This is a genomic window from Kitasatospora sp. NPDC101157 (assembly GCF_044768255.1).
GTDB lineage: Bacteria > Actinomycetota > Actinomycetes > Streptomycetales > Streptomycetaceae > Kitasatospora.
The window spans coordinates 116412-164627 of record NZ_JBIWPL010000020.1; the positions used below are offsets into that span (position 1 = coordinate 116412).

Below are 48216 nucleotides of genomic sequence, written 5' to 3' on the forward strand. Positions count from 1 at the left end.
GCCCCGGCGGGGGGCGCGGGTGGGGCGGGCGGCCCCCCCCCCCCCCCCATCGCCGCAGGTCAGTCCGAGGACGCCTCGGGCTTCGTGTGGAGCACCTCGGGCTTCGTGTGGAGCACCTCGCGCCCCTGCTCGGCGGCTCGCGCGATGGACTCGGAGATGAAGTCGAGGAAGCGGGCGATGTTCTCCAGCCGCACACCGGCCGGGGTCCCCGCGCCGAGGATGCCGACGCCCTGGCGGGTGGTGTCGCCGAGCTGGGCGGTCGCCCGGGCGCTGACCCTCATCGACCGGTACCACATGTCGTCGTCCATGAAGTAGCGCTCGCGGCGGCGTTCGTCGCGCTCCCGGCGCACCATGCCCTGGCTCTCCAGGAACGCGATCGACTTGGAGACGGTCGCCGGGCTGACCTGGAGGCGCTCGACGAGTTCGGCGGCGGTGAGGCTGCCGTCGTCGGTGATGTAGAGGCAGGAGAGCACCCGCGCCATCATCCTGGGCATGCCGGACTGCATCATGACGGTGGTGAGCACCTCCTCGAAGGCGCGCACCGCCTCGGCGTCGCGGCCGTGCGGCTGCGGGGTGGCGTTCGCGCCGTGGGCCGCGGGCTGCCGGCGGCGCTGGGCCCGGTGGCCGGTGGCGCGGTGGGCGAGGTCGGCGCGGTAGGCGGTGGGGCCGCCGTTGCGCATCACCTCGCGGGTGACGGTCGAGGTCGGCCGGTCGAGGCGCCTGGCGATCTCCGCGTAGGCGAGCCCGTCGGCCAGCCCCAGCGCGATCTGCTGGCGTTCCTGCTGGGTGAGTCTGCCGCCCGGCATCGCGGCCTCCTTCGTGCTCCGTGTGGGGTACCTCTACAAGGTAGCGTTCATCGCCAGTCCATTGCAATGGAGGAGATGATCTCCGTTGCATTCCCTGCATGGCGATTGCAATGATTTCACGCATATTACCTGCGAGGATAGTGGTTCCACGCAACGGACCAATTGCTGAATCACTAAACGCAACGTAGCCTTTCCCTCATGAGAAAGCAGTTGGCCGCAGCGGCCGGCTGCCGGAGCAGAGGAAGGGACGACAATGCAGAAGCGCACCGACACCACCCCCGGGATCCCCGCCTGGTCGGGCACGGTCGAGGTCGACGACACCGCCCTGGCCGTCACCGACACCGGCGGCAACGGCACCGCCGTGGTCTATCTGAACGGCTCCTACGCCGACCGCTCGCACTGGCGCCGGGTCATCGCCGACCTCGGCGACGGCTACCGCCACATCACCTACGACGAGCGCGCCCGCGGCAAGTCCGCCCTCGCCTCCGACTACTCCTTCGAGGCCTGCCTGCGCGACCTGGACGCCGTGCTGGACGCCCGCGGCGTGCGGCGGGCGGTCCTGGTCGGCTGGTCGTACGGCGCGATGGTCGCCGTGCACTACGCTGACCGCCACCCCGAGCGGGTGCTGGGCGCGGTCTCCGTGGACGGCGCGATGCCCGTCGAGCCGCTCGACGAGGCCGCCAAGGCCAGGATCCGCGGCCTCTTCGCCCGCCTCAGCCCGCTGTTCCCGGTGTGCCGGCGCCTCGGCCTGGCCGCCCGAATGAGCGCCGTCCAGCACGCCGAGATCAACCTCGAACTGATCGGCCTGTCCGCCCCCGACCTCCTCCTCCCGGTCTTCGACCGGCTCACCGTCCCCGTCCACTACGTCCTCGCCACCGGCGGCAACCTGGGAGCCGACGAGCGGACGATCGAGGGCCTGCGCACCGTCATCACCGGCATCGCCGCCGGGAACCCGAACATCCAGATCGCCGCCAAGGTCCCCAGCAACCACTCCAAGATCCTCCGCAAGGACCACCGGACCGTCGCCGACACCATCCACGCCGTCGCCACCGCCCTTGCTCAGCAGGAGAGTTGAGTGAAACCGCCGGGTGCCCCGGCACCGCCCACCGACCCGCCGGAAGTGTTGCCGGAACCGGGGTTGACCTTGACCCGAGGTCAACCCCGACGCTGGAGGCATGAAGACGAACGCGAACGCCCGACGGTCCACCACCCACCGCGCCCGGACCCGCATGCTGCCGGTCGAGGACACCGCCCTGGCGGTCACCGACACCGGCGGGGACGGCCGCCCCGTGCTCTACCTCAACGGCTCCTACTGCACCCAGAAGGACTGGCGGCGCGTCATCGCCGAACTCGGCGGCGGCTACCGGCACATCACCTTCGACGAACGGGCCCGCGGCAAGTCGCGGAAGTCCGCCGACTACACCTTCGAGGCCTGCCTGCGCGACATCGACGCCGTCCTCGCCGCCACCGGCGCCCGCGACCCGATCATCGTCGGCTGGTCCTACGGCGCGGCCCTCGCCCTGCACTGGTCCACCCGCAACCCCGAGCGACTGGCCGGCGCCGTCATGGTCGACGGCGGCTACCCCTGGGACTACCTCGCCACCGTCGAAGGCGGCCGCGAGGCCGGCAAGGAGCAGATCCGCAAGCTGTTCAAGCGGTTCGCCCCGCTGATGCCGCTGGTCCGCCCGCTCGGCATGGCCGCCCGGATGTCCGCCGCCGAGCACGCCGAGATCAACATCGAGCTCAACGAGATCGTCGCCGAGAGCGGCCCGGTCTTCGACCTCGTCACCTTCCCGATGCGCTTCCTCGTCGCCACCGGCGCCAGTCTCGGCGGCACCGACGAGGGCCTCACCGCGATGCGTGCCACCCTCGACCCGATCCTCGCCCGCAATCCCGACGTCCGGGTCAGCGCCACCGTCCCGAGCAAGCACACCACCGTCGTCCGCAAGGACTTCCGCGCCATCGCCGCCGCCGTCCGGGAGGTTGCCGCCCTCCGGGACGGGCTGGTCAACTGACGCCATGACGGACGGAGTAACGATCAGCCAGGCCGCGGCCTTCGCCGGTGTCACGGTGAAGACCATCCGGCACTACCACAAGAACGGCCTGGTCGAGGAGCCCGCGCGCGACCGCTCCGGCTACCGCCGCTACGGCAGCCCCGAACTGCTGCGGCTGGTCCAGGTGCGCACCCTGGCCGGCGCGGGCGTGCCGCTCGCCGAGATCGCCCCCATCCTCGACGCCGGTCCCGAGGATTTCGCCGCCGCCCTCGTCGATGTCGAGCAGAACCTCACCGCCAGGATCGACGAACTGATCGCCCGACGCGAGACCCTGCGCCAACTCGCCACCGGCGACCGGGTCCTGCTGCCCGCCCGGGCCCGCGCCCTGCTCGACCGGATGCCCGGACTCGGCTTCGACGCGGACGACCTGAGGACGGCCCACGAGGGCCTGGTGCTGGTCCGGGCCCTGATGCCGGAGGGCTTCGACGACTACCTCGCCCAGATCGAGCACGGCCTGGAGGACCCGGGACACGTCGCCGTCATCAAGCTCACCTGGAGCGCCGGGAAGTGGGCCCCGGACGACCCCAGGATCGAGGAACTCGCCGAGGAGGTCGCCGCCCACTTCATCGCCGACCCCTCCCTGCTGCCCACCCTGGGCGGTCTCCGCTCCCGCCAGGACGGCGACACCCGCCACGAACTCCTCACCCACCACGGGGAGGACGAGCGGCCCGGCTGGACCCGCCTCACCGCGCTGATCGAACAGAAGCTGCGCGCCGCGGGCCTCGACGTCCCGTAACCCTCCGGATCCGCTACTCGTCGGCGGTGAGCAACTCACCGACGTGCGCCACGACTTCGGCCGGCGGTACGGACCGGGTCCCGCCGGTGGCCCGGGTGGTGACCTCCGTCGGCCCGGTGCCCTCGGCCGGACGCCGAGTTGCCGGGCGTGCCGCTGCGGTCCGGCGCTGCTCGGGCGTCACCGGCGGCGACCGAGCGTGCCGAGGGCGGCGAGGCCGAAGAGCAGGCCGCCGGTCATGAAGAAGGGCTCGTAGAGCAGGGTCGCGAAGCGGTCCATGGCGTCGAGGTCGGCGGTCGTCCGGGCGCCGGTGGCGAGGGCCAGCCAGTCCGGGACGGACGGCAGGGAGTGCACCAGCAGCACGGCGGTGATGCCCCGGAGGACGTGACCGAGGAGCCTGGCCGGCAGCCGCCCGCCCCACGGCCGGACGATCGCCAGGGCGAGCACGGCGGCGACCGCGCAACCCGGGATGGCCAGGACGTCGATCACCAGCAGCGGGGTGTTGCCGGTGACCGAGAGCCCGTCCGGCAGGCCGGTCCGGCCGCCCAGCAGCCAGTACAGGTGGACGGCGGAGAACGCGGCGGACCAGGTCGAGGGCTGGCGGCTGGGCCTCGCCGTCTGCCGAGACACCGGCATCCCCGAGCACGCCGCCCGGACGGCCGCCCTCGGCATCGACGGCTACGTGGCCGGCGTCGTCCACGCCGACCACGAGGCCGGGGTCCACGGCGAACGCGCCCGCCGGGTCGCCGCCGAGCACGGTGTCTGGGTCGCCACGGCCGCCTTCGCGGGCCCCACCGGCGGCGGCTTCCGCCGCACCTCCGGCCGCTCGGGCATCTGGTCCGCCGACGGAACCCTGCTCGCCGAAGCGGGCACCGCCCCCGACGAGTTCGCCCGCGCGGTCCTCCGCAAGGGCTGACCGCGAAGGCACCTCCTCCGGGAGCGCCGGTGCCGGGCGGCCGTCAGCTGACGGCGAGCCGGTCCACCAGCAGTTGCACCCTCTGGTCGACGTACTCCGGGGGGAGCCGCCCGGCCCGGGTCAGGGTGGCCAGTCCGTGCAGGGCCGCCCAGAACGTCTCGGTGAACACTCCCGGGTGGACACCGTCGCCGGCGACCTCGCCGAGGCTCTCCAGCAGGGCGGCGAAGGCATCCTTCAGGGGTTCCGGGGTGTCCTCCTGCGCGAAGGCGAGGCCGCCGTCGAGCTGGAACAGGGCGTCGTAGACCGCCGGGTTGCGGGCGGCGAAGTCGAGATAGCTCCGGGCGAGGGCGGTGACCCGGGCGCGCGGGCCGTCCGCGGCGGAGGTCGCGGCCCGCAGCGCCGCGGCCATCTCGGTGGCGCCTTCGAGGGCGACCGCGCCGATGATCTCGCGCTTGCCCCGGAAGTGGCTGTAGAGGACGGGTTGGCTGTACTCGATGCGCTCGGCGAGGCGGCGGGTGGTGACCGCGTCCCAGCCCTGCTGCTCGGCGAGTTCACGGGCCGTGGCCACGATGAGGCGTTCGCGCTCGGCCCGTTCGCGCTGCTTGCGTTCTTGTACCGACATGCATCGACTCTAGCACCGCTAGACAAGAGAGCGGCAGCAGGTCTAGTGTTGCTTCATCAGCTAGCAACGCTAGATGCCAGGAGGGAACGTCATGCTCAACACACTTGAGGTCTTCACCACCGTGGTCGTCGGCGTGATGGTGGGGGTGGAGTTCTCCGTCGCCTTCGTCATGAACCCGATCTTCAACGCACTCCCCGACGACAGCACCCAGCTCGCCAACGCCCACGGGGGCCGGATGCTCGGCGCCCTGATGCCGTTCTGGTACATCGGCTCGCTCGTCCTGAGCGCGATCTGGGCCGTTTCCGGATGGCATCGCCACGGCGCCGGGCTGGTGGTCACCGCCGCCGTGCTGCTGATCGTCAGCGTGATCATGTCGGTCCTGCTGCTCGTCCCGATCAACAACCGGAACAAGACGTGGACCCCCGAGAACCGGCCCGCCGACTGGAAGGAGCAGCTGAACCGCTGGAACCGCTTCCACTACGTCCGCGTCGCGGTCATCATCGCCGCTTTCACCCTGCTGGTCGCCGCCCTCGTCTGAGCGCCGGGGACGCTCGCCCGACCACCGGGGACGCTCGCCCGACCACCGGGGAACCCGCCCGACCACCGGGGGCCCGTCCGACCACCGGGAAAAAGGGACCGCGCAGGAAGTCGGACCGGCGACTTCCTGCGCCTCGTTGTTCCGACGTCCTGAGCGGGGCCCGGGGATCACTGCTTGGGGAAGGCGGTGGCGACGGCCTTGGTGCGGGTGAGGACCGCGACGGGGACGAGGGCGAGGGCGGAGAGTCCCTGGAGGACGGCGTACCAGGCCGGGCAGATGCCGGGGATCAGGTCGACGGCGATGACCGCGATCGGCATCACGGTGGAGAGGGTCCGGATGCGGTCGAAGGCCTTGTAGGAGCCCTCGGCGGCGCGGCCGGCCAGGCGGAGGAGCACCGGGGCGAGGGCGGGGAAGATGACGCCGCGGATCCACATGAACGGAGTGGTGGCGTGGCCGGTGGAGGCCATGACCACGACGGTCGCGAGGGTGATCAGGCCGATGGCACCGAAGAGCGCGACGCACTTCTTCGCAGTCGCAAAGACCTCGTGGGTCCGGGAGTTGCCGAGGTTCGCAGTCGCGGTGATCGCCATGGTTCTGTCCTCCGTGTCGTGGTGAGAACGAATCTACGGAGGCGGCGAGCGGCCCGACACCGGTCTGGCCCCACACCTGGGGTGGGGCCAGACCCACCCCCTGACGTCCGCTGCCGCTGTCCAGGCAGAGCCGCCCCACACGCCGGTGCAGGTGTCCGGCGAGGGCGAGCCGCCGACGTGGACGGTGGCCGTCCAGGAGGCGGGCTCGGTGGAGCCGTCGGCGGCGGCCTTCCTACCGAAGTTGTGGGCTGGTGATGAGTGCAGGGCGAACCGCACAGAACTGGTGAATCGACCGACGGCGGCCTCTTGCGGGTAGCAAGAGGCCGCCGGAACGATTCGCTTGGAACACGCGGAGGCCCTCGCACCGATCAGGGCGAGGGCCTCGCGGGCGTCCGACTGCCGGGGGGTCAGCCTCCGGACGGGTTCCGGTTTCCACCTCCGAAGCCACCGCCGCCGAAGCCGCCGGTGGCAGCCCCCTCGACGAGCTGGCTGGCGTTGAACCCGCCACTGGCATCGGGCGTCCCGACGACGGTCACGCTCTGCCCGGGCTGGAGGTCGGTGACCTTGCCCTCCTTGTTCAGCTGGACCTTGGTCGAGTCCGCCGTCGTCACCTTGACGGTGTTGCCGTTGGTGTCGGTCAGATAGACCGTGTTCCCGTCGACGGCCTTGACCGTGCCGCGCGTGAAGCCTCCCTGCCCCTGCCCCTGCCCCTGTCCCTGTCCCTGACCGCTTCGGCGCCCGGCGCCCTGGCCGTACCCGCCGCCCGCGGAAGCGGCAGCAGCCGCTCGGGGGGAGGAGGACTTGCCGCTCGAAGCGCCGTTCCCCTGCTGGTACCGGACCCCGCCCGCGAACGCCCCGGTGGCGATCACGCCGCCCGCCAGGACCAGCGTCAGCCACGGCAGCTTCCGCCTCGGCGGAGCAGCCAGCTCCGCGCTCACGTCCCGCGCGTCCGGCGGCGTGGAGAGCAGCGCAACCTGTTCGTCGTGATTCATCGAGGAAGGGCTCCTACTCGTGCCGGAGGGCGTCGATCGGCCGCAGCGAGGCGGCCCGGTTGGCGGGGTAGCTGCCGAAGAACAGTCCGATCGCGACGGCGATGCCGAACGCGCCGAGCACCGACTCGGGGATCACCACCGGCTTGATGCCGACGATGCTGAAGTGCGAGCCGACGATCCCGGCCGCCACGCCCAACCCCGCGCCGATCACCGACAGCAGCGTCGACTCGGTCAGGAACTGCCCCAGGATCACGGCCCGGGGGGCGCCCAGCGCCTTGCGGATGCCGATCTCCCGGGTCCGCTCCGTGACCGTCACCAGCATGATGTTGGTGATCCCGATCCCGCCGACCAGCAGCGAGATGGCCGCGACGGCGCCGAGCAGCACGGTGAAGGTCTTCGTCGTGCTCTCCCTCGCCGTGAGCAGCGAGGCCTGGTTGGTGATCCGGAAGTCGGCCTTCGTGGGATCGGCGATCGCGTGGGTGCCGAGCAGCACCCGGGTGATCTCCGACTGTGCCGCCGTCGTGGTGTCGGCGGACGACGCCTGCACCAGGATCTGGTTGACCGCCCCGAAGCCCGTGAAGGCGTTCTGCACGGTCGGCAGCGGTGCGATCACCACATCGTCCGGATCGGTGAACCCGCTGCCGCCCTTGGCCTGCAGCACACCCACCACCGTGAACGGCGTCCCGCCGAGGACGATCTTCTTCCCGACCGGGTCCTCGGTGTCGAACAGCTGCTTGGCCGTCGTGGCGCCGAGCACCGCGACCTTGCGCGAACCGAGCACGTCGTCGTTGGTGAAGTACTCGCCGTGCGCGACCTTCTGGTTGGCGGTCTCGAAGTACGCCGGGTACGTTCCCACGACCGAGCCCGGGCTGTACGAGACGTTCCCGTACAGCGCCGTCGCGCTGGTGGTCACCACCGGCGCAACGGACTTGATCGCCGAGGAGCCGGGGTCCGCGTCGCTCGCCAGCGCCTTGGCGTCGGCGACGGTCAGCTTCTTCACCGAGGACACCGAGCGCGAGCCGCCGGCCGCCGAACCTGAGCTGACCGTCAGCGAGTTGGTACCGAGCGAGGTGATCGAGTCCTTCACCGCCTGCGACGAGCCGTTGCCCACCGCGAGCAGCAGGATCACCGAGGCCACACCGATCAGCACCCCCAGCATGGTGAGCGCCGACCGCACCTTGTTGGCCGCGAGCCCACCGGCCGCGAAGCGGAGCGTCTGCCAGAGGATCATGCCGGAACCCCCAGGAGTGCGGGCGGCAGCCCGTCCGCGGCCGCCTGCCGGACGTCGCTGACGATCTGCCCGTCGACCAGCCGCAGCACCCGCTTGGCGTGCTGGGCGACCTCGTCCTCGTGGGTGATCAGCACGACGGTGCGGCCGGTGGCGTTGAGCCCGTCGATCAGGCCCAGCACCTCCTCCGTGGAGCGGCTGTCCAGGTTGCCGGTGGGTTCGTCGGCGAGCAGCATGGCGGGCGCCGTGACCAGCGCCCTGGCCACCGCGACGCGCTGCTGCTGGCCGCCGGAGAGCTCGTTGGGCTTGTGCCCGGCCCGCTCACCCAGCCCCACCAGCGACAGCGCGGCCATCGCCCGCCGCCGGCGCTCGGCGGCCCGGACGCCCGCGTAGGCGAGCGGCAGCTCGACCTGGGCGAGGGCGGTGGTGCGCGGGACCAGGTTGAAGGACTGGAAGACGAAGCCGATCTTGCGGTTGCGGACGAGGGCGAGCTGCTGTTCGTCCAGGTGGCCGACGTCGGTGCCGTCCAGCAGGTAGCGGCCGGAGGTGGGGACGTCGAGGCAGCCGAGGATGTTCATCAGGGTGGACTTGCCGGAGCCCGAACTGCCCATCACGGCAACGTAGTCGCCCTGCTCGATGTCCAGGTCGACGCCGGCCGGCTCGTCCGTCCCGGGCCGGGACGGGCCGCGCAGGGCGTGCACGGTGGCGTCGCCGTGCCCGTACGACTTGGTGAGCCGGCGGATCCGGATCACCGGTACGGGCGTCGCGGGGACGCGGTTGTCGATGACGTGCTGCATGCTCAGCCCTTACCGCCCCGGCCGCCGCCACCGCCGCCGCCACCACCGCCCGGGATGCCGACCGCGCCGCCGTTGCCGCCCCGGCCGCCGGCGCCGCCGCCGAAGCCCGGGAAGGAGCCGTTCGGGAAGCCGTTGTTGCCGCTGGTGGTGGGAAGTTCGACCTTGTCGCCCTCCTTGAGCCCGGAAACCACCTGCACGGTGCTGTCGCCCTCGACGCCCACGCCGACGTCCACCCGCTCGGTGGCGCCGCTCGCCTGCACCACCGTCGCGGTCCGCGAGGCGCCGGTGCCGGACAGGGCCGAGGTCGGCAGCGAGAGCGCGTCGTCCGCCTCGCCGGTGATCACCTGGACGGTGGCGCTGAGGCCGGTGCGCAGGGTGCTGGTGTCGCCGGTGAGCTGCAGGGTGGCCGCGTACTGCACGGCGGAGGAGCCGGCCGCGCCGCTCCCGCTGCTCGACGGCAGCGAACTGACGGACAGGACGGTCGCGTTGAGCTTGGTGTCGGACTGGGCGTTCAGCGTGACGGTCGCCGCCTCGCCCTTCTTCAGCTTGAGCGAGTCCAGCTCGGAGAAGTTCGCGGTGACCTGCATCCCGGTCGGGTTGGTCAGCACGATGAAGCCGCTGGGCGAGCCCGAACCGGCGCTCGTGCCGGTGGACTTGGCGGCGGAGGAGGAACCGGAGCCCGAGGCCGGGGAGCCCACGGTGTCGCCGACCTTCGCCGAGATGGAGGCGACGGTGCCGTCCACCGAGGCGGTGAGCGTCGTACCGGCCAGCGCGGCCTGCGCGTTGGCGAGGTTGGTCTGCGCGGTGGCGACCTGCTGCTGGGCCTGGGCGACGGCCGCGTCGTCCACCTTGGTGGTGGTGACGGTGGTGGTCTGCGGGGCGGGCGTACTGCTCCCGCCCGCCCCGCGACCGCCGCCGCTGCCGGCCTGCGGGGCTGTGGTGGCCCCGGGCAGCGGCTCGGTGGTGGTCGTGGTGACACCGGCCTCCGCCTTGGTGAGGTTGGCGTTCGCCGTGGTGAGGGCCGACCGGGCGGCGTCGACCTGCTGCTGGGCCGCCGTGGTGTCGACGGTCGCCAGGACCTGGCCCTTCTTGACGGCGTCCCCGACCGCCACCTTGACGGCGGTGAGCCGCCCGCCGGTGGTGAAGTCCTGGGCGGCGTCGGTCGGCGAGACCAGGGTGCCGGTTCCGGACACGGTGGCCAGGACCGTCCCCTTGGCGACGGTCGCGGTACGGGTGACCGGCTTGGCGGCCGCCGTACCGCCGCTGCCGTTGACGGTGGCGTACACCAGGGCCGCACCGCCCAGGAGGGCCACGCCGAGCGCGGAGTTGACGAGGACGGCACCTCGCCGCCGTGGGAGCACCTTCATGGCGCACAGCTTCGCCGGGCGCTCTTGCGCTGCCCTGGGCGGCGGCTGGGAGAAGGCTGACCGACCGGATCCGGGCATTCCCTCCGAATCGCCCGCCCCGGACGGGCAGCTTGGCCCGGCCGTGGGCCGTCGTTGGCAGAACTCCCAGCCCCCTCCCAGCGATCCCCAGCGATCCGGCAGGGCTTCCTCAGGGATCCCACATCCACGAACGCGGGGGCGCCCGGAACGCCGCAGGGGCGCACCCCGAGGAGCGCGCCCCTGCGAACCGGGAACCGGAAAACCCGGAAACGGGAACCGGAAACCGGGTGCCGGAAACGGGGTGCCCGAACCGGGCGACCTACCGCCGGCGGCCTCCGACCGCCGCTCTGCGGCCGATCAGCCGTCGATCTCCTTGCGGAAGGCCTCCGCCACCGACAGGAAGATCGTGTTGCCCTCGGCCTCGCCGATCGACACCCGCACGCCCTCCGGGAACGGCCGGACGATCACCCCGGCCGCGGCGCAGGCCGCGGCGAAGTCCGCCGAGCGCTCGCCGAGCCCGAGCCAGACGAAGTTGGCCTGCGAGTCCGGGATGTCCCAGCCCTGGGCGCGCAGCCCGGCGACGACCCGGTTGCGCTCCTCGACCAGCGCCTCGACCCGGACCAGCAGCGCCTCCTCCGAGCGCAGCGAGGCGACGGCGGCGTCCTGGGCGAGCTGGCTGACGCCGAACGGCACGGCGGTCTTGCGCAGGGCGGCCGCCACCGGCTCGTGGGCGATCGCGAAGCCGACCCGCAGGCCGGCCAGGCCGTACGCCTTGGAGAAGGTGCGCAGCACGCAGACGTTCGGGCGGTCGCGGTAGAGGTCGATGCCGTTGGGCACCTCGGGGTCGCGGATGAACTCGATGTAGGCCTCGTCGACGACCACCAGGACGTCGCCGGGGACGGCGTCGAGGAAGCGCTCCAGCTCGGCGCGGTGGACGACGTTGCCGGTGGGGTTGTTGGGGTTGCAGACGAAGATCAGCCGGGTGTTCGGGGTGACGGCGGCGAGCATCGCGTCCAGGTCGTGGTCGCCGTTGGCCTTGAGCGGGACCGGGACGGGCGTGGCACCGGCGATCTGGGTGATGATCGGGTAGGCCTCGAAGGAGCGCCAGGCGAAGATCACCTCTTCCCCGGGGCCGGCCGTGGCGAGCACCAGCGACTGGGCGACGCCGACGGAGCCGGTGCCGAGGGCGATGTGCTCGGTGGGGACGCCGAAGCGCTCGGCCAGGACGGCGGTCAGCTCGCTGACGCCCATGTCGGGGTAGCGGTTGAACGAGCCGGCCGCCGCGACCGCCGCCTCCAGGACGCCGGGCAGCGGGTTGTTCGGGTTCTCGTTCGAGGACAGCTTGTAGGCGTCGGCGCCGGCCGGCTTGCCGGGCTTGTAGGTGGGGATGCCGTCCAGACTCGGGCGCAGGCGCGGGCCCTGCGCTGAGGTACCACTGCTCACGGTCGTACTCCTTCGTGTTCTCTGCCGGTCCGCCCGCCCTGGCACGGTCGGGATCGCCGCCGTACCCCGGGACCCGGCTCCGCCCCCGGGATCTCGGGACGCGCCTGCCGGACCACCCCGGTCGGGTGCCTTGCACGATACCGACCACCCTCACCCGTAGGAGTGAGATGCCCGGACGGGTTACAGGCGCAGATCAGCCATTCTGCCCGGTTCCTTTGGCACATGTCAGAGGTAAGACGCCTGGTTTCAGGAGGGGATCGAAGGGGCGCACCCCGGCTCACTCTTGGAGAAACGTATCTCCGAAGGCTCCCGATGCGCCGGTCACAGACCCTTGTCAGGAGCCATACGATCGGTCCGCCATGACAGCAGCAGCCAACCAGAGCGGTCGGCGACCCACCACCTCACGGCGTCTGGAGCGGGCCGGCATCCGGGATGTGGCAGCAGCCGCCGGAGTGTCGATCACCACCGTCTCCGATGCGCTGAACGGAAAGGGCCGCCTGCCCGACGAGACCCGCAGCCGGGTGCGCGAGGTCGCCGAGCGCCTCGGCTACCGCCCCTCCGCGGCGGCCCGCACCCTGCGCACCGGACGGTCCGGCCTGATCGGGCTGACCGTCACGACCTACGGCGAAGAGCCCTTCACCTTCACCGAGTTCGCGTACTTCGCCGAGATGGCCCGGGCCGCCACCAGCGCCGCCCTGGGCCGGGGCTACGCGCTGGTGGTGCTGCCCGCCTCCTCCCGCCACGACGTCTGGGGCAACATCGCCCTGGACGGCACCGTGGTGATCGACCCGCCCGACCAGGACCCGCTGGTCAGCGAGCTGTACCGGTCCGGCGTGCCGGTGGTCAGCGACGGCAAGCCCGGCAACTGCCCGGTCACCGCCTGGGTCGACAACGACCACGAGGCGGCCGTGCTCGGCATCCTCGACCACCTCTCCGAGGCCGGCGCCCGCCGGATCGGCCTGCTCACCGGCACCAGCACCGACACCTACACCCGTCTCTCCACCGAGGCCTACCTCGGCTGGTGCGCCAAGGTCGGCCAGGAGCCGGTGTACGAGGCCTACCCGGCGCACGATCCGGCGGCCGGCGCGGTCGCCGCCGACCGGCTGCTCGCCCGCCCCGACCGGCCGGACGCCGTCTACGGCCTGTTCGACCCCAACGGCACCGACCTGCTGGCCGCCGCCCGCCGCTACGGCCTGCGGGTGCCGGACGACCTGCTGCTGGTCTGCTGCAGCGAGAGCGACGTCTACGCGGCCACCGAGCCGCCGATCACCACACTCTCGCTCAAGCCGCGCAAGATCGGCACGACCGTGGTCAACCTGCTCATCGACGCCATCGAGGGCGTCGACTCCGGGACGGGCGTGGACATCGCCCGGCTCTTCCCGCCGCGCTTCCGCACCGCCGGCAACGGCCCGCCGCCGGGCACCCTGATGCCGACCGAGCTGATCGTCCGCGCCTCCTCCCAGCGGCGGAGCCCGCGCACCACCGTCAGCCCGCCCCGCCCGCCGGGCGAGGTGTAGACCTCGCGCGCACCGGCCGTCGGCCGCCGGGAGACCGACGACCGTCGGGCCGACGACCGCGGGACGACCGCAGGACACCGACGACCGGCGAGCGGTCGCCGAGAGGTCGCCGACAGGTCGGCGAGACCCTACCGAGCCGGGACAAAACGGACCTTGCGCCGCCGCCCGGCTGACGCTCCGGAGGATTGGATACCCACCAGGTGACGACGCCGGGAGAGTGGTCTTCCTATGATGGGCGAATGACACCCGAGGACCGCTTCCCCGGACCTGAGCACCCCCACTCAGGCCCCCGCCACCAGCCGGACCTCGATGTGCTGCCGTACGGCACCTACTACGAACCCGAGCCCGCCGCGGGCTACCAGGACAGCGCACCGTACGAAGCGGAGACCTACAGCGGTTACGGCGGCGCACGCTACCTGGAGCAGCACTGGCCCGCCGACGGCCAGGGCCACGGGCACACCGTGCACGCCCAGGGGATCGGCACCGACCAGGGGCCGGTCGATCTCGCGGCGGCCTTCTCGCACCAGGGCCAGGGCGATTACGAGGGCGGCTACGAGGCCGCCGGGTACGAGGGCGGCTACGACACCCCGGAGCACGCCGGCCACGACGTCCACACGGGGCACGACGTCCGCTCCGGCCACGAGGTTCACTCCGGCCACGACGTCCAGGACCACCCCGGCTACGAGCCCACCCTGCCCGACCAGCCCTCCCCGGCCCTCCAGCTCGCCGACCGCGACGACCCGCCGACCATCGAGCTCGGCCCGCCGCTGCCCGACCCCGCCGCCCCGACCTACCCGTATCCGGCCCCCGGCCCCGGCGAGCCGCCCGGCCCGGTGTACGTGGTCGGCGACGTGCACGGCTACCTCGACGAGCTGCGCGCCGAACTGCACCACCAGGGCCTGATCGACGCCGACGGCCACTGGTCGGCCGGCCGCGCCCGGATCTGGTTCCTCGGCGACTTCACCGACCGCGGCCCGGACGGCATCGGCGTCATCGACCTGGTCATGCAGCTCGCCGCCGAGGCGGCCGCAGCCGGCGGCTACTGCCGCGCCCTGATGGGCAATCACGAACTGCTCTTCCTCGGCGCCCACAAGTACGGCGACGAGCCCGTCCAGTCCACCGCCGGCACCGCCTCCTTCCTCGCCGCCTGGCGGCTCAACGGCGGCCAGCAGAACGACCTGGACCGCCTGGAGGCCCACCACATCAGCTGGCTGTCCCGGCTGCCCGCCATCGGGCTGGAGGACGGGCACCTGCTGCTGCACTCCGACACCACCGCGTACCTGGAGTACGGCGAGTCCATCCCCGACGTCAACGACGCGGTGCACAGCCTGCTCGCCGACGGCGGCGTGGACGAGTGGTGGGACTGCTTCCGCCGCTTCACCAAGCGCTTCGCCTTCCGCGGCGACGCCGGCCCGATGGCCGTCCACGAGCTGCTCGACACCTACGGCGGCTCCCGGATCGTGCACGGGCACAGCCCGATCCCGTACCTCACCGGCGCGGTGCACGCGGACGACGGACAGCCGCCGCACATCCCGGGGCCCTACGTGTACGCGGACGACCTGGCGGTGGCGATGGACGGCGGGGTCACCATGGAGGGCCGACTGCTGGTCGCCCGGCTGCCGATCTGACGACAGGTCAACAGCCGGGCTCCACTGGAACAGTTGTTCCCGGCGCCCGGGCCCCCGCACGCGCGCCGTCCGGGGCGCGAAATTCCGGAAACCGACTGTCAGCACGGCCGCGCCCGCCCCTACCATGAGGCACACCACACCCGGCCGCCCGTCCGGCGGCCCGCCTCCGCGCCCGTCCCGGCGTTCCGAGGGTGTCCCGCGTCCCCGGCGCGGCCCCGCGCCCTCGCTGCCGGCCGGGGTCCGCATGAACGGGGTCCCCATGACCAACCCCCCGCCGCTGCACGCCGAGGACCGCCCGGAGTACGAGCGCCTCCTCGGTGAAGCCCTGCGCGACCGCACCGTTCTCACCGCCCTGCGCGCCCCCGGCGCGCTCACCGCCGACCAGCTGCGCGTCCTCGCCCTGCGGGACGCCGACGCCGTCAACACCGCGGCCGCCACCGAGTACGCCCACTACACCGCGCTGCGCGAGAGCCTGCGCGCCACACCCGCGCCGCCGGTCGACGTCGAACCGTACGCCCCCGGGCTGCTCAGCCAGCTGCGCTCCACCAACGGCGGCGCCGGGCTGTTCCCCGTCCTCACCGTGCTCACCCCGATCCTCGCCTGGTCCGCCGGGCTGGTCCTGCTGCTGGTCGGCTACCTGCTGCGTGCCGTCGACTCCGGCCTCCTGCTCGGCCGCTCGATGGTCACCGCAGGCTGGGTCGCGCTCGCCGCCGGGGTGGCCGCGATGGCCGTCGGCGTCGTCGGGCTGCTGCTCACCGCCATACGCGACGGCGCCGCCGCCGTCCCGGCCGGCACCGACCCCGAGCTCGCCGCCGAACTCGCCACCGCCCGGGCCGAATGGCGCACCGCCCTGCGCGAGCGCGGCCTGCTGCCGTACCTCCACACCCGCCTGCCGGCCGTCCCCGGCCGTCCCGCCCCCGGCTTCGCCGGCCCCGGGTACAGCCCGCCCGCCTTCACCAGCCCCGGCACCGGCGGCCTCACCGACACCGACGGCCACACCCCCCGCCCCGCCGCCTTCACCACACCCGACTTCACCGGGCCGGGCTACACCCCGCCCGACTTCACCGGGCCGGACGACGTCCGCTGACGCCGACCGCTGACGCCGACCGGGGCCGGCTGAGCGGCGGACACCGCCGGCACCCGAACCGACCGGGACGACCAGCGCGGGCAGGTCCAGCGGGAGCCGGGTCGCAGGTCGTACCGGAGTGCTCCGGCCCGCTCAGAACCCGGTCGGCTGCCGGGGTGTGTACGGCGCCTCCAGGGCCGCGCGCTCCTGTCCGGTCAGGTGGACGTCGAGCGCGGCCGCCGCGTCGTCCAGGTGCTCCGGCCGGGTGGCACCGACGATCGGCGCGGTGACCACCGGGTTGCCCAGCACCCAGGCCAGCGCGACCCGCGCCATCGGCACCCCACGGGCGCCGGCGACCGCCGCCACCGCGTCCACGATCGGCCGGTCGACGTCCGCGAAGAACCGCCCCGCCACCGGGTCCCCCGCCGAGCGCGCCGTCGACTCGCCGTACGGGCGGGCCAGCCGCCCCGAGGCGAGCGGGCACCACACCAGGCTCCCCGCCCCCTGGTCGGCGAGCAGCGGGAACATCTCCCGCTCCTCCTCCCGCTGCACCAGGCTGTACTGGTGCTGCATCGACACGAAGGCCGGGCCGCCGTTCCGGGCCGCGGCGTGCTGCAGCTTCGCGAACCGCCAGGCCCACATCGAGGAGGCGCCGACGTACCGGACCTTCCCCGCGGCGACGACCTCGGCCAGCGCCGCCACGGTCTCCTCCACCGGAGTCGCGGGATCGAAGCGGTGCAGCTGGAACAGGTCGATGTGGTCGGTGCCGAGACGGGCCAGCGAGCCGTCGACCTGCTCCAGGATCGCCCGTCGGGACAGCCCCGAACCGCCCGGGCCGTCGTTGCCCGGCCCCCGCCAGGCTCCGGGCCATCTCCTGACAGACCGACCGCCCCCTCCGGACCCGGCCCTACGAACCCCCGGCACCAGCGGCCACATCCGCCGTGGCCCGGACGAACTCCCGCACCCGCTCCGTGCTGTTGGCCGGAAGCCAGATCGGCCCCCGCTCGATCGGCCGGGCGTCGTGGATGGGGACGTAGGCGAGGTCCGGGCGGGGGTAGTACTGGCGGCAGAGTTCGCCGACGGGCAGGACGCCACGGCCCATGGCGACCAGGCTGAGCATCTCGGAGAAGGTGGCGCCGGACGGGCCCTTGGTGACGGGACGGCCCGAGGGGGTGCGGTCGGGGGTGCGGTCCCGCTTGAAGCCGACCGAGGTGACCGCCGGGTACTGCACCACCGGGTGGTCCGCGAGCACCTCCAGTGACACCGAGGCCTCCGAGGCCAGCGGATGCCCGGCCGGGACGGCCAGTTCGCGCCGCTCGGTGAGCAGGACCGGGCCGAGCGCCATGCCGTCGAAGGGGTAGGAGGCGACCAGGATGTCGATCGAGCCGTCCTCCAGGCTGGAGCGGGAGTTGGAGAGGTGCGCCTCCCGCACGTCCACCCGGCAGTCGGGGTGCCGCTCCCCGAACAACGCGACCGCCCTGAGCAGCACCGGGGCCGTCCACTCCCCGAGGAACGCGACCCGCAGCTCGCCGGTCACCCCCCGGCCGGCGTCCACCGCCCGGCGCAGCGCCTGCTCCATCGCGGCCACCACCGGGGTGAGGTCCTCGGCCAGCTGCCGTCCGACCGGAGTGAGCCGCACGGACCGGCTGGTGCGGTCGAACAGCGGTGCGCCGACCCGGCGTTCCAGCTTTCCGACGACCTGGCTGACCCGGCCGGTGGTGAGGCGCAGCCGCTCGGCGGTCCGGCCGAAGTGCAGCTCCTCGGCGAGCGCGAGGAAGATCTCCGTCTCCAGCCGCTCCAGCATGCCGCCCCCGTCCTGCCGTCACGCGCCCGGCACCGTTTAATCCAGCTCAATGATCGTACGGCGATCCGGCATTGATGATCGCTTCCGTCCGGAGGATCGTGGAGCCCGTCCCCAGCGGAACCCACACCACCGGAGCGGATCACCATGCGCGTCGTCGCCCTCGACCACCTGGTCCTCAACGTCGCCGACATCGAGCGGTCCCTGGCCTTCTACACCGGTCTGTTGGGCCTGGAGCCGGTCCGGGTCGACGAGTGGCGGGCCGGCAAGGTCTCCTTCCCGTCCGTCCGGGTCACCCCGGACACGATCATCGACCTGTTCGACCGCCCCCGGCACGAGTCCAACGTCGACCACATCTGCCTCACCGTGGAGCCCCTCGACTGGCAGGAGGTCGTCGACTCCGGCGTCTTCACCGTCCTCGACGGTCCCGGCCCCCGCTACGGCGCCCGCGGCACCGGCACCTCCCTCTACGTCCAGGACCCGGACGGCAACACCGTCGAACTCCGCTGGTACTCCCAGGACGCCGGCGAGGCCACGGAATGACCACCGGCGGAGCACACGGTGACCGCCACCCGTCGACCGGACCGTCGGGGAGGGTTCACCGGCGGGCCCGGTGACCGGCCTGCCGGTCCAGTCTTTGGCGCGCCCGCCTGGCCGCAGTGAGCTGGCGCACGAGCTGGTGGAGCGAGATGACACCGGTGAGCGGCGGCAGGCCGGAGACGACGACGGCGGACACCGTCCAGGGGACGTCGGCGACGCACAGTCCGGCGGCGAGGCCGGAGAAGAGCACGACCACCACCCAGGAGTGGAACGGCTGACGCCCGTGCTGGACGGCGCGCAGGACCGACAGACAACCCGCGAGCCACGGTCCGTAGACGACCACCGGCCACACCTGTGACAGTCCGCGCGGCACCCGCGAGAAAGCCAGTTCCTGGAGGGGCCCGTAGGAGAACACCAGGCCCAGCGCGCATGCCGCGGTCACCGTCAGCGCCGTCAGCGCGCCGCAGGCGGAGCTGACCAGGCGGGGCCAGGCCGGGCCGGGAAAGGGAGGGCGTCGGCGATGCCGGGAAGTCGTCGGGCCCACCGGGCTCACCGGGCCGACCGGTCCGCCCGTCCCACGAGTCCCGGACGGCTCCACCGGGGATCGCGGAGGCGGCACGAACGCCGTCTCGTTCTCCCATCCTGCGGCCGACGCGACGACGGGGCTGAACGCCTGTGCGTCATCGGGCACGGCGCCGAGGCCGTAGGTGAAGCCGTCGTCGTACCAGTCGCCCGCGGAGCGGGCCGCCTCGCGGCCCCGGTCCCCGGGAGCGGCCCAACCCTCGTGGTTCGCCTCGCCGTAGCCGCGGGCCCCGTACGCGCCGAGGAGGTCGGTCATCCGGTCGTACACGGCAGGCTCCCCATGCGGTCGTCCGGCTGCGGATCGGTCCGGCGGTCCGTCCGGCCCGGCGCGGAGCAGCTCGATGGCACCGGCGGCGTCACGATTCCTCCGGGAAGAGCAGGGCGCCGATCCGGGCCGCGAAGTCGCTCTCCAGCTGGCCGATCTTCCGCACGAGGTCGGCCAGCGGGCGCGAGGTGTGCGACAGGACGACACGCTCGCCGTTGCGCGACAGGTAGCCGGTGGACACGTCGCCCACGGCGTTGCGGCGGTCGGGGACGAACAGCCATGTCCCGAGCGGGGCGATCGGCTCCCGCACCGGAGGCGACGGGGCGTAGGGCAGGCATGGTGAAGTCACGGGTACATCAACGAGGAGCGGCGGGCGCGGTTTTACGACGTACGGGCGTCCTTCCATATTCGATATCGGAGATGCTCTGCAAAATTACCCAGGGCGAAGACCCGGGGGGTGAATATTTTCCCGCCACCCGCGGAGCCCACGTGAAGTGGCGGCCCAAAGGGGCGGAGCACGGGTAATCCTATACTCACCACTGGTGCTGCTCGCCAAAAATCCCCAGTAAAACCATTACAAGAGAAACGTTTCTCCTTTTCGCTCGATGCTATGTTTCCGACTTGCCCTCGGCATATTCATAGGCTTGCGCCGGGTCGAACGGACCACTGGGAGGCTTCTTGCTGTCCTGGAAGGAATACCTGGAAGCGGTAAGCTTGCATCGCCAAGGATGGTCGATAATCAGGATCGCCCGGCACCTCGGGCGCGATCGGAAAACCGTGAGGTCCTACCTCCGGGGAGAGCGGATCCCTGGCCTCAGAATTCCCCCTCGGGACGGATTCCTCCAGTTCCTGCCGTACTGCCGCCAGCGCCTGGTGGAGGACCCGCACCTGGCTGCCACCGTCCTCTTCGACGAGGTCGTCGAGCTCGGTTACGAGGGCGGCTACTCGACCTTCACCGGGGCCCTGCGCAGGCACCAGGCCAGGCCACGCTGCCGGCAGTGCCACAACCTGGCCGTGGCCGCGAGCGGGCCTTCCGCTCCCGTGCCGGCCGAAGGGACCGTCGAGTTCGACTGGCTGCGGCTCCCCGATCCGCCGCCGTCCTGGGGTTACGGCCACCGGGCAGGGCTGCTGGTGGGCTCGCTCCCCGGCCCCGGCCCCGGCCCCGGCGCGGGCGCGGGCGCGGGCGCGGGTGGCCGCATCGGCCGCTGGGCGGTGGCGCTGGCGGAGGACCAGGAGCTGCCCCACCTCGTCGAAGCCGTCGACACCGTGCTGAGACGACTCGGTGGCACCGCCGAATGCTGGCGGTTCGGCCGGACACCGACCGTGTGGTGCTCGCGAACCGACCGGGTGACGCCGGAGTTCCGGCAGGTGGCCGAGCACTACGGCGTGCGCGTCGAGTGCCGGCTGTCGACCGACCAACGCTCCTCCACCCGCCGGACCCTGGACGAGGCCATCCGCTCGTGGTGGCGCGGGCTGCCGGACGGCACCAGCCTTCGGAACGCCTGGGACGGTCTGGACCGGTGCGCCGCACGCCTGGACGCCCGGTGGGGAAGCACCGGCACCCCAGCACTTCGGAAGCTGCCCACGCCCTACCCGGTCCGTGTGCGTGCCCGCCGCACCGTCACCGCCCAGGGCCTGGTGCCCTTCCGCGGCAACTTCTACGCCCTGCCCGAGCACCTGGTCGACGCGCCGGTGGAAGTCCGCCGACGCCTCGACCAGTCCCACCTGTCCATCGCCACCCCCGCCGGCGCCGTGATCGCCCGCTGCCCGCTCGCTCCGGCGGAGGCCGGGCTGACGGTCGTCGAACACAGCAGAGCCATCACCGTGCTGGAGCGCCACCCGGCGCCGGTGCCCGCCGACGCCCCGCTCTGCCGGCGGAACACGCCGCGCCCACCGTCCCCCCGGGCCCTGGCCGAAGCCGACGCGCTGCGCGCCCGGTTCGCCCTCCAGCCCACCCACCGGCCCGACGGGGAAGGCGCGACGCCACGGGTGCCCGCCCCACGGGCCCGCCCGGCCGACGGCACCGGGAGCTGATCGGCCGGGGCGGTGGCTCGGGAGCCGGTCCCGGCTCCCGAGTCACCGCCGCCTGCGAGGCCGGTCGGCGGCGGGAGGTGGACCCGGTTGCCCTGGGCGGGCGATCTTCATCGAGCGGAACCTGAGCAGAGCCGCCATGCGCCGAACAGCCGTCAAGGGCAGATCAACCGAACGGTCGGGAAGTAGCTGCGGTAGCGCGTGGCATCCCGAGTGAGCAGGCGGTAGTTCCGGACAGCCGCGTGCGCGCCTATGTAGAAGTCCGGAAGCGGAGCGGTTTTCCGACCTCCACGCTTGCGGTACTGCAGGAAGGCCTTGCCGGCCAGGAACCCGGCCTCGTACGGAAGCGGCTCTCGGGCGAAGGCCTCAGCGGGGAGGACCGCGTCGAGTTCCTCGATCGCCGCATAGGCCACTGAGACCTCGGCGTAGACGATCGGGTTGATCACCACCTGTCCCTCGTCCTGGGCCTTGGCGAGCTCGACTTCGGACCAGTCGGCCCAAGTGGGGTCGTTCGTCATGAGGTCCAGCAGCACGCACGAGTCGACCAGGGTCACCGGCTGAGTCCGCTCATGTTCCACCAGCCTCAACCGGCTACTCGCCACGCAACAGCTCCATGATCTCGTCGGTCGACATGCCGCCCGCGGCGGTTCCTCTCATCCGCCGCGCCAGTCGCTGGCCCCGAGTGCCCGTCCCGGTCCGGCGCACTATCCGCAGAACGCCGTCCTCCTCGATCACGTCCACCTCGTCCCCGGGGCGGAGACCGCACTTCTGCCGAAGTTCTGCAGGGATGGTGACCTGACCTTTGCTGTTGAGTCGCACCTCAGGCTCCTTGGTATCCCGTATTACCCCTACTACGTAATACTACCCAGGTGTTCTGCGTCAGTCGGCCGGCGGGAGGTGGACCCGGTTGCCCTGGGCGGCGAACCCGGCGGACTTCTCGCCCGTGCCCGCCAGGGCCTCGGCGTCGAAGTCGCTGGTCACCGCCGTGGAGCCGTCGCCGTGCTCGTCGCGGACCCTCTGGGGGATCTTCATCGATGACGACTTCAGCCCGGAACCGGCACATTCACCGAGCCAGGGTGACTGTCGGGACAGCGGTCACCAGCGGACCGGGCCGTCGCCGTCGAAGAAGCCGCCGGTCGGCCCGTCCGGCCCGAGGGTGGCCAGGCCTACGGCAATCGCCGCGCCTTCGGCTGCAGTGCGGGTGATGGTGTGCCCGAAGGGGAGGTCCTTCGTGAAGTCGGTGGCGCAGGCACCCGGGGCTGCGGCGTTGACGAGGATTCCCTCCGGCCGGAGCTCTCTGGCGTACTGCACGGTCAGCATGTTGAGTGCGGCCTTGCTGGCGGGGTAGGCGGCCATCGGTGGCAGACCGGACATGTAGTGGCCGGGGTCCGTTTGGTTGCCGAGAGAGCCGACTCCGCTGGACACGTTGACGATCCTGGCGGAGGTGGACCGCCGGAGCAGTGGCAGCATCGCGTTCGTCACGGCCAGCACCCCGAAGACGTTGGTCCCGAAGACCGCACGCATCGTCTCCATCGTTGCTCTGCTGGGAAGTTGTGCATCGGCATCGCCGGCGATCCCGGCGTTGTTGACCAGGACGTCAAGCCGACCGAACCAGGCGTCGGTCTGCAGGGCGGCCTCATGGACGGTCGCCTGGTCGGTGACGTCCAGGGCCAAGGACCTGACGTCGGAGCCGGTTTCGCGCAGACGGTCGGCTGCGTCCGCGGCCTGCTGCGGATCCCGCGCGGTCACCAGCACGGTCATGCCGCGCTCGGCGAGTTGGCGGGCGATGGCGTGGCCGATGCCTCGGTTGGCTCCGGTCACCAGGGCAATCGCGTTCTCGTTGGGCATGGGCCCAGCTCACCATTCGCAACCGCCATCAGGCCAAGACCGTTTCGGTCGCGACCGATACCGTGCCGGTATGAGCCGACTGGAGACCCGCGAACTGGCGTACTTCCTGGCGGTCGCCGAGGAACTCCACTTCGGCAGGGCAGCCCAACGCCTCGGCATGGCTCAGCCGCCGCTCTCCCGCGCGATCCGACAGCTTGAGCGGCGCATCGGTGTCCTGCTGCTGCTGCGCGAGAACCGCCGAGTGACGCTCACGGAGGCCGGCCGGGTGCTCGCCGCGGAGGCGGCCGTGGTCCTGGAAGCAGCGAGTGCGGCGGTCCGACGCACCCAGCGGGCGGGCCAGAGGGATTCGCGGCTGGTGGTCGCCATGAAACCCGGCGGCGACGGTGACCTGCTGCCTGCCGTCCTTGCCGCCTATCCCGCCGAGCCGGGAGCCGCCGAAGTCGAGGTCGTGCTGTGCGACGTGGCCGAACGATCACGCCTCCTGCGGGACGGCACTGCCGACATCGCGTTCCTGCACAGCCCGTACGAGGACTTCACCGGCCTCGACACCGAGCCTCTGCTCACCGAGCAAGCCGTGGTCGTCCTGCCGCGAACGCACCGGCTGGCCGAGCACCCACACCTGCGGCTCGCAGACCTGGCGGGCGAACCAACGGCCCGTTGGCAGGGCCGACCGGGGCAGGACGGATCGGGGCCCGAAGTGCGCGACTCCGCCCAGCTGATGCAACTCATCGCCATCGGGCGGGCGGTGGCCGTCGTACCCGAGTCGGTCCGCACCCAGCTCCGTAGCGACCTGGCCTGCGTACCGGTACTCGACGCGGCCCCGGTCACTCTGGTGCTCGCGTGGCCGGACCACTCCCGCTCCCCGGCCCTGGCTTCATTCGTCCGAACCGCCGCGTCCATCGCAGCTCGACGCCGCCCCCACAGCGGAGCGCTGCCCCAGGGCGTCCCGTCGCCACCCGGGACAGCGCTCGCCGAACCGTGAGGGTCAGTCCGCCATCGGCAGGTAGACCTTGTTCCCCTGGGCCTTGAACTCCTCGGACATGGCCTTCATGCCCTCGACCGCTTCCTCGTCGTACTCCGGCGAAGCCTTCCCCTGGCCGAACTGCTCGTTGATGCTTTTGCTGATCTTCATCGAGCAGAACTTCGGGCCGCACATCGAGCAGAAGTGGGCCGTCTTGGCGGGTTCGGCGGGGAGGGTCTCGTCGTGGAAGTCGCGGGCGGTCTCCGGGTCGAGGGCCAGGTTGAACTGGTCCTCCCAGCGGAACTCGAAGCGGGCGTCGGAGAGGGCGTCGTCCCAGGCCTGGGCGCCGGGGTGGCCCTTGGCGAGGTCGGCGGCGTGGGCGGCGATCTTGTAGGTGATCACGCCGGTCTTGACGTCGTCCCGGTTGGGCAGGCCCAGGTGCTCCTTGGGCGTGACGTAGCAGAGCATCGCGGTGCCCCACCAGGCGATCATCGCGGCGCCGATGCCCGAGGTGATGTGGTCGTAGCCGGGGGCGACGTCGGTGGTGAGGGGACCGAGGGTGTAGAACGGCGCCTCGTCGCAGATCTCCTTCTGGAGATCCATGTTCTCCTTGATCTTGTTCATCGGGACGTGGCCCGGGCCCTCGATCATCACCTGGACGTCGCGCTCCCGGGCGATCCGGCCGAGCTCGCCGAGGGTCTGCAGTTCGGCGAACTGCGCCTCGTCGTTGGCGTCGGCGATGGAGCCGGGGCGCAGGCCGTCACCGAGCGAGAAGGTGACGTCGTAGGAGGCCAGGATGTCGCAGAGTTCCTCGAAGTTGGTGTAGAGGAAGTTCTCCTGGTGGTGGGCCAGGCACCACGCGGCCATGATGGAGCCGCCGCGCGAGACGATGCCGGTCTTGCGGCGCGCGGTGAGCGGGACGTACCGCAGCAGCACTCCGGCGTGGACGGTCATGTAGTCGACGCCCTGCTCGCACTGCTCGATGACGGTGTCCCGGTAGACCTCCCAGCTCAGCTCCTCGGCCTTGCCGTCGACCTTCTCCAGGGCCTGGTAGAGCGGCACGGTGCCGATCGGCACGGGGGAGTTGCGCAGGATCCACTCGCGGGTGGTGTGGATGTTGCGGCCGGTGGAGAGGTCCATGACGGTGTCGGCGCCCCAGCGGGTGGCCCAGGTCATCTTCTCCACCTCCTCCTCGATCGAGGAGGTGACCGCGGAGTTGCCGATGTTGGCGTTGATCTTCACCAGGAAGTTGGTGCCGATGACGGCCGGTTCCACCTCGGGGTGGTTCACGTTGACCGGGATGACGGCCCGGCCGCGGGCCACCTCCGCGCGCACGAACTCCGGCTCCAGGCCCTCGCGCAGCGCCACGAACTCCATCTCCGGCGTCACCACGCCCCGCTTGGCGTAGGCGAGTTGGGTGACGGCGGCGCCACCGCGGCCGCGCAGCGGGCGGCGCGGACGACCGGGGAAGACGGCGTCCAGGTTGCGCAGGTTGCCCCCGCGCGGCGAGGTGTGCTTGATCCCGTCGTCCTCGGGGCGCGCCTCGCGGCCGTCGTACTCCTCGACGTCGCCGCGCTGGCGGATCCAGGCGTCGCGCAGGGCGGGCAGGCCGCGCCGCACGTCGGGCTCGTAGGCGGGGTCGGTGTACGGGCCGGAGGTGTCGTACAGCGGGACGGTCCGGCCGTTGGTGAGCTGCACCTCGCGGTACGGCACCCGCAGGTCCGGGCGGGATCCGTCGCGGTAGGCCTTGCGCCAGGCCGGGGTGGGATAGCCGGTGCGCTCGCTGCTGGGGGCGCTCCGGGCAGACTGCGGCTGTGCTTCGAACGTGGTCATCTGACCTCTACTCCCTACGCCGGCATTACCCGGTCAGGTTCCTGCGGTCGACGCAGCCGTCGGTCCGTCCGTCGACGTTCCGGTCAGCGCCCTCTCAGCCCGGTGCTCCGAGCTCCCGCGTCGCAGGCGGTGTTGCCTGCACATGACGCCCAACACGGTAGCGAGCCGATCGCCGCAGGTCCAGACGGTCCCCGAACGGAACCGGCCAAGGAACCGAGCGAGGCACCGGCCGCGGCACCGCCCGGGGACCTGCCCCGCGAAGCCGGCCAGGGCGGTGCAAAGGCCGAGGCCCGGCCCCCGCGGACGGGGTGCCGGGCCTCCGGGGGTGCTCCGCGCGGCGCGCGGAGCGGGGTCAGCTCTTGGCGGCCTTCTTCACCAGGATCACCACGGCGGCCGCGATGCCGACGACCACCAGCAGCTTGATCACGATGCTCAGCAGGGCGCCGACCACGCCGAACACGAAGGCGATGACGTTCCAGGCCAGCACCAGGACCAGCACCGGGATGACGATGTTGCGCACCCAGGAGGGCAGCGACTTCCAGAGCTCAGCCATGTCGGTTCCTCTTCTCCCCTCGGGCCGGCTGCCGTCCGGTGCCGCATCCCGCTTGCTTTCGATGCTTCGATCGTACGGGGGCGGGAGCGGCGGAACGAGGGCCAACGGCCCGGAGAGAACCCCGAGATCACCCCTATCCGACCCCCCGGGGCGACCCCCGAGAAACGGCGGGGGCCGGGGTCAGACCGGCCAGCGCTCCCCCCGCCAGGCGGCGTCCCAGAACATCCACTCGTAACGCGAGGTCGTCCTGAAGTGCTCGACCACCCGGCGCCGTTCGGCCGCGGACAGCTGCTCGCCGAGCCGGTCGGTGAGCGTCAGCACCCGGCGCACCACGGACTGGAAGGCCTCGTCGCCGTAGGTGGCGATCCACTTGGCGTACAGCGGGTCGGGGGGGCCCTGGGCGAGCAGCGCCTCGCCGACCCGGGCGTAGATCCAGTAGCAGGGCAGCACCGCGCCGAGCGCCTCGGCGAAGGAGCCGCCGTACACGGTGGCCAGCAGGTAGCTGGTGTAGGCCCGGGTGGTCGGCAGCACCGGTTCGGCGGCGGCCTCCTCGGCGGTGCCGCCGAAGGCGGTGAGGAACTCGGCGTGCATGCCCTGCTCGGCGGCCAGCGCGCCGACCGCGTCGTCGGCGAAGGCCCGGACGTCCTCCTCGCCGGGCGCCTTGGCGGCGCAGACGGCGAGCGCCCGGGCGTAGTCGCGCAGGTAGTGGGAGTCCTGGACGACGAAGTGGCGGAAGGCCTCGCGCGGCAGGGTGCCGTCGGTGAGGCCGCCGATGAAGGGGTGGGCGAGGATCTCGGCGTAGATCGGCTCGATCGACGCCCAGAGCTCGTCGGTGAGGCTACGGGTCATACCGGCGACCCTAAGCGCTCAGTCCTCCGGCGGGGAGAACACCACCAGCACCCGCAGTTCCTCGGTGATGTGGTGGAACCGGTGCGGGGTGCCGGCCGGGACGTACACCACGCTGCCGCGTCCGACGGTCGTGGTCTCGGCGCCGACGGTCAGCTCGGCGCGGCCGCTGATCACCTGGTAGATCTCGTCCTGGTCGTGCGCGGTCTGGGTGTCGGTGTCGCCGGGGGAGAGCGCGTACAGCCCGGCGGACATCCGCGGTTCGCGCAGGAACCGCAGGTACGCGCCGTCGTTGGCCGCCCGCTCCGCGTCCAGTTCGTCCAGCCGGAACACCTTCACCGCTGCCGTCCTCCTCCGCCTGTCGCGTCCTTCGCGTCCTTCGCCTGCGCCGCGTGCACAGCGCCCGTCGCGTCCGTCGCGTCCACCGCGCGGACCGAGGGCATTCAACACCAACTCCTCCGGGGGGAGCTTCCCCCGGGGCGGGGCGCCTGCCAGGCTTGGGCGGCATGAAGGGTTTCGTCATCAAAACACTGATCAACGCGGCGGCCATCTGGGTCGCCGCCTGGATCGTCAGCGGCATCCAACTCGCCGAGGGCAACGCCGACTGGCAGCACAAGGCACTCACCGTGCTCGGCGTGGCCGTGGTCTTCGGCCTCATCAACTGGCTGATCAAGCCGGTGGTGAAGCTGTTCTCGTTCCCGCTGTTCATCCTCACGCTGGGCCTGATCACCTTCGTGATCAACGCCCTGATGCTGCTGCTCACCTCCTGGGCCTCCAGCAGGCTGGAGTTGGACTTCCATGTGGTCAGCTTCGGTTCTGCACTGGTTGGTTCGCTGATCATCAGCCTCGTTGCCTGGGGTCTGCACCTGGCCCTGGACGACGACTGAAGCGGTCGTGCGGCCGTCGCCCACCACGACGCGAAAGGGGCCCGTACCCGGGTGGGTCCACCGGGTGCCGGCCCCTTCGCCGTGTCCGGGTGGTCCACCGGGTACCGTCCCCTTCGCCGTTCCCGGCCGCTCAACCCGCGTCGCACCCCCTGAGGATGGCCGCGAGCTGGGCGTCGAGCTCCCGCCCCGCGAACTCCTGCCCCGTCGGCACCAGCCGGTCGGTGCGCGCCAGGAAGGCGACCAATGGCGCCGCCGGGGCGTGCAGCACGGCGTCCCCGTGGGGGGTGTGCAGCGCGATGCGGACCTCCGGAGGCTCCCCGCCGAGCGGGTGGATGTGCACGTCCCCCTCGCCGGACGGGCGGCTGAGGCCGTCCCGCAGCAGCTCGCGCGCGAACACCCAGGTGACGGGGGTGTCCCCGGGCAGGTTGAAGGCGAACCGGACCGCGTACGGATCGCCGGCCTCGTACACCAGGTCCGCCCCGATCCCGAAGGACAGCTCGGGCGAGACCACGAGGCTCATCTCCAGGTGCCCCTGGACTGTGCTGTGCTGCATGGCGCTGGTACCTCTCTGACGAACGACGGGTTCGGAAGCCGAACGGTGGACTTCGGAGCACGCCCGACCGGGCGGGGCGTTTCGACCTCCGCCCCGCGCGGCAGACTCCCGCACAACGCTCCAGCCCCGGAGGTCGCCATGGGCCCCGACAACCGAACCCCGCCACCGCGCCCGGTGGTCAAGCGGACCGCGCGGGCGATCCTGCTGGAGCTGGACCCGGACGACCCGTACGGCCCGGCCTCGATCGTGCTGATCCGGCGGGTTCGGCCCGGGGCGCCGCACCCGTACTGGATCACCCCCGGCGGCGGCGTCGAGCGGGACGACCGCACGGTGGTCGAGGCGCTGCACCGCGAGGTGGACGAGGAGCTCGGCGGCAAGATCGTGGACGTGGTGCCCGCCTTCGTCGACACCATCAGCCACACCCACCACGACGACGGCACCCTGCTGCACCCCCACGGGGTCAAGGTGCAGCACTTCTTCGTCTGCCGCCTGGCCTCCATGGACCTCAGCCGGCGGCACGGGCCCGAGGTGACGGACCCCAACGGCGAGTACCAGGTGGTCCGGCTGCCGTTCACCCGCGAGGGCGTGACCTCGGTGAACGTCGTCCCGCCCCGGCTGCGGGCGTACCTGGCCGCCAACATCGAGGGCATCCGCGCGCTCCTCGCACCCGATCTCGGCTGATCACCCGGAGGCCCGCTCGCCCACCAGGTCGTGCCGGATCCGCTCGGCAGGCAGGCCCATCCGCAGCAGCACCCCGACCCCGCGCCGGACCATCGCGGGCGGACCGCTGAGCACCGCCTCGCGGCCGCTCCACGGGCCGAACCGGCCGACCACCTCGGGCAGTTCGCCGGTCAGGGCGCCCCCGGCCGGGCCGGTGCCGGAGAGCACCGGCCGTACCGTCAGCCAGGGCAAGCGGTCCGCCAGCCGGCGCAGCGCGTCCAGCTCGTACAGCTCGGCGGCCCGGCGGGCCCCGTAGAACACCTCGACGCTGCGGCCGGGGCCGCCGTGCCCGGCCGCCTCCTCGACCAGGGCGCGGATCGGCGCGATGCCGGTACCGCCGCCGAGGCAGAGCAGGTCGGTGCCGGCACTGTGGTCGACGGTCATCGAGCCGGCCGCCGGGCCGAGCCGCAGCACGTCCCCGGGAGCGGCCCGGTGCACCAGCGCGTTGCTCACCCAGCCCGCCTGGACGGCCTTGACGTGGAAGGTCAGCAGTCCGTCCGGGCGGGGCGCGGAGGCGAAGGAGTAGTGCCGCCAGACCCGCGGCCACCAGGGCGTCTCCAGGCTGCAGTACTGGCCGGCCCGGAACGGGTAGGCCTGGTCCGGGCGGACGGTGAGCACCGCGACGTCCCGGGTGCGGCGCTCGTGCCGCACCACCTCGCCCTGCCACCAGGGCGGCGAGGTCCGGGCGTCCTCCTCGGCGGCCTCGATCATGATGCCGGAGATCAGCCGGTAGGCGCGGCGCCAGGCCAGTTCGGTGTCGGCGCCCCAGCGGCTGCCCGCGTACCGGGCCAGCGCCTGCACCAGGCACTCCCCCACCGGGGCGTAGTGGCCGGTCAGCGTGCCGTAGCGGCGGTGGCCGCGGCCGAGCGCGCTCATCCGGGCACGCAGCGCCGCAGGGTCCTCGGCGCCGCGGGCGGCGGCGAGCAGGGCGCGGAACAGCCGGTCGCGCTGGACGTCCATGGCGGCGGGGAAGAGCGAGCGGACCTCGGGGTGCCGGAGGAAGAGCAGGGCGTAGAAGTGCGCGGTGGCCCGGTCTGCGACCGGCTCGACGATGGCGAGGCTGGCCCGGATCAGCTCGATGTCCCGCGCGGTGAGCGGGAGTTCGCTTCCTTCGGCACTCGAAGGGGCGAGGGGCACGGCTACGGGCGGCTGCACTGCCGGAAACCGCGGGGAGGAGGGCTGCGGTGCCCGGCCGGCGCCGGAACCGGACCAGTTGAGCCCTGGTGCGTCGGCGAAGAGGGGCTGGAAGGCGGACGAGGTACCGGTGGTCGAGGGCGGCTCGGGGTAGCTGGGCGCGGGGACGGACGGCGGCTCGACGGGCCGCGGCGGAACCACCGGCACCGTCGGCACCGTCGGCGTGGGCGGACCGGGCGGTACCGCTTCGCCGACCGCCGGTCGGTCCGGCACCGACCCCGATCCCGCCACTTCGACCATCGCCGCCGCTTCGACCGTCGCCACCGGTTCGGCCACCGACACCGGTTCGACCACCGCCACCGGTTCGGGCTCGTGCGCCTCCGGCAGGCCCGGGACGGCGGCGGCCTGCGCCGAACCGAGCCCGGTACGGATGAGGAGTGTTCTGCGGGACTTCACCGCTGCGTTTCGAGTACCCAAGAGAATCGTTTCGCCTCCGGCCGGCCTGCGTCACCACCTGGCTTGTCTCTGCTGACGCCTAGGCAGCGTGGCACGCCCGAAAAGCTCATCCGACAAATCACGCGAAGCCCGGACACCCGGCCCGGGAACGCGCTACTCTCACTCGATCGGTGGTCGCCCTGAGTGCCGAGCAGCACACCCAGGGCGACCCCGCCCTGCTCAGTGCGGTGGGGTCACAGCTGTCGCAGCAGCATGCCCGGCTGCTCGACGCAGTCCGCCACGAACCGCAGGAACCCGCCTGCCGTTCCGCCGTCGCAGACCCGGTGGTCGAAGGTGAAGGACAGCTGCGTCACCTCGCGCACCGCCAACTCCCCGCCGTGCACCCAGGGTTTGGCCACGATCCGGCCGACACCGAGCATCGCCGCCTCGGGGTGGTTGAGGATCGGCGTGGAGCCGTCCACGCCGAACACCCCGTAGTTGTTCAACGTGAAGGTTCCGCCGGTCAGTTCGGCCGGGGTGAGCGAGCCACTGCGCGCCGACTCGGTCAACCGTCCGAGCTCCGCGCCGAGTTGCTCGGTGCTGCGGGCGTGCGCGTCCCGGACCACCGGGACGACCAGCCCGCGCTCGCCCTGCGCGGCGAAGCCCAGGTGCACCGCCGAGTGCCGAACGATGCCCGAACCGTCCTCGGTGACACTGGAGTTGAGCTCCGGGAAGCGCGCCAGCGCGACCGTGCAGATCCGGGCCAGCAGCGCCAGCACGCTCACCTTCGGGCCCGGCGTGGCGTTCAACTGCCTTCGCAGCGCCATCAGTTCGGTGGCGTCCACGTCCACCCAGCAGGTCGCCGCGGGGATCTCCCGGTGGCTGCGGCTGAGCTTCTCGGCCACCGCCTTGCGCAGCCCGCGCAGCGGGACGACCTCGTCCTGCGCGACCGCCGTCGGCGCGACGGGCACCGACGCCGCGGACCCCGGGGCGGTGGACACCGGAGCGGTGGACACCGGAGCGGTGGACACCGGAGCGGCGACCTTGGCCGCGACGGCCCGCTCGACGTCCGCCCGCATGATCAGCCCGTCCGGCCCGCTGCCGGAGAGCGCGGCCAGGTCGACCCCCTGCTCCCGGGCCAGCCGTCGCACCAACGGCGAGATCACCGGCACCACGACCGGAGCGGCAGGAGCAACCGGAGCCGCCACCGCCACGGGAGCAGGGGCAGGAGCAGGAGCAGGAGCAACCGCCCCCACCCGACGCCGCCGCGCCCCCTTGCTCTCGGCGACCCCGTAGCCCACCAACGGCCGCTCGACCTCAGCGGAAACCACGGCAGCCGAGGAAGCAGGGTCATCACCCGCCTCGCCCCCCGCCGAAGCCACCGCCACCGTCACCAACGGCGCGCCGACGGCGATCTCCTCGCCCTCCGCCCCGTACCGAGCGGTGACCACCCCGCCGTACGGGCAGGGCACCTCCACCACGGCCTTGGCCGTCTCCACCTCCACCACCGGCTGATCGACCGCGATCACCTCGCCGACCTCGACCATCCAGCGCACCACCTCCGCCCCGGTGAGCCCCTCACCGAGGTCGGGCAGCCGGAACTCCCGTACGACGGGCATCATCCTCAGTCCTCCCACTGCAGCCGGGCGACCGCGTCCAGGATCCGGTCCACACCGGGCAGGTGGTGGTGTTCGAGCATCGGCGGCGGGTACGGGATGTCGAAGCCGGTGACCCGCAGCACGGGTGCCGCCAGGTGGTGGAAGCAGCGCTCGGTGACCCTGGCGGCGATCTCCGCGCCGGTGCCGCCGAAGCCGCTGGCCTCGTGCACCACCACGGCCCGGCCGATCGAGCGGACCACCCGGGTGACCGTCTCGTCGTCGAAGGGCACCAGGGTGCGCAGGTCCAGCACGGCCAGGTCCCAGCCCTCGGCCCGCGCCGCCTCGGCCGCCTCCAGGCAGACCGGCAGCGAGGGGCCGTAGGTGATCAGCACCGCCGACGTGCCGGTGCGCCGCAGGACGGCCCGGCCGATCGGCTCGACCGGCACCGCCGGGTCGAACTCGGCCTTGCCCCAGTAGAGCCGCTTGGGCTCCAGGAAGACCACCGGGTCGTCGGAGGCGATCGAGGCGCGCAGCAGCCCGTACGCGTCGGCGACCGTTCCCGGGGTGACCACGTGCAGGCCGGGGGTGCTGGTGTAGTACGCCTCGGAGGCGTCGCTGTGGTGCTCGACGCCGCCGATGCCGCCGCCGTACGGGATGCGCACGGTGATCGGCAGCGGGAGCCGACCGGCCGTGCGGTTGCGCATCTTGGCGACGTGGGAGAACAGCTGCTCCAGCGCCGGGTAGGCGAAGGCGTCGAACTGCATCTCGACCACCGGGCGCAGCCCGTACATCGCCATGCCGATCGCGGTGCCGAGGATGCCGGCCTCGGCGAGCGGGGTGTCCAGGCAGCGGTCGGGGCCGAACTCGGCGGTCAGCCCGTCGGTGATCCGGAAGACGCCGCCGAGCGCGCCGACGTCCTCGCCGAGCACGTGGACCGTCGGGTCCTCGCGCAGGGAGTCCCGCAGGGCGGAGTTGAGCGCCTGCGCCATCGAGGCGGTACGGGAGGAAACTGCCGTCGACATCAGTGCTGCACCTCGGCCTCGGCGGCCAGCTCGGCGGACAACTGGGCGGCCTGCTCGCGCAGTTGGGGAGTGGGCTCGGCGTAGACGTGGGCGAACAGCGCCATCGGGTCGAGTTCCGGGTCGGCGTGGAACTCGGCCCGCATCCGGGCCGCCAGCGCCTCGGCCTCGTCCGCCGCGTCCTGCACCAGCCCGTCGTCCAGCAGGTTCAGTTCGCGCAGCGCGCGGTCCATCAGCAGGATCGGGTCGTGCTCCCGCCAGGCCTCCACCTCGGGCTCGGTGCGGTAGCGGGTGGCGTCGTCGGCGTTGGTGTGGGCCTCGATCCGGTAGGTCAGCGCCTCGACCAGGGTCGGGCCCTCGCCGGCCCGGGCGCGCTCGACGGCCTCGGTGAGCACGGAGTGCAGGGCGGGCGCGTCGTTGCCGTCCACCAGCCGGCCCGGCATGCCGTAGCCGACGGCCTTGTGGGCCAGGCTGGGCGCGGCCGACTGGGCGCTGAGCGGGACGGAGATCGCGTAGCCGTTGTTCTGCACCAGGAAGACGACCGGGGCCCGGAGCACGGCGGCGAAGTTCAGCGCCTCGTGGAAGTCGCCCTCGCTGGTGCCGCCGTCGCCCAGCATGGCCAGCGCGACCACCGGCTCGCCGCGCAGCCGGGCGGCGTGCGCCAGTCCGACGGCGTGCGGGGCCTGGGTGCCGAGCGGGGTGCAGAGCGGGGCGGTGCGGCTGGCGCGCGGGTCGTAGCCGGTGTGGGCGTTGCCGCGCAGCAGGGTCAGCGCCTCCAGCGGGTCGACGCCCCGGGAGACCACGGCGAGGGTGTCGCGGTAGCTGGGGAACAGCCAGTCGCGCTCGCCGAGCACCAGCGCGGCGGCGACCTGGCAGGCCTCCTGCCCGGTGGAGGCCGGGTAGACGGCGAGGCGGCCCTGCTTGGTCAGGGTGGTCGCCTGCTGGTTGTAGCGCCGGCCGACGACGAGTCGCCGGTAGAGCTCGCGCAGCAGCGCCGGGTCGTACTTCTCCAGCGCGGGGGTGCCGAGCACCCGGACGGGGGAGACGTCCGGGAGGAGGGGGGCCGGATCGGTGCGCGGGGCGGTGGCTCCGGGCATCCAGCCGGGCACGCCCGTGCGGTGTCTGTGGTCGAGAACGGTCATCTCGGGGCACCTCCATGGGTGGCGGGGGCTCCCTACCGATTGTTCGGTCGTCTGTTCATCTTGACCAGAAGCGTGACAAGGTGGTGGACATTCGGCCTGAGCGGCGGTCGACTGGTGGCAGTGCGTCCAATCGGTGAGGGTGGGGGGTCATGTCGGCTGAACAGATGTCCAGACTCGACCGGGTCGACCGGGCGATCCTGCGGCTGCTGCAGCAGGACGGTCGCGCCTCCATCCGCTCGGTGGCCGAGCGGGTGCACGTGTCCCGGGCCAACGCGTACGCCCGGATCTCCAGGATGGTCGAGGACGGCATCATCCGCGGCTTCACCGCCCGGGTGGACCACGAACGGGCAGGTCAGGGCGCGTCCGCGTACATCACCCTGAAGATCGTCCAGAATTCCTGGCGCACCGTGCGCGAGCAGCTGCTGGAGCTGCCCGGGGTCGCCCACATCGCCCTGGTCGGCGGGGACTTCGACGTCCTGCTGCTGGTGCACACCGCCGACAACCACGCGCTACGGGAGCTGGTGCTCAACCGCATCCAGTCCATCCCACAGGTACTCGGCACACGAACCATGCTGGTGTTCGAGGAGACCGACCAGGTCCCTCCGGACTGAGCACCCGTACTGAGCACCCGTACCGAGCCACCCGACCGAGAGCACCCGGCTCCCGGGCCGGGACATCAGGAGGTCACCGCGCCCGCAACCCGTCGAAGGCCAGGTGCACCACGGCGTCCGCGACCCCGGCCGCCCCCTTCGGTCCGGGCCGGTACCACTCCACGATCGAGTTGATCATCCCGAACAGCAGCCGGGTGGCCAGCCGCGGCTCCACGTCCCCGCGCAGCGCGCCGTCCGCGACGGCCGCCCGCACCAGCTCCGCCACCTGGTGGTCGAAGTCCCGCCGCCGCTCCAGCGCCCACAGCTCGGTGGCCGTGTTGCCGCGCACCCGCAGCAGCAGCGTCACGTACGGCAGCTCGGCCAGCAGCACCTCCGCGGTGCGCCGCACCACGTGCTCCAGCCGCTCCACCGCCGGGCCCTCCACCGCGGCCGGCTCGGCCAGGATCGCGAACAGCCCGTCCAGGGCCCGGCCCACGGCCAGCCGCAGCAGCTCCTCCTTGCCGCGGACGTGGTGGTAGATCGAGGACTTGGAGATCCCGGCCGCCCGGGAGAGGTCCTCCATCGACGTGCCGTCGTAACCCCGCTCGTTGAACACGTCAACGGTGACCGCGAGCAGTGACTCGACGGTGTAGGCGGTACGCGTGGTGTGATCGGCCATCCTCCGAGTATCCCCGGACGCCCCACGGGCCATTCGATCGGGTCCGCTTGGTCCACACCTTTGAAGGCGGGACCTACAATCTGCGGACGATCGTCCACGTCCAGCAGGCTGGGGTCCACAGCTGATGAACGCAATACCGGCAGTCTCCTCCGACGTGCCCGAGCAGCGCAGCGAGGAGCCGGCGGACGTCCCGCACCCCTGGCAGGAGCGCGCCCGGGCGCTGGTGATCCGCTTCGGCCCGGCCGTGTGGTGCTACGCCGTGCTCAAGCTGATCGGCTTCACGGTGTTCATGAAGCTGCTCTCCTTCGCCGGCGACTACGCCAAGAAGCCGGCCCGGTTCGGCGGCGGCGCCCACCCCTGGGACGTACTGGCCAGCTGGGACGGCTGGTGGTACCAGCAGGTCGCCCAGTTCGGCTACCACCCCGCGCTGGTCCCGGTCCCGGGCGGCCAGCCCGGCTTCACCATCGAGCAGAACTCGGCCGCCTTCTTCCCGCTGTACCCGGGGCTGATGCGGCTGACCTCGGACGTCACCGGCCTCGGCCTGTACGGCGCCGGGATGCTGGTCTCGGTGCTGGCCTCGCTGTTCGCCGCCGCCGGGATCTACGCCGTGGTGGACAAGCTGTCCGGCCCCCGGGCGGGCGTGATCGCCGCCGGGATCTGGGCGATCGCCCCAGGCTCGGGCGCCGAGTGGGCGGTGTACTCGGACTCGCTGTTCGTCGCGCTGGCCGCCTGGGCCTGCTACCTCACGATGACCAAGCAGTGGGTCGCGGCCGGGGCGGTCACCCTGGTCGCCGGGCTGAACCGGCCGACCGCGGCGGCGCTGATCGGCGCCGTCGGCCTGGCCGCGCTGGTCGAGCTGTACCGGCGGGAGAGCGGCGTGCTGCGCCCGCTGGCCGCGATGGTGCTGGCCCCGCTGGGCCTGCTCGGATACGTGGCCTGGGTGGGCTGGCGGACCGGCGAGTGGGGCGGCTACTTCCGCATCCAGCACGACGCCTGGCTGCACTACTTCGACTGGGGCCAGGGCACCTGGCAGGCGATCCGCGGGGTCCTGCTGGGCCGCAGCGACTACCCCTTCGCCTTCCCGGTGCCGGACCTGCTGGCCACCCTGATCGTGTTCAGCCTGCCGGTGCTGATCGTGCTGCTGGTCCGGCTGCGGCCGCCGCTGGTGCTGACCGCCTACACGCTGGCCACGATCGTCTCGGTGCTCGGCAGCCTGGGCATCTTCGGCAACGTCTCGCGCTACCTGCTGCCGGCGTTCCCGCTGTTCATCGCGCTCGCGGTGGGGATGCGCAAGCTCAGCTGGCCGGTGCTGGCGGCCGTGCTGGGCACCGCCGCGATCGCCTCGGGCTGGTACGCCGGTTACGTGATCTTCGAGCTCGGCGTGCCGTAGACCGGCCCACCATCCTCGGGGGGCGCGTCCGGACCGGGCGCGCCCCTTCGCGTTCCCGGGCCAGTCCGCGGGACCCCCGCCGGAATCCGTCCCCTGCACCCTCTTGAGCCGACCGATCGTTCGGTTACTCTGTGACGTGTCCCGTCCTCCCCCCTGAGGAGCGCACAGATGTCCGCAGCGGTCACCCACCCTCTCGTCAGCGAGCTGGTCGAGCGCCACCAGGCCACCCTGGACGCCGCGCTCTCCGCCGCCGCGAAGCGCGACTACTGGTCCGCGTACCCCGAGTTCCCGAAGGCCTACGGCGAGAGCGGCCCGGCCGACGGCAAGGCCGCCTTCGACGCCCTGCTCGGCCGGCCCTTCACCCTCGACGGCCACCCCACCGACGGCGACCAGGTCGGCGGCGAGGCCTCCCCGTACGGCATCGAGCTGGGCATCACCTACCCGCACGCCGACCCGGACACGCTGATCGCCGCACTGCGCGCCGCCCAGCCCGGGTGGGCCGCCGCCTCCCCGCTGGAGCGCGCCGCCGTCTGCCTGGAGATCCTGCACCGGATCAACGCCCGCTCCCACGAGTTCGCCCAGGCCGTCATGCACACCACCGGCCAGGCCTACGGCATGGCCTTCCAGGCCGGCGGTCCGCACGCCCAGGACCGCGGGCTGGAGGCCGTCGCCTACGCGTACGCCGAGCAGACCCGGCTGCCCCGGCAGGCCGGCTGGACCAAGCCCCAGGGCAAGCGCGAGCCGCTGGTGATGACCAAGGAGTTCACCGTCGTCCCGCGCGGCCTCGCGCTGCTGATCGGCTGCAACACCTTCCCCACCTGGAACGGCTACCCGGGCCTGTTCGCCTCGCTGGCCACCGGCAACCCGGTGCTGGTCAAGCCGCACCCGCGGGCCGTGCTGCCGCTCGCGCTGACCGTCGCCGTCGCCCGCGAGGTACTCACCGAGGCGGGCTTCGACGCCAACCTGGTCTGCCTGGCCGCCGAGCACGAGGGCGGCACCGTCGCCGCGACCCTCGCGGTCCGCCCCGAGATCAAGATGATCGACTACACCGGCTCGACCACCTTCGGTGACTGGCTGGAGGAGCACGCCAAGCAGGCCCAGGTCTACACCGAGAAGGCCGGCGTCAACGCGGTGGTCATCGACTCGACCGACGACTACAAGGGCATGCTGGGCAACCTCGCCTTCGCGCTCTCGCTCTACAGCGGCCAGATGTGCACCACGCCGCAGAACGTGCTGATCCCGCGCGGCGGCATCAGCACCGACCAGGGCGACAAGTCCTACGACCAGGTCGTCACCGACCTCGCCGGCGCCATCGAGGGCCTGCTCTCCGACGACGCCCGCGCCGCCGCCATCCTCGGCGCCGTGGTCAACCCGGGCGTGCTCCAGCGCTCGGCCGCCGCGGCCGGCGGGGAGTACGGCGAACTCGCCCTCGCCCCGCGCGCGGTGGTCTCGCCCGAGTTCCCCGGCGCGACCGTCCGCACCCCTGCGCTGATCAAGCTCGACGCCGACAAGCCGGACGACCGCGCGGTGTTCCGCAGCGAGTGCTTCGGCCCGGTCTCCTTCGCCGTCGCCGTCGAATCCACCCCGGCCGCCGTGGAGTTGCTGCGCACCACGGTCCGCGAGAAGGGCGCCATGACGGCCTCCGGCTACACCACCTCGCCCGAGGTGGAGGCCCTGCTGGTCGAGGCCGCGCTGGACTCCGGCGTCTCGCTCTCGCTCAACCTCACCGGAGGCGTCTACCCCAACCAGACCGCCGCGTTCTCCGACCTGCACGGCACCGGCGCCAACCCGGCCGCCAACTCGGCCTACTGCGACGGCGCCTTCGTCGCCAACCGGTTCCGCACCGTCGAGATCCGCCGGCACAGCTGATCCGCCCCGGCCGGGGCGGCACGGCACGGCCGGCCGCCCCACCCGCGCGACCCGGTCCCCCGGTGGTCACCGACCGCCGGGGGACCGGCGGTTCACAGCTCCGTGGGCGCCAGCGATGATGGAGGCTGGGAGAACGCCGGAAACGGCGTCCAACCGACCTCCGAACAACGGGAGCTGATACATGACCGTGAAGCCGACCACCGAAACCGACGTGATCGTCGTCGGCGCCGGACCGACCGGACTGCTGCTGGCCGGCGACCTCGCCGCCGCCGGGGTCGGCGTCACCGTCCTGGAGAAGCGCGCCGCCGAGTCCAACCTCACCCGGGCCTTCGCCGTGCACGCCCGCAGCCTGGAGCTGCTGGACGCCCGCGGCCTCGCCGACGAGCTCATCGCCACCGGCCGCCCGCTCGGCGGCCTGAAGATGATGAACCGGCTCGGGATCGACCTCAGCTCGCTGCCCAGCCGCTTCCCGTTCGTCCTGATCACCCCGCAGTACAACGTGGAACGGCTGCTCCAGGAGCGCGCCGAGCGGGCCGGCGCGGTGATCCTGCGCGGCGCCGAGGTCACCGGGCTGCGCCAGGACGCCGAGGGCGTCACCCTGGAGACCGCCGACGGGCGGAGCCACCGCGCCCGCTACGCGGTCGGCACCGACGGCGTCCACTCCGCCGTCCGCGAGCTGCTCGGCATCCCCTTCCCCGGCGAGTCCGTGGTGGACTCCGTGATGCTCGCCGACGTCCGGCTGGAGCGCGAGCCCGCCGACGCGATCGCCGTCGGCGCCAACAAGGCCGGCTTCTCCTTCGTCGCCCCGTTCGGCGACGGCTGGTACCGGGTCATCGCCTGGGACCGCAACGAGCAGCACGCGGACGGTGCCACCCCCACCCCCGAGCAGCTCACCGCGATCGTCCGGGCCACCCAGGGCGAGGACTACGGCCTGCACGACGTGCGGTGGAGCTCCACCTTCCACAGCGACGAGCGCCAGGCCCCCAACTACCGCTCCGGCCGGGTCTTCCTGGCCGGCGACGCCGCCCACTGCCACTCCCCGGCCGGCGGCCAGGGCATGAACACCGGCCTACAGGACGCCGCCAACCTCTCCTGGAAGCTCGCCGCCGCCCTCCGGGGCCGGGCCACCGACGCCCTGCTCGACACCTACCAGACCGAGCGGCACCCGGTCGCCAGGACGGTGCTGCGCACCTCCGGCGCGCTGATCCGGATCGCCCTCGCCGAGTCCGCCCCCACCCGCGCCCTGCGCGGGGCGCTCACCGCGATCGGCGGCCACCTCGACCTGCTCACCGAGCGCGGCGCCCGGATGGTCTCCGGGATCGAGATCTCCTACCCCGCCCCCAAGGGCGCCCACCCACAGGTCGGCAAGCGCGTCCCGGACCTGCGGCTGACCGCCCTCAGCAAGCCCGCCGAGGGCTCCCCGGCGGCCCCCGAGCGGCTCTACGAGGCGCTGCGCGCCGGGAAGTTCGTGCTGGTCAGCAATGACGAGCTGACCGCCGTCGACCCCTGGGCGGACCGGCTGGTCACCGCCGCACCCGCCGATCCGCACGGCAAGCTGGCCGACACCGTCCTGCTGATCCGTCCGGACGGCTACGTCGCCTGGGCCGCCGTCGACCCCGGCCGGGGCGAGCTGCGCGAGGCCCTCACCAGCTGGCTGGGCGCCCCCTCGGAGGCCTGACCCGCCACCGGGCGCGGCCGGCGGACCCACCCCGGCCGCGCCCCGCCGCACCGACCCTTCGTTCGGTCGTCGGTTAACCCCGCGCCTTCACGTAGTGCCGCGCCGCCTTCGCCCGATTCCCGCAGACCGCCATCCGGCACCACCGCCGGCGGCCGTTCTGCGACGCATCGAAGAAATGCAGAATGCACGCCTCGTGTGCGCACTGCTTCACCCGGTGAGCACCCTGTCCGAGCAGTGTGAGGAAGTCGTCCGCCGCCAGCCAGGGCGCCAGCCACTCCGGCCGGTCGGCCTCGACCCGGTCCTCGGCGCCGCCCGGCCCGGCCGTCCGCCGGATCCGCCCGTGCGCCAGCACCGCGTCCAGCGCGTCCCGGGCCGGTGCACCCAACTCGCCCTGCTCGCGGGCGTCCTGGGCGGCCAGCTCGATCGCCTCGCGGGTCTGCCGGATCGCCGCCAGCCCCGCCTCGTCGGCCGTGCAGCGCTCACTCAGCCCATTGCTGGACAGCCAGATCCCGTACTGTTCGACGCCGGTGAGCGCGTCGTTGACGGGCGTCCCGGCCCAGCGGGTGTTGAGCAGGTCGAGCGCCAGCGGCTCGCCGATCAGCGGTCGGTGGTCCCTCGGGTCCGGCATCACGTCAGTCATCGCTCTCCCTCGGCTCCGTCCGATTCTACGACCGCGCCGCGCGCCGTGAATTGGTATGGACCGAAGCCGGAATTCCGGCCATTCACTGTATGGAATCCCCCGCTTTCCACGCCTCCACAGTTGACTGTTTTTTAGCAACGAATTGCCGGACCGTGATCCACGGCGCCGATCGGTTCTGACATGTTCTAGCCAGCGTTCCCGAACCCCTCGGAACGCCTTGCCCCTTGCCGGCTCCCCACAGCCGGACGGAGGAGGATCCGTTGCGCCACCGTTCCCTCGCCGTCGCCGCCGCGATAGCCGTCCTGCCGCTCACCGCCGTCTCACTCGGCGTCTCCACCGCGCAGGCCGCCACCCCACACGCCGCCCCGCGCGTCGCCCTGCCGAACACCGTGAATCCCGCGGTCGCCCACTCGGAGAAGAAGGGTGACGTCCCGGCCGAGCAGCAGATCTCGGTGGCCGTGAGCCTGAAGCTGCGCAACGCGGCCGAGCTGGACCGCTTCCTCACCGCGGTCACCACGCCCGGCGCGCCGGAGTTCGGCAAGTACCTGACGCCGCAGCAGTTCAGCGACCGGTTCGCGCCCACCCAGCAGTCCGTCGACCAGGTCAAGGCCTACCTGGCCGCCCAGGGCCTGACCGTCGGCGACGTCAGCGCCAACCGCCAGGTGGTCAACGCCAAGGGCACCGCCGCGCAGATCTCGCAGGCCTTCGGCACCCACGAGAGCTCCTACCTGGACCCCCGGTCGAGCCGCGCGTTCTTCGCCAACGACGACGCCGCCTCCGTCCCCGCCGAACTGGCCTCCGTGGTCCAGGGCGTGAGCGGCCTGGACAACCACGCGGTGCGCAAGGGCCGGATCGCCGCGCCGAACGCCGCCACCGCCACCCCGAGCGGCATGACCCCGGCCCAGTACCAAGGCGCCTACAACCTGAACAGGACCGGCGCCGACGGCACCGGCACCACGGTCGCCCTCTGGGAGTTCGACGGCTACAAGACCTCGGACCTGACCACCTACGACTCGCAGTACGGCCTGACCGGTCCGGCCGTCTCCACCGTCCCCGTGGACGGCGCGAACTACGACTCCTCGCCCGGCCAGGGCGAGGGCGAGGTCGAGCTGGACAGCGAGATCGTCCGCGGCGCGGCCCCCAAGGCCACCCAACTGCTCTACGAGGCGCCCAACAGCGACCAGGGCGAGATCGACATGGCCAACAAGATCGTGGCCGACAACAAGGCCTCGGTCATCTCGATCTCCTGGGGCACCTGCGAGCCGGACACCACCGCCTCCTCGATGACCGCCGTCGACAACGCCTTCAAGCAGGCCGCCGCCCAGGGCATCTCGGTCTTCTCCGCCTCCGGCGACGACGGCTCGCGCGACTGCACCCGCTCCGCCAGCGGCTCGGGCGTCACCTCCGTCGACTTCCCGGCCTCCAGCCCGCACCAGACCGGTGTCGGCGGCACCAACCTGAAGGTCAGCGCCTCCAACGCCTACTCCTCGGAGAGCGCCTGGAGCACCGCCGGCGGCGTCTCCACCGTGTTCGCCAAGCCGAGCTGGCAGACCGGCACCGGCATCAACGGCACCATGCGCACCGTTCCGGACGTCGCCTCCAACGCCGCCCGCAGAGCGGCTTCGCGATCTACACTACAGCGGCGGCTCCTGGGCCGTCTACGGCGGCACCAGCGCGGCCGCGCCGCTGTGGGCCGGCTACGCCGCCCAGTTCAACCAGAAGGCCAAGGCCGCCGGACAGCCCGTCCTCGGCGAGGCCAGCCCGCGGCTGTACGCGGTCGCGAACAGCAGCAGCTACGGCAGCGTCTTCCACGACGTGACCACCGGCGCCAACCAGGACTTCTCCACCAAGGGCGGCTACGACCAGGTCACCGGCTGGGGCAGCCCGATCGCCGACGCCCTGACCACCGCCCTGCTCGGCGGCGGCAGCAGCGGCGGCACCACCCCGCCGCCCACCGGCGGCTGCACCGCCGCCCAGCTGATCGGCAACGGCGGCTTCGAGACCGGCACCGCCGCCCCGTGGACCACCTCCTCGGGCGTCGTCGACAACAGCTCCTCGGAGCCGGCCCACTCGGGCAGCTGGAAGGCCTGGCTGGACGGCTACGGCTCCGCCCACACCGACACCCTGTCGCAGACCGTCTCGGTCCCGGCCGGCTGCGCCTCCGCCACCCTCACCTTCGCGCTGCACATCGACACCGCGGAGACCGGCAGCACCCCGTACGACAAGCTGACCCTCAAGGCCGGCAGCACCACGCTGAAGACCTGGTCCAACGCGGACGCGGCCGCCGGCTACGTGCAGCAGACCCTGGACCTGACCTCCTTCGCCGGCCAGACCGTGACCCTCACGTTCACCGGCACCGAGGACGGCTCCAACCAGACCAGCTTCCTGATCGACGACGTCGCCCTGAACGTCAAGTGATCACCGGCCGGTAGCACCACTCCCGGACCCCCGCCGGGACGGCGCCGACACGGCCCGTCCCGGCGGTGTCCGTTTCCGCCCGGTTCCCCACCTCCCGGGCCCCGCGTTCCGGCCGTGTTTCCGGACTGTTTCAAGATCGATAACCCTCCGGTCCACCTGCCGTGACCACTGTCATACGCACGACTGATGACGTAGCCTCTCGACCGTGCATAGGGTTCCCCAAAGCTCGGTGAAGCCGCTGGCGGCGCGCCCCGGCGTCGGCCCGGCGCAACCGAACTCACCTGGTGGGGAGGGTCACCGCATGGCCGCACAGCAGCCTCAGGACGCCGCACGGCTGCGGCTGGTCGGATCGCGTACGGAGCAACCCGATCCACCCGTCCCCGCGCCGTCCCCCAACCCGGCCCCCGCGCCCTCCGCCGGTCGCCCCGCACCGGCCGGCGGCTTCGCGGACGCCCTGCACCTGGCCATCGAGGCCAGCGGCCTCAGCCTGGACCGGATCCGCGCCGCCCTCGCCCAACGTGGCGTCAGGGTCAGTGTGACCACGCTGAGTTACTGGCGCCGCGGTCGCAGCCAGCCCGAGCGGGCCAGCTCGCTGCGCGCCGTCCACCTGCTGGAGGAACTGCTCGGCCTGCCGCACAGCGCGCTCTCCTCGCTACTCGGCCCGCCGCGCCCGCGCGGCCGCTGGGCCGCCGCCGCCAACACCCTCCACCTCGGGCTGGAGGACGTCTGGCCGGGCGAGCAGGAGATCGCCGCGATCTTCGCCGAGCTGGACGCCCCGCCGGCCGGCGAGCTGGAGCGCCTCAGCATCCACGACTCGTACTACGTGGACGCCGAGCGGCGCGGCAACCTGCTGCGGATGCGCCAGGTGGTGCGCGCCACGGTCGGCGGCGTCGGCCGCTGCATGGTCGTCCACAAGGCCGACGAGGAGGCCACCGGCTGCCCCGAGATCACCTCGGTCCGGCACGGCCGGCTGGGCAGGGTCCGCCGCCGCCCGGACGACGGCCTGACCGTCGCCGAGCTGATGCTGGACCGCCCGCTCGGACTCGGTGACAGCACGGTCTTCGAGTACGAGGTGGAGATCCCGCCGGGCGGCCCGACCATGGAGTACAGCCGCCGCTTCGCCACCCCCGTGCGCGAGTACGTGCTCCAGGTCCACTTCGACCCGGCGGCCGTCCCGGCGCACTGCGAGCGCTACGACCGCGAGCCGGGCGCCGACGTCGACCACCGCCGCGAACAGCTGTGGATCGGCGCCTCCGCGAGCGCCCACGTCCTGGCCCCGGACCAGCAACCGGGCCACATCGGCATCCGCTGGGAGTGGGCGTAGGACCTGCCCGAGAGCCCCGCCGGACCATCAGGTCCGGCGGGGCTCTCGCATTCCCGGACCTAACCACCTCAAGCCATCACACCGGTTGACGCCTCATCACCTAACCTCTAATCTCCTTGATACAGGTTAGGCATGAGCCTCGCCGGAAATCCCAGCCCCGGGAGTGACCAGGCATGTCCAGCACCACCCTGCTCCGCACCCTGCAGACCGGCCACGTGGGCCTGAACGTCACCGACCTGAACCGCTCGATCGACTTCTACCGCGCCGTCCTCGGCCTCCAGCTCGCCCACGAGGGCACCGACCCCGAGCGCCGCTACGCCATGCTCGGCCGCGACGGCCGCCTGGTGGTCACGCTCTGGCAGCAGAGCACCGGCACCTTCTCCACCGGGACCCCCGGCCTGCACCACCTCTCCTTCGAGGTCGAGAGCCTCGACGAGGTCCGCGCCACCGAGGACCTGCTGCGCGAACTGGGCGCCGACTTCGCCTACGACGGCGTCGTCCCGCACGGCGAGGGCTCGGCCTCCGGAGGCATCTTCTTCAGCGACCCGGACGGCATCCGCCTGGAGATCTACACCCGCAACGGCGTGGACGGAACCACCGCCGAAGCCCCCACCACCGGCGCCCCGACCTGCGGTTTCTTCTAGAAGGGGAAGCGCACCATGACGACCGTCAGCACGCCCTACCACCCCGGTGAGCGGACCGCCCAGGCCCGCGCCGGGGTCACCGACCGGGCCGACCACGCCGGCCGGTCGATCCGCAGCACCGTCCCGGCGGTGGCCGCCCGCTTCCTGACCGAGCGGCGGATGCTGGTGGTCGGCGCCGCCGACCGGGACGGCCGGATCTGGGCCACCCAACTGTCCGGCCCGGCCGGCTTCCTCCAGGCCGCGGACGAGCGCACCATGACGGTCGCCGCCCGCCCGGCCGGTGCCGACCCGCTGGCCGAGGCCCTGTCCCGCCCTGCGCAGATCGGCACCATCGCCCTGGACCCGGCCGGCCGCCGCCGGATGCGGCTCAACGGCCGCTCGGCCCCGGACGGCCGGGGCGGGCTGACCGTCCACGCCGAGGAGGTGGTGTCCAACTGCCCCAAGTACATCCAGCGCCGCACCCCGCTGGACCGCCCGGGCGCCGGCTCGCCCCGCACCGTCGCCGAGGGTCCGTCCCTGTCCACGGCGCAGCGGCTCGCCGTGAACACCTCGGACACCTTCTTCATCGCGACGGCCGGACCGGACGGCCGGGTGGACGCCTCGCACCGCGGCGGCTTCCCCGGCTTCCTGGAGGCCGTCGCACCCGACACGGTGCGCTGGCCCGAGTACCGCGGCAACGCGATGTTCATGACCCTCGGGAACCTCGAACTGGACCCACGGGCCGGCCTCCTGCTGCCCGACTGGGAGACCGGCGGAGCCCTGCTGATCACCGGCGAGGCCCGCACCGACTGGTCCGAGGAGGCCCGCCGGTCCGCCCCGGGCGCCGAGCGGATGGTCGAACTGACCGTCACCGGCGTCCGCGAACTCGCCGACGCCACCCCGCTGACCTGGACCGACCCCGAGTACTCACCCGCCAACCCCCACTGAAACCAGGCCCCGGCCCCTGGCGCGCCCTCCTCTCCTGACGCCCCTTCCGCCTCACCGCTTTCCGGACATCCAGTGGAAGAGGCCCATTGCCACACTCGTCGCCAGATTGAAACTGGACACGCCCGGCTGCATCGGCACCGCGACCAACTCGTCCGCCCGCGCCTTCAACTCCGCCGACACCCCGTGCCGCTCCGTCCCGAAGGCGAGCAGCGCATCATCCGGGAACGGCAGGTCCCGGATGTCCGTCCCCTCCGGATCCAGCACGTACAACGGCCCCGAAGGCAGCTCCGCCAACCCCACCCGCTCCACGGCCGTGGCGAAGTGCAACCCCGCGCTCCCCCTCAACACCGTCGGGTGCCAAGGATCCAGATCTCCCGTGGTCACCACCCCGGTGGCCCCGAACCCGGCGGCCAACCGGATCACCGCCCCGACGTTCCCCAGGTTCCGCGGATTCTCCAGCACCACCACCGGAGCCCGCCGCGGCCGCCGCCCCAACACCTCCCGATTCGCCGCCACCGACGGCCGCACCGCCAACGCGATCACCCCCGTCGGATGCAGCCGGGGCACCAACCCCCGCAACCGCTCCTCCGACACTTCCACCGCCAACCCCTCCAACGCCGACACCACATCCGGCGCCAACTCCCCCGCCAACCCCAACAGCGCCCCCCGATCCCCCGTCAGAACCCGCCGAACCCCACCCCTGAACCGCAACGCGTGCTTCAGCGGATGAAACCCGTCCAGCAGCACCACCCCAGGCTCCTGCTCAACAACCCGCCACTCCCGCACCACCTCGTCATCCATCCCCCCACTCTCCCACCCCCTCCCACCCGACGGAGCGATGCAAGAAGAGCCCCCACCAGGGCCCCCTGGTGGGCGAGCAGGGCAACGCCCCACGCCCACCACACCCCCTCCCCCACCGCCCCCCCGGGGGGGGGGGGGGGCCCCCCCCCCCGCCCCCCCCCCCCCCCCCCCCCCCCCCCCCCCCCCCCCGGGC

General features: G+C 72.5%; 50 protein-coding genes, 2 pseudogenes and 1 riboswitch. Of the genes and pseudogenes, 23 read left to right on the plus strand and 29 right to left on the minus strand.

Features of this window, described 5'->3' with window-relative positions:
• Window positions 1-59: 59 nt before the first annotated feature.
• Complete coding sequence (locus ACIRVF_RS31105; protein WP_402825146.1) at window positions 60-806, minus strand: helix-turn-helix domain-containing protein; 747 nt, start codon at window positions 804-806, stop codon at window positions 60-62.
• Window positions 807-1059: 253 nt separating this feature from the next.
• Here ACIRVF_RS31105 and ACIRVF_RS31110 point away from each other — a divergent pair, with 253 nt between their 5' ends.
• The 3 genes from ACIRVF_RS31110 (at window position 1060) to ACIRVF_RS31120 (ending at window position 3596) form a co-directional block, all read left to right on the plus strand.
• Window positions 1060-1881: an alpha/beta fold hydrolase gene (locus ACIRVF_RS31110; protein ID WP_402825149.1), complete on the plus strand. Its 822-nt coding sequence runs from the start codon at window positions 1060-1062 to the stop codon at window positions 1879-1881.
• 100 nt (window positions 1882-1981) lie between these two features.
• Entirely contained in the window at window positions 1982-2821 is an 840-nt protein-coding gene (locus ACIRVF_RS31115; protein ID WP_402825152.1) for an alpha/beta fold hydrolase, read from the plus strand.
• A 4-nt stretch (window positions 2822-2825) separates the two neighbouring features.
• Window positions 2826-3596, plus strand: a complete 771-nt coding sequence (locus ACIRVF_RS31120) for a MerR family transcriptional regulator (RefSeq protein ID WP_402825155.1) — start codon at window positions 2826-2828, stop codon at window positions 3594-3596.
• Window positions 3597-3773: 177 nt separating this feature from the next.
• Here the strand turns inward: ACIRVF_RS31120 and ACIRVF_RS31125 are convergent, their stop codons facing one another.
• Window positions 3774-4154 (minus strand): DUF3995 domain-containing protein, encoded by a 381-nt coding sequence (locus ACIRVF_RS31125; RefSeq protein ID WP_402825274.1) that lies wholly within the window; start codon window positions 4152-4154, stop codon window positions 3774-3776.
• Between ACIRVF_RS31125 and ACIRVF_RS31130 the strand changes: the two genes are divergently transcribed.
• Window positions 4102-4509, plus strand: a complete 408-nt coding sequence (locus ACIRVF_RS31130; RefSeq protein WP_402825158.1) for a nitrilase-related carbon-nitrogen hydrolase — start codon at window positions 4102-4104, stop codon at window positions 4507-4509. The two genes, ACIRVF_RS31125 and ACIRVF_RS31130, sit on opposite strands and share 53 nt — an antisense overlap.
• Before the next feature lie 43 nt (window positions 4510-4552).
• Here the strand turns inward: ACIRVF_RS31130 and ACIRVF_RS31135 are convergent, their stop codons facing one another.
• A complete protein-coding gene (locus ACIRVF_RS31135) occupies window positions 4553-5131 on the minus strand; it encodes a TetR/AcrR family transcriptional regulator (protein WP_402825161.1) in 579 nt (192 codons plus the stop codon).
• Window positions 5132-5222: 91 nt separating this feature from the next.
• On the opposite strand from ACIRVF_RS31135, the gene ACIRVF_RS31140 reads away from it, so the two are divergent.
• A complete protein-coding gene (locus ACIRVF_RS31140; RefSeq protein WP_402825164.1) occupies window positions 5223-5669 on the plus strand; it encodes an anthrone oxygenase family protein in 447 nt (148 codons plus the stop codon).
• A 167-nt stretch (window positions 5670-5836) separates the two neighbouring features.
• On the opposite strand, the gene ACIRVF_RS31145 is transcribed toward ACIRVF_RS31140, so the two are convergent.
• From ACIRVF_RS31145 to hisC, 6 genes are all read right to left on the minus strand, one after another.
• Window positions 5837-6259 (minus strand): hypothetical protein, encoded by a 423-nt coding sequence (locus ACIRVF_RS31145; protein WP_402825167.1) that lies wholly within the window; start codon window positions 6257-6259, stop codon window positions 5837-5839.
• A 407-nt stretch (window positions 6260-6666) separates the two neighbouring features.
• Entirely contained in the window at window positions 6667-7251 is a 585-nt protein-coding gene (locus ACIRVF_RS31150; protein WP_402825170.1) for a hypothetical protein, read from the minus strand.
• A gap of 13 nt (window positions 7252-7264) precedes the next feature.
• Window positions 7265-8482, minus strand: a complete 1218-nt coding sequence (locus ACIRVF_RS31155) for an ABC transporter permease (RefSeq protein WP_402825173.1) — start codon at window positions 8480-8482, stop codon at window positions 7265-7267.
• Window positions 8479-9276 carry an ABC transporter ATP-binding protein gene (locus tag ACIRVF_RS31160; RefSeq protein ID WP_402825176.1) on the minus strand — a complete coding sequence of 266 codons (798 nt, stop codon included), beginning with the start codon at window positions 9274-9276 and terminating at the stop codon, window positions 8479-8481. Before ACIRVF_RS31160 ends, ACIRVF_RS31155 begins: the two co-directional genes overlap by 4 nt.
• Before the next feature lie 2 nt (window positions 9277-9278).
• Window positions 9279-10643 carry an efflux RND transporter periplasmic adaptor subunit gene (locus ACIRVF_RS31165; protein ID WP_402825179.1) on the minus strand — a complete coding sequence of 455 codons (1365 nt, stop codon included), beginning with the start codon at window positions 10641-10643 and terminating at the stop codon, window positions 9279-9281.
• Between the two features lie 375 nt (window positions 10644-11018).
• Entirely contained in the window at window positions 11019-12104 is a 1086-nt protein-coding gene (gene hisC / locus ACIRVF_RS31170) for a histidinol-phosphate transaminase (protein WP_402825182.1), read from the minus strand.
• Between the two features lie 359 nt (window positions 12105-12463).
• Here hisC and ACIRVF_RS31175 point away from each other — a divergent pair, with 359 nt between their 5' ends.
• The 3 genes from ACIRVF_RS31175 (at window position 12464) to ACIRVF_RS31185 (ending at window position 16336) form a co-directional block, all read left to right on the plus strand.
• Entirely contained in the window at window positions 12464-13621 is a 1158-nt protein-coding gene (locus ACIRVF_RS31175) for a LacI family DNA-binding transcriptional regulator (protein ID WP_270145572.1), read from the plus strand.
• A 239-nt stretch (window positions 13622-13860) separates the two neighbouring features.
• A complete protein-coding gene (locus ACIRVF_RS31180) occupies window positions 13861-15249 on the plus strand; it encodes a metallophosphoesterase (RefSeq protein WP_402825187.1) in 1389 nt (462 codons plus the stop codon).
• 259 nt (window positions 15250-15508) lie between these two features.
• The gene (locus tag ACIRVF_RS31185) at window positions 15509-16336 is read left to right on the plus strand and encodes a hypothetical protein (protein WP_402825190.1); all 828 of its coding nucleotides are present in this window, start codon (window positions 15509-15511) and stop codon (window positions 16334-16336) included.
• Window positions 16337-16468: 132 nt separating this feature from the next.
• Here the strand turns inward: ACIRVF_RS31185 and ACIRVF_RS31190 are convergent, their stop codons facing one another.
• A complete protein-coding gene (locus ACIRVF_RS31190) occupies window positions 16469-17239 on the minus strand; it encodes an aldo/keto reductase (RefSeq protein WP_402825193.1) in 771 nt (256 codons plus the stop codon).
• Window positions 17223-18119, minus strand: coding sequence for a LysR family transcriptional regulator (locus tag ACIRVF_RS31195; RefSeq protein WP_402825196.1), 897 nt, complete (start codon window positions 18117-18119; stop codon window positions 17223-17225). The genes ACIRVF_RS31190 and ACIRVF_RS31195 overlap by 17 nt, the downstream gene beginning before the upstream one ends.
• Before the next feature lie 144 nt (window positions 18120-18263).
• Between ACIRVF_RS31195 and ACIRVF_RS31200 the strand changes: the two genes are divergently transcribed.
• Window positions 18264-18659 (plus strand): VOC family protein, encoded by a 396-nt coding sequence (locus tag ACIRVF_RS31200; protein WP_402825199.1) that lies wholly within the window; start codon window positions 18264-18266, stop codon window positions 18657-18659.
• A 55-nt stretch (window positions 18660-18714) separates the two neighbouring features.
• On the opposite strand, the gene ACIRVF_RS31205 is transcribed toward ACIRVF_RS31200, so the two are convergent.
• The gene (locus ACIRVF_RS31205; protein ID WP_402825202.1) at window positions 18715-19506 is read right to left on the minus strand and encodes a hypothetical protein; all 792 of its coding nucleotides are present in this window, start codon (window positions 19504-19506) and stop codon (window positions 18715-18717) included.
• Window positions 19507-19594: 88 nt separating this feature from the next.
• A complete protein-coding gene (locus ACIRVF_RS31210; protein WP_380413606.1) occupies window positions 19595-19852 on the minus strand; it encodes a hypothetical protein in 258 nt (85 codons plus the stop codon).
• A gap of 365 nt (window positions 19853-20217) precedes the next feature.
• On the opposite strand from ACIRVF_RS31210, the pseudogene ACIRVF_RS31215 reads away from it, so the two are divergent.
• Window positions 20218-20286: pseudogene (locus ACIRVF_RS31215) on the plus strand (transcriptional regulator); the annotation flags it as partial.
• Window positions 20287-20376: 90 nt separating this feature from the next.
• Window positions 20377-21537, plus strand: coding sequence for a Mu transposase domain-containing protein (locus ACIRVF_RS31220; RefSeq protein WP_402825277.1), 1161 nt, complete (start codon window positions 20377-20379; stop codon window positions 21535-21537).
• Between the two features lie 152 nt (window positions 21538-21689).
• Here the strand turns inward: ACIRVF_RS31220 and ACIRVF_RS31225 are convergent, their stop codons facing one another.
• From ACIRVF_RS31225 to ACIRVF_RS31240, 4 genes are all read right to left on the minus strand, one after another.
• On the minus strand, window positions 21690-22088 hold the full coding sequence (locus ACIRVF_RS31225; RefSeq protein ID WP_402825205.1) for a type II toxin-antitoxin system VapC family toxin: 399 nt from the start codon (window positions 22086-22088) through the stop codon (window positions 21690-21692).
• A gap of 37 nt (window positions 22089-22125) precedes the next feature.
• On the minus strand, window positions 22126-22353 hold the full coding sequence (locus tag ACIRVF_RS31230; RefSeq protein WP_402825208.1) for an AbrB/MazE/SpoVT family DNA-binding domain-containing protein: 228 nt from the start codon (window positions 22351-22353) through the stop codon (window positions 22126-22128).
• 60 nt (window positions 22354-22413) lie between these two features.
• A complete protein-coding gene (locus tag ACIRVF_RS31235; protein WP_402825211.1) occupies window positions 22414-22566 on the minus strand; it encodes a thiamine biosynthesis protein ThiC in 153 nt (50 codons plus the stop codon).
• Between the two features lie 63 nt (window positions 22567-22629).
• Window positions 22630-23382 carry an SDR family oxidoreductase gene (locus ACIRVF_RS31240; RefSeq protein ID WP_402825214.1) on the minus strand — a complete coding sequence of 251 codons (753 nt, stop codon included), beginning with the start codon at window positions 23380-23382 and terminating at the stop codon, window positions 22630-22632.
• 70 nt (window positions 23383-23452) lie between these two features.
• Here ACIRVF_RS31240 and ACIRVF_RS31245 point away from each other — a divergent pair, with 70 nt between their 5' ends.
• Entirely contained in the window at window positions 23453-24364 is a 912-nt protein-coding gene (locus ACIRVF_RS31245; protein WP_402825217.1) for a LysR family transcriptional regulator, read from the plus strand.
• Window positions 24365-24367: 3 nt separating this feature from the next.
• Here ACIRVF_RS31245 and thiC read toward each other — a convergent pair whose 3' ends face one another.
• From thiC to ACIRVF_RS31265, 4 genes are all read right to left on the minus strand, one after another.
• On the minus strand, window positions 24368-26176 hold the full coding sequence (gene thiC / locus ACIRVF_RS31250; RefSeq protein WP_402825220.1) for a phosphomethylpyrimidine synthase ThiC: 1809 nt from the start codon (window positions 26174-26176) through the stop codon (window positions 24368-24370).
• Window positions 26171-26305, minus strand: a riboswitch (TPP riboswitch). (Overlaps the previous gene by 6 nt.)
• A 223-nt stretch (window positions 26306-26528) precedes the next feature.
• Window positions 26529-26729: a DUF5326 family protein gene (locus tag ACIRVF_RS31255; RefSeq protein ID WP_030278197.1), complete on the minus strand. Its 201-nt coding sequence runs from the start codon at window positions 26727-26729 to the stop codon at window positions 26529-26531.
• 180 nt (window positions 26730-26909) lie between these two features.
• A complete protein-coding gene (gene tenA, locus ACIRVF_RS31260; RefSeq protein ID WP_402825223.1) occupies window positions 26910-27578 on the minus strand; it encodes a thiaminase II in 669 nt (222 codons plus the stop codon).
• Between the two features lie 18 nt (window positions 27579-27596).
• The gene (locus ACIRVF_RS31265; RefSeq protein ID WP_402825226.1) at window positions 27597-27914 is read right to left on the minus strand and encodes a cupin domain-containing protein; all 318 of its coding nucleotides are present in this window, start codon (window positions 27912-27914) and stop codon (window positions 27597-27599) included.
• Window positions 27915-28081: 167 nt separating this feature from the next.
• Between ACIRVF_RS31265 and ACIRVF_RS31270 the strand changes: the two genes are divergently transcribed.
• Window positions 28082-28462, plus strand: a complete 381-nt coding sequence (locus ACIRVF_RS31270; protein ID WP_402825228.1) for a phage holin family protein — start codon at window positions 28082-28084, stop codon at window positions 28460-28462.
• Window positions 28463-28592: 130 nt separating this feature from the next.
• Here the strand turns inward: ACIRVF_RS31270 and ACIRVF_RS31275 are convergent, their stop codons facing one another.
• The gene (locus ACIRVF_RS31275) at window positions 28593-29015 is read right to left on the minus strand and encodes an SsgA family sporulation/cell division regulator (RefSeq protein ID WP_402825229.1); all 423 of its coding nucleotides are present in this window, start codon (window positions 29013-29015) and stop codon (window positions 28593-28595) included.
• 138 nt (window positions 29016-29153) lie between these two features.
• Here ACIRVF_RS31275 and ACIRVF_RS31280 point away from each other — a divergent pair, with 138 nt between their 5' ends.
• Entirely contained in the window at window positions 29154-29696 is a 543-nt protein-coding gene (locus tag ACIRVF_RS31280; protein WP_391491782.1) for an NUDIX domain-containing protein, read from the plus strand.
• Here the strand turns inward: ACIRVF_RS31280 and ACIRVF_RS31285 are convergent, their stop codons facing one another.
• The 4 genes from ACIRVF_RS31285 to pdhA all read right to left on the minus strand — a co-directional run bounded on the left by ACIRVF_RS31285 (window position 29697) and on the right by pdhA (window position 35063).
• Window positions 29697-31325, minus strand: coding sequence for a globin domain-containing protein (locus ACIRVF_RS31285; RefSeq protein ID WP_402825230.1), 1629 nt, complete (start codon window positions 31323-31325; stop codon window positions 29697-29699). It lies immediately after the preceding gene.
• A gap of 233 nt (window positions 31326-31558) precedes the next feature.
• A complete protein-coding gene (locus ACIRVF_RS31290) occupies window positions 31559-32923 on the minus strand; it encodes a dihydrolipoamide acetyltransferase family protein (protein ID WP_402825280.1) in 1365 nt (454 codons plus the stop codon).
• Between the two features lie 5 nt (window positions 32924-32928).
• Window positions 32929-33924 carry an alpha-ketoacid dehydrogenase subunit beta gene (locus tag ACIRVF_RS31295; protein WP_402825233.1) on the minus strand — a complete coding sequence of 332 codons (996 nt, stop codon included), beginning with the start codon at window positions 33922-33924 and terminating at the stop codon, window positions 32929-32931.
• Window positions 33924-35063, minus strand: coding sequence for a pyruvate dehydrogenase (acetyl-transferring) E1 component subunit alpha (pdhA, locus tag ACIRVF_RS31300; protein WP_402825236.1), 1140 nt, complete (start codon window positions 35061-35063; stop codon window positions 33924-33926). The genes ACIRVF_RS31295 and pdhA overlap by 1 nt, the downstream gene beginning before the upstream one ends.
• Before the next feature lie 149 nt (window positions 35064-35212).
• Here pdhA and ACIRVF_RS31305 point away from each other — a divergent pair, with 149 nt between their 5' ends.
• Window positions 35213-35674: an Lrp/AsnC family transcriptional regulator gene (locus ACIRVF_RS31305; protein WP_402825239.1), complete on the plus strand. Its 462-nt coding sequence runs from the start codon at window positions 35213-35215 to the stop codon at window positions 35672-35674.
• A 73-nt stretch (window positions 35675-35747) separates the two neighbouring features.
• Here the strand turns inward: ACIRVF_RS31305 and ACIRVF_RS31310 are convergent, their stop codons facing one another.
• Window positions 35748-36332, minus strand: coding sequence for a TetR/AcrR family transcriptional regulator (locus ACIRVF_RS31310; RefSeq protein ID WP_402825242.1), 585 nt, complete (start codon window positions 36330-36332; stop codon window positions 35748-35750).
• 124 nt (window positions 36333-36456) lie between these two features.
• Between ACIRVF_RS31310 and ACIRVF_RS31315 the strand changes: the two genes are divergently transcribed.
• The 3 genes from ACIRVF_RS31315 (at window position 36457) to ACIRVF_RS31325 (ending at window position 41269) form a co-directional block, all read left to right on the plus strand.
• A complete protein-coding gene (locus tag ACIRVF_RS31315) occupies window positions 36457-37722 on the plus strand; it encodes a hypothetical protein (protein WP_402825245.1) in 1266 nt (421 codons plus the stop codon).
• Window positions 37723-37890: 168 nt separating this feature from the next.
• On the plus strand, window positions 37891-39591 hold the full coding sequence (gene paaN / locus ACIRVF_RS31320; RefSeq protein ID WP_402825247.1) for a phenylacetic acid degradation protein PaaN: 1701 nt from the start codon (window positions 37891-37893) through the stop codon (window positions 39589-39591).
• 181 nt (window positions 39592-39772) lie between these two features.
• The gene (locus ACIRVF_RS31325; protein ID WP_402825250.1) at window positions 39773-41269 is read left to right on the plus strand and encodes an FAD-dependent monooxygenase; all 1497 of its coding nucleotides are present in this window, start codon (window positions 39773-39775) and stop codon (window positions 41267-41269) included.
• A 73-nt stretch (window positions 41270-41342) separates the two neighbouring features.
• On the opposite strand, the gene ACIRVF_RS31330 is transcribed toward ACIRVF_RS31325, so the two are convergent.
• Window positions 41343-41909 (minus strand): CGNR zinc finger domain-containing protein, encoded by a 567-nt coding sequence (locus tag ACIRVF_RS31330; RefSeq protein ID WP_402825253.1) that lies wholly within the window; start codon window positions 41907-41909, stop codon window positions 41343-41345.
• 458 nt (window positions 41910-42367) lie between these two features.
• On the opposite strand from ACIRVF_RS31330, the pseudogene ACIRVF_RS31335 reads away from it, so the two are divergent.
• The 5 genes and pseudogenes from ACIRVF_RS31335 to ACIRVF_RS31355 all read left to right on the plus strand — a co-directional run.
• A pseudogene (locus ACIRVF_RS31335) lies at window positions 42368-43459 on the plus strand (protease pro-enzyme activation domain-containing protein); the annotation flags it as partial.
• Window positions 43460-43724: 265 nt separating this feature from the next.
• Entirely contained in the window at window positions 43725-44327 is a 603-nt protein-coding gene (locus ACIRVF_RS31340) for a hypothetical protein (RefSeq protein WP_402825283.1), read from the plus strand.
• A 301-nt stretch (window positions 44328-44628) separates the two neighbouring features.
• Window positions 44629-45651, plus strand: a complete 1023-nt coding sequence (locus tag ACIRVF_RS31345; protein WP_402825256.1) for an XRE family transcriptional regulator — start codon at window positions 44629-44631, stop codon at window positions 45649-45651.
• A 173-nt stretch (window positions 45652-45824) separates the two neighbouring features.
• On the plus strand, window positions 45825-46295 hold the full coding sequence (locus tag ACIRVF_RS31350) for a VOC family protein (RefSeq protein WP_402825259.1): 471 nt from the start codon (window positions 45825-45827) through the stop codon (window positions 46293-46295).
• A 15-nt stretch (window positions 46296-46310) separates the two neighbouring features.
• Window positions 46311-47222: a pyridoxamine 5'-phosphate oxidase family protein gene (locus ACIRVF_RS31355; protein ID WP_402825262.1), complete on the plus strand. Its 912-nt coding sequence runs from the start codon at window positions 46311-46313 to the stop codon at window positions 47220-47222.
• A 51-nt stretch (window positions 47223-47273) separates the two neighbouring features.
• Here the strand turns inward: ACIRVF_RS31355 and ACIRVF_RS31360 are convergent, their stop codons facing one another.
• On the minus strand, window positions 47274-48023 hold the full coding sequence (locus ACIRVF_RS31360; RefSeq protein WP_402825265.1) for a TrmH family RNA methyltransferase: 750 nt from the start codon (window positions 48021-48023) through the stop codon (window positions 47274-47276).
• Between the last annotated feature and the right edge of the window lie 193 nt (window positions 48024-48216).

Bases quoted from the DNA above. Each gene is read 5' to 3' on its own strand.
- ACIRVF_RS31150 (WP_402825170.1), bottom strand. From the start codon at position 7,251: ATGAATCACGACGAACAGGTTGCGCTGCTCTCCACGCCGCCGGACGCG.
- ACIRVF_RS31330 (WP_402825253.1), bottom strand. From the start codon at position 41,909: ATGACTGACGTGATGCCGGACCCGAGGGACCACCGACCGCTGATCGGC.
- tenA (WP_402825223.1), bottom strand. From the start codon at position 27,578: ATGACCCGTAGCCTCACCGACGAGCTCTGGGCGTCGATCGAGCCGATC.
- ACIRVF_RS31110 (WP_402825149.1), top strand. From the start codon at position 1,060: ATGCAGAAGCGCACCGACACCACCCCCGGGATCCCCGCCTGGTCGGGC.
- ACIRVF_RS31355 (WP_402825262.1), top strand. From the start codon at position 46,311: ATGACGACCGTCAGCACGCCCTACCACCCCGGTGAGCGGACCGCCCAG.
- ACIRVF_RS31255 (WP_030278197.1), bottom strand. From the start codon at position 26,729: ATGGCTGAGCTCTGGAAGTCGCTGCCCTCCTGGGTGCGCAACATCGTC.
- ACIRVF_RS31240 (WP_402825214.1), bottom strand. From the start codon at position 23,382: ATGCCCAACGAGAACGCGATTGCCCTGGTGACCGGAGCCAACCGAGGC.
- ACIRVF_RS31345 (WP_402825256.1), top strand. From the start codon at position 44,629: ATGGCCGCACAGCAGCCTCAGGACGCCGCACGGCTGCGGCTGGTCGGA.
- ACIRVF_RS31185 (WP_402825190.1), top strand. From the start codon at position 15,509: ATGACCAACCCCCCGCCGCTGCACGCCGAGGACCGCCCGGAGTACGAG.
- ACIRVF_RS31305 (WP_402825239.1), top strand. From the start codon at position 35,213: ATGTCGGCTGAACAGATGTCCAGACTCGACCGGGTCGACCGGGCGATC.
- ACIRVF_RS31280 (WP_391491782.1), top strand. From the start codon at position 29,154: ATGGGCCCCGACAACCGAACCCCGCCACCGCGCCCGGTGGTCAAGCGG.
- ACIRVF_RS31315 (WP_402825245.1), top strand. From the start codon at position 36,457: ATGAACGCAATACCGGCAGTCTCCTCCGACGTGCCCGAGCAGCGCAGC.
- ACIRVF_RS31165 (WP_402825179.1), bottom strand. From the start codon at position 10,643: ATGAAGGTGCTCCCACGGCGGCGAGGTGCCGTCCTCGTCAACTCCGCG.
- ACIRVF_RS31160 (WP_402825176.1), bottom strand. From the start codon at position 9,276: ATGCAGCACGTCATCGACAACCGCGTCCCCGCGACGCCCGTACCGGTG.
- ACIRVF_RS31195 (WP_402825196.1), bottom strand. From the start codon at position 18,119: ATGCTGGAGCGGCTGGAGACGGAGATCTTCCTCGCGCTCGCCGAGGAG.
- ACIRVF_RS31310 (WP_402825242.1), bottom strand. From the start codon at position 36,332: ATGGCCGATCACACCACGCGTACCGCCTACACCGTCGAGTCACTGCTC.
- ACIRVF_RS31350 (WP_402825259.1), top strand. From the start codon at position 45,825: ATGTCCAGCACCACCCTGCTCCGCACCCTGCAGACCGGCCACGTGGGC.
- ACIRVF_RS31145 (WP_402825167.1), bottom strand. From the start codon at position 6,259: ATGGCGATCACCGCGACTGCGAACCTCGGCAACTCCCGGACCCACGAG.
- ACIRVF_RS31245 (WP_402825217.1), top strand. From the start codon at position 23,453: ATGAGCCGACTGGAGACCCGCGAACTGGCGTACTTCCTGGCGGTCGCC.
- ACIRVF_RS31135 (WP_402825161.1), bottom strand. From the start codon at position 5,131: ATGTCGGTACAAGAACGCAAGCAGCGCGAACGGGCCGAGCGCGAACGC.
- ACIRVF_RS31295 (WP_402825233.1), bottom strand. From the start codon at position 33,924: ATGTCGACGGCAGTTTCCTCCCGTACCGCCTCGATGGCGCAGGCGCTC.
- pdhA (WP_402825236.1), bottom strand. From the start codon at position 35,063: ATGACCGTTCTCGACCACAGACACCGCACGGGCGTGCCCGGCTGGATG.
- ACIRVF_RS31360 (WP_402825265.1), bottom strand. From the start codon at position 48,023: ATGGATGACGAGGTGGTGCGGGAGTGGCGGGTTGTTGAGCAGGAGCCT.
- ACIRVF_RS31175 (WP_270145572.1), top strand. From the start codon at position 12,464: ATGACAGCAGCAGCCAACCAGAGCGGTCGGCGACCCACCACCTCACGG.
- ACIRVF_RS31200 (WP_402825199.1), top strand. From the start codon at position 18,264: ATGCGCGTCGTCGCCCTCGACCACCTGGTCCTCAACGTCGCCGACATC.
- ACIRVF_RS31120 (WP_402825155.1), top strand. From the start codon at position 2,826: ATGACGGACGGAGTAACGATCAGCCAGGCCGCGGCCTTCGCCGGTGTC.
- ACIRVF_RS31235 (WP_402825211.1), bottom strand. From the start codon at position 22,566: ATGAAGATCCCCCAGAGGGTCCGCGACGAGCACGGCGACGGCTCCACG.
- thiC (WP_402825220.1), bottom strand. From the start codon at position 26,176: ATGACCACGTTCGAAGCACAGCCGCAGTCTGCCCGGAGCGCCCCCAGC.
- ACIRVF_RS31155 (WP_402825173.1), bottom strand. From the start codon at position 8,482: ATGATCCTCTGGCAGACGCTCCGCTTCGCGGCCGGTGGGCTCGCGGCC.
- paaN (WP_402825247.1), top strand. From the start codon at position 37,891: ATGTCCGCAGCGGTCACCCACCCTCTCGTCAGCGAGCTGGTCGAGCGC.
- ACIRVF_RS31325 (WP_402825250.1), top strand. From the start codon at position 39,773: ATGACCGTGAAGCCGACCACCGAAACCGACGTGATCGTCGTCGGCGCC.
- ACIRVF_RS31105 (WP_402825146.1), bottom strand. From the start codon at position 806: ATGCCGGGCGGCAGACTCACCCAGCAGGAACGCCAGCAGATCGCGCTG.
- ACIRVF_RS31180 (WP_402825187.1), top strand. From the start codon at position 13,861: ATGACACCCGAGGACCGCTTCCCCGGACCTGAGCACCCCCACTCAGGC.
- ACIRVF_RS31275 (WP_402825229.1), bottom strand. From the start codon at position 29,015: ATGCAGCACAGCACAGTCCAGGGGCACCTGGAGATGAGCCTCGTGGTC.
- ACIRVF_RS31140 (WP_402825164.1), top strand. From the start codon at position 5,223: ATGCTCAACACACTTGAGGTCTTCACCACCGTGGTCGTCGGCGTGATG.
- ACIRVF_RS31270 (WP_402825228.1), top strand. From the start codon at position 28,082: ATGAAGGGTTTCGTCATCAAAACACTGATCAACGCGGCGGCCATCTGG.
- ACIRVF_RS31115 (WP_402825152.1), top strand. From the start codon at position 1,982: ATGAAGACGAACGCGAACGCCCGACGGTCCACCACCCACCGCGCCCGG.
- ACIRVF_RS31290 (WP_402825280.1), bottom strand. From the start codon at position 32,923: ATGCCCGTCGTACGGGAGTTCCGGCTGCCCGACCTCGGTGAGGGGCTC.